The organism is Paraburkholderia steynii (assembly GCF_900100565.1).
Classification (GTDB): Bacteria; Pseudomonadota; Gammaproteobacteria; order Burkholderiales; family Burkholderiaceae; genus Paraburkholderia; species Paraburkholderia terrae.
On record NZ_FNDI01000022.1, the window covers coordinates 57,672 to 115,342 of the forward strand.

Genomic DNA, 57,671 nt, shown 5'->3' on the forward strand with positions numbered 1-57,671 from the left:
AATTTCCGGTGCCCTTCCATACGGTGGGAGTATGCGCGTAAGCTTACAAAGATTCCCTAATGGTGCACGGCCAATCTGGGCGGGCGCGTCATGTCGCCGGGGAGTATTGCGGCTGCATCGCGGTCAATCCCTCGTGCCTTCCGAGGCGAAGAAAAGGAGCAGATTGAAATGTCGAGTCCGGCGGGCAGTGCCACCGACAGGTATTGGAAGCAGCAGTTTGAGTTTCTGCTGGTTGAGCCAGTGGTTTGGGCGCTCGACGCAGATTCGTTAATGCGGTCATTTGACATCATTGCTCAAGTAGCTGAAAGCGATCTGGCTGAAAAAGTTCGTCAAATGACAACGAACGTACAGTCACCCGCTACCTATGTGCCGGAGATCGGGCGTAACGCATTGATGCTTGGCGCGCTTGCAGTCGAGGTCCTGTTAAAAGGCATAGCCCTAACCAATCAGTCAGTCGCGACGTCTGTCAAGGCGAAGGATCGGCAGACTACAAAGCGCCTTCTGAGCCACAATATTCGCGATATTGCGCAGTTGGCGGGTGTGCAGCTAACCGCCCCGGAAGCCGGTCTATGTGAGCGGTTGGAGACGTTTCTCGTTTGGGCGGGGCGGTACTCGATCCCGAAGAGCCATACAGAGATGATGCCGCGCCCATTGGTGATGGGCGGCATCGCCCCGCCGAACATCTATTCAAGCGCTGACTTTCAGGCCGTCCGGAGTCTCACAAGCAGATTGCGTCTGTTGCTGCCGGCCGTTTCTTAGTGGTCGCGCTGCAAGCGTACGAACATCGCAGTATTCACCGATGCCACAGCCTGGCGATGCTCCCATTTGTTGCTTACGTGCGCTGGACGACGAAGTGCGTGTTCAGTTTCGCTGCTGTATCGCCTTTGATAGAAATCGTCGTGTCGGCAAATTTCTGATGAGCTAGCTGGAGCAATCGCGCAAGTACAAGGTTCTGTACAAGTTTCGCTCGCCAGCATCCGATCGCGGCTCGACGTAAAAGGTGAAGATGGCGCTCCTACGGGGGAGACATTATTCTTTTACCAACCCCGCTCGTTTCTCGTCATCGGCTCTCTCGCAGAGTTCCGGGCAGCACATGGGATCAACGAAGAAAAGTATTCGTCATTTGAACTGTTCCGCAGAAGCGTCTCTGCTCCCGAAATCATTACGTTTGACGAACTCTTGGAGCGAGCGAGGTTCATAGTCGAGGCGGGGGAGCAGGAGCGCCAAGACGCCTGACTATCTCGTCCAGAGTATGACTTCGCGTAAGCGCCCTTACCCCGACTATTAGGCGTCGGTGTGATCCGCGCATGCGCGTTTGACAGTCGCGGTACCAACACCGAATTTCTCGGCAGTCTCTCGAATGCTTGCGCCATACTCCGAACGCCACGCCTTAATAGCAGCGTAGTTGTGCGAGCGGGCGCGCCCCTTGTATTTCCCTTCGGTCTTCGCGATCGCTACGCCGCGACGCTGCATTTCGGCCCTATTCAGATAGTCGGCTTGCCCTGCGCGGCCATGAACGCGAGAATTGCGTCGAGGGTCGCTTTCTCGATTGGGTCTTTCGCTTTTCCGTCGAACACCATGCCGTTGAGCGTGCATTCGACACGCACCTCCAGTTCCATCAACCGGCGCATGGTGGCGTGAAGTTCGTCATTGCGGCGGCTGATCCGGTCGAGCCAACGCACAATGAGTGTGCCGCCGTGACGCAGATCGTGTTCGGCTTTGCGCCACTGTTCCCGTGCGTCCGGGGCCACGTGATAGCCGCTAACCCCCTCGTCAATAAAAACGTCCTTGTCCTGAACGCCGTGTTTTCTAGCCTCTTCGTACTGGGTCGCAGCGGACTGCCCGTCCTCCATGTACGGAGAACCCGGCGCATCGCCCGTTACGGTGTACCCAAATGAGCCGCCGAGTCGCGTCGGGACTGGCGTCACGCGTTTGGAAGATACCCGTAGTTTTCTTATTGAGCTCCCCGGTGCCCGTGTTGCTTGGCGCGGATCGCTGGGCGTGCCTGAGAGGGCCTGAGTACCGCTTCGGGTGCGCTCAATGTCATAAGTGAAAAAACGGCGTGGTATGCCCAACAGGCAGATATCAACCGTCGTAACCAAGTTAACTTCAAGAAATTCCTACGCATTAATCAGGTGAAACTGACACGATCCCGCATGATTTGACACTTGTTACTAATTGTTTCTGATAAATTACGCACGCTTTCGAAATTATCAGACAAATAACAATGAACAGGCATCTTTACCGGCTCGTCTTCAGCCGGATCCGGGGAATGCTGGTCGCTGTCGAGGAAACCGCCACGGCGACGGGCAGGAAGAATCAGGGTGAAACCGCAGGTGTCGCGTCGGCCGCGCGACCGTCCACTGTACGCTTTCCATTACGCCACACGGCGTTCGGGGTATGGGTGCTCGCGGGCACCCTGCCGGTGGTCACTTTTGCGCAGGTTGTCGCCGATCCGAATGCCGGCGCGCATCAGCCCACGGTGATCCAGACCGCGAGCGGCATCCAGCAGGTCAACATCACGCGTCCGTCCGGGGCGGGCGTGTCGATCAACGGCTATACACAGTTTGACGTGCCGAAGGCGGGCGTCATCCTGAACAACTCGCCGACCATCGTGCAGACGCAACAGGCGGGGTTCGTCAATGGCAATGCGAACCTGCTGCCGGGCCAGGCCGCGAAGATCATCATTAACCAGGTCAACAGCAATTCGCCATCCCAGCTCAGGGGATATGTCGAAGTGGCCGGGAGTCGTGCCGAGGTCGTAATCGCCAATTCATCGGGACTGGTAGTGGACGGCGCTGGTTTTATCAATACGTCCAGAGCCGTTCTGACCACCGGCACGCCGCTCATCGGCGCGAACGGCAACCTCACGGGCTTCAACGTTACCGGCGGGCAGATCACCGTGCAGGGCGCGGGACTCAATGCAGCCAACGTCGATCAGGTCGATCTGATTGCGCGCGCGGTCGCGGTCAATGCGTCGATCTATGCAAACGGCCTGAATGTCGTAACGGGCGCGAACCAGGTCGATCACGATACGCTCGCGGCGACAGCGATTGCCGGCAGCGGCGCGGCGCCGGGTGTGTCGATCGACGTGAGCCAGCTCGGCGGGATGTACGCGAACCGCATCCGGCTGGTGGGTACCGAGAACGGTGTGGGCGTGTCCCTCAGGGGCGTGACGGCCGCGCAGGCCGGTGACCTGACGCTGACCACGCAGGGCAAGCTTGTGCTCCAGAGCACGGTCAACGCGAGCGGCAACATTTCGCTCGCTGCGCAAGGCGGCATCGATAACAGCGGTACCCTATACGGCCAGCAGGCGGTGTCCGCCAGTACAGCAGGCAACCTCACCAACAGCGGGACGCTGGCTGCACAGCAGGGTCTCACCGTGTCGGCGAGCAACGTGACGTCGACGGGGACGCTGGGGGCCGGGATCAACGCCGATGGTTCGGTTGGTGCTGCTGCCGACATGAGCATCGTCGCGGCCAATACGCTGTCGGCGACGGGGCGGAACACGGCAGCCGGCAACGCGTCACTGCAGGCGGGCAACATCAGCCTGACCGGCAGCCAGACGGGCGCGAACGGCAACGTCACATTGAACGCGCACGCGGGCGATCTCGATCTGACGGGTGCAACGGTGTCGGCTGGCGGTTCGCTTGACGTCACGGCTCAGGGCGCGCTCGCGAATAGTCGCAGCTCGCTGACATCACAGGGCGCGGTCGCGCTTGAATCGGGCGGTGCATTCAATAACGCACAGGGTCTGGTGCAGGCTGGCGGCGCGTTGACGGTCACGGCCGGATCACTCGATAACACCGCCGGACGTGTCGTGTCGCTGAACGCCGACGGACTGACCATTGCGACGACGGATGCACTCACGAACGTTGCCGGCACGACCGCAGGCGGTTCAGTGGGTGGCGTCATCGGCGGTAATGGTGTCGTCCAGCTGAGCGCCGGCACGCTCACGAACCACGGCCAGATCAGCGCGCAGGGCGATGGACGGATTCGTGCGCAGGCGTTCGACAACGGAGCAGGCAGCACTCAGGCAGGCGGTACGCTGGACGTTGCCGCAGCCGGCGCGCTGTCGAATGCGCAAGGCGCGTTCTCGGCGGCGGATACGTTGCTCGCCGCCGGGTCGCTGGACAACGGCGCCGGCAGGATCGAAGGCAATCACGTTGGCATCGCGGCGACCGGTGGTTTGTCGAACCGTGCGGGCACGATCACCCAGTTCGGCACGTCGGATACGGCGATCGTTGCAGGCGGTCTGCTCGACAACACATCGGGTTCAATTACCAGCAATGGCGCCAACCTGAAGTTCGACGCCGGATCGTTGACGAACGACAGCGGTACCATCTCGCATGCAGGCAGCGGCACATTGACCGTTTCAGGCGTGGGTAAAGTCAGCAACGCAAACGGCAGCATGGCCACGAACGGCGCGCTGTCGCTGACGGCCGGGGGTTATGCCGGTCATGGCGGTACAGTGTCTGCACAGGGCGATGCCAACGTCAACGTTCAGGGCGCGCTGGACAACACCAGCGGCACGCTGCACGCAGGCAATGCAATGAGCGTTTCCGCCACCGGCGACATCTCGAACGGTAGTGGCCTCATCGAGTCGGCTGGCACGCACGCAGCGCTGACCGTGAGCGGGGCGAACATCGACAACACCGGCGGCCGTATGGCGAGTGCGGGCGATGGCACCACGAGCGTGTCCGCCCAGACGGCGCTTACAAACGGGGCGCAGGGCTTTATCGGCGGCAACGGCGACGTGGCGCTCTCTGCGGCGACGCTGACCAACGCAGGCAAGGTTTCCGCAAAAGGCAATGCGCAACTCGGCGCGCAACAGATCAGCAACGACGCGGGATCGGTTCTCGCCAACGGCGATGCCAGTTTCACCGCATCCGGCGCGCTCACGAATCGTAGCGGCACGCTAAGCGCGGGCGGTACCACGACGCTCAATGCGGGTTCCGTCGACAACAGCGGTGGCAAGATCGAAAGCACCGCACTCGCGCTCACGTCCGGCGGCGATCTGCTGAACGTCGGCGGCTCGCTTGCACAGTACGGCACGAGCGACCAGCAGATCCAGGTGACGGGCAAGCTGGACAACACCGGCGGCACGATCGCGAGCAATGGTGCCAATCTTGGTGTCAACGCGGGTTCACTCGTGAACGATGCCGGCCAGATCGCGCACGCGGGCAGCGGCACGTTGACAATCGCGAGCCAGGGCGCTGCGAGCAATACGAGCGGCAGCGTGGCGACCAATGGCGCGCTGTCGCTGGCTGCGGCGACGCTTGCGAGTCGCGGCGGGAGGATTTCGGCGCAGGGAGACGCGACGATCGACGTGTCCGGCGCACTGGATAACACCGGAGGAACGTTGCATGCGGGCAATTCGCTGGATGTCGACGCGAGCGGCAACATCGCGAATGCCGGTGGCCGGATCGAAGCGGCGGGCGCGCACGGTGCGCTGACGGTAGCTGGCGCCAATGTCGACAACACCGGCGGCCGTGTGGCCAACGCGGGTGACGGGACAACCCGCGTGACCTCGCTGGCGGGGCTGACGAACGGCAGTCAGGGTTTCATCGGCGGTAATGGTGACGTGTCGCTCGCTGCCGCGAGCCTCACGAACGCAGGAACGGTATCTGCGAAGCGCAACACCGACGTAACCGCGCAGACCGTGAACAGCAGCGGCGGAGCCCTGCTGGCAGGCGGCGACGCAACGGTCACGGCAACGGGTGCGTTCAGCAATCGCAGCGGCACGTTAAGCGCGGGCGGCACAGGTACGGTCAACGCAGGCTCGATCGACAACAGCGCGGGCAGTATCGACGGCACCGCACTCTCGCTGACTTCGGGAGGCGATCTCGTCAACGCGGGTGGCTCGCTGACGCAGTACGGCACGGCTGACCAGCGTATCCAGGTGACGGGCACGCTCGACAATACGGCGGGCACGATCGCAAGCAATGCGCAGAACCTGACGATAACGGATGCGGCACTCGTCAACGATCGCGGCACCGTGCAGCACGCCGGTACCGGAACGTTGGGTATCACGACGACGGGCGCGATGTCCAACGTAAGCGGCAAGGTCGGGACCAACGGGACGCTCGCCGCGACGGTCGACAGCCTGACCAATACCGGCTCGCTGGCCGCGCAACAGACGCTGATGCTCAACGCGGCATCGGGCGCGAACAATCGCGGCGGCGCGCTGTACGGGCAGAGCGCGCTCTCGGTCACCACACACGGGCAGTTCGACAACACCAGCGGTTCGGCGCAGACCGCGGGCGATCTGTCTGTGCAGGCTGACGGAGCGCTCACCAACGCGCAGGGCACGCTATCGGCCAACGGCGCACATGGCACGGTGAACGTGTCGGCGGCAACCGTCGATAACAGCAGCGGTCATCTGACCAACGCCGGCGATGGTGCGACAACCGTCTCGTCGGCGGGCAGTGTGAACAACGCGGGCGGCACGCTCGGCGGTAACGGCGATGTGACCGTCAACGCGAGCGATCTCACGAACACATCAGGCGCGCAACTCGTCTCCGGCGGCGCGCTGAACGCGAACGTCACGCGCAGTCTGAACAACGCGGGTGGCCGCATCTACGGCGGCACGGCGCTGACCCTCAACCAGACGGGCGCCACGCTGAGGAACGATGGCGGCACGCTGCTCGGTGGCCGCAGCATGTCGATGAAGGTCGCGCTGTTCTCGAATCAGGGCGGCGTCGTGCGCGCGAATCAGGACATCGGGGCGAGCGGCGCGATGTCTGGTAACGGCGAGATGACGGCGGGCGGCAACCTGACGCTGAACGTCGCCGGCGACTACACGAACACCGCGGCCAACCGTCTGCATGCAGACGGCGACATGGCGCTGAACGCGAGCGGCACGCTGACCAATACAGGGACGCTCGGCGCGTCAGGCGCGCTGACGGTGAGCGGCGCGAACGTTGTCAACGCAGCAGGCGCCGACATCAATTCGGCGTCGACGACGGTGAATGCGTCCGGTGTACTGAACAACGCAGGGCGTATCGAAGGCGATACGGTGCATACGAACAGCGCGTTGCTGGCCAATACAGGCGCGGTGATCGGCAACGTCGTGCAGGTCAATGCGAACGACGTGCAGAACACCGGGGCAGCGGCCGTCATTGCCGCGGCGCAGGACCTCAAAATCTACGGAGCGAACTCCGTGTCGAATACGGACGGCGCGCTGATCTATAGCGCGGGCAATCTGGAGATCGCGCGAGATGGCACGCGTGACGGCAGCGGGTTCCTGGCCGACCAGACGAACGTGCTGACGAACAGTTCGGCCGACATCGAGGCCGACGGCACGCTCGACATCGCCGCGCATAACGTCAATAACGTTCGCACCACGCTCGTTACACAGGCGGGTACGCCACAGGATGCGGGCACCCAGACGCTGACACTCTGGACGGCGGGTATTCCGATCGGCGAACAGTTGGGTAGCCATCTCAGTGGGACATTCTCGCAATGGGCCTGGTCATCGGATGAAGCGCCGCTGAAAGCCGAGATTGTCGGCAAGCTCGCGACACCCATCAGCGTCACGGTGCCGAAGTCGCAGGTCGCGAACCTGAATACCAGCGCCCAGACGTTCTCCCTGACACAACCGCTCACGGAGAACTATACGGACAATACCGTGATGCAGACAATCTGCAACAGCCACGACTTCTGCAGTCCGCACCCCGCGCCCCAGACGCGCAACATCGCGACGAACCCGACGCAGTGGTACAACAGCATCACCGACAACGGTAGTACCTACACGATCACCTTCTGGCCGGATTTCGACCCGAACAAAAACATCCGTCCCGACCAGGTGAAGACGCGCTTTGACCTGGGTTCCGATTCGCACGACTACAGCGAGACGCAGCGCACGACCACCACGACGACAACGACCGACCAGCTGATCGCCGCGAGCGCGACCGCAAAGATCCAGGCGCAGGGTGCGATCCGCATCAACGCGGACGGTGGCAGCATCAACAACCAGTCGTCGACGATGGCCGCCGGTGGGAATCTCATACGCCGGGCCGCTGGCGGCAGCGTCAATGACACGGGCATCGTTCTGGAGCAGACCGTCACGCAGGACGAGCAGTCGACGTTCTACTGGCACCAGAAAACAGGCGGTAGTAGCGACACGAAGGTCGTCGAAGATGGTGTCACGCAGAGCACAACGACGGTTGCCGCGCTGCCTGCCATCGCGACGTCGAACCAGGGCGTGCAGACGGACGCGCAGACGATCAACGTATCGAGCGTGAACCGCCTGGGCCAGACCGTTACCGGTTCGGGCGTCATGGGTGGTAACGCGAATGGCACGCAGCTTGGCACGGCGCAGGGGGCCGCGGGCCAGGCGGAAACTGTTCAGTCCGGGGCGACGCTTTCCGTGGCGGGTGTACCCGGCCAGGCGGGCGGCGTGCAGCCGGTGCTGGGCGCCGTCCGTACCGCAGTCGCCACGGCGGCTGGCCAGACGGCCCGTCCGCAGACGCTCGGTGCGGCGTCGGGCGGTATCCCCAACCTCACGCTGCCCGGCAACGGACTGTACACGCTGCATCCTGCGCCGGCCCAGCCGTATCTGGTCGCCACCGATCCGCGCTTCACGCAGTACAACAACTTCATTTCGAGCGACTACATGCTGGACGCGCTCGATCTCGATCCGTCGAAGGTCCAGAAGCGGCTGGGCGACGGCGCCTACGAAGAAAAGCTCGTGCGCGATCAGGTGACGCAGCTCACGGGCCGCACCTTCCTCACCGGCTACTCGGACAACATGGACGAGTACAAGTCACTGATGAACGCCGGCGTCGCTTATTCGAAGGCGTTCGGCCTGACACCGGGCATCGGTCTGACCGATGCACAGATGCAGCAGCTCACGACCGACATGGTGTGGCTCGTCTCGCAGGACGTGACGCTGCCCGACGGCACGCACCAGTCGGTGCTCGTGCCGAAGCTGTATCTGGCTGAGGCGAACGCGGTCGATCTGCAGCATACGGGCGCGCTCGTTGCGGGCAACACGGTGAGCCTCCACGCAACGGGCGATGTGAACAACACCGGCCACATCGTCAGTGACGTGGCGACGCAGATACTCGGCAACACCATCGTCAATAGCGGCGTGATCGGCAGCGCGGGAACCACCACGGTCGCTGCCGTGGAGGACGTGCGCAATGTCGGCGGCCGCATTGGCGGTGGCGATGTGGTCGTGCAGGCAGGCCGCGACGTGGTGAACGAGACGCAGACCATCGGCGTGACGCGATCGCTGCGCGACGGCGATCTCACCTCGACGGTGACGGGCACCGGCGTGGGCTCCGTTGCATCGATCAGCGCAACGGGCAGCGTGGCCGTGCTCGCGGGGCGTGACCTGACGATGATGGCTGCGAATGTGCAGGCGGGCACTAATGCATTGATTGGCGCCGGGCGCGACATTAACGTTGGCACGATGGCGTTGAAGGCAACGCAGGACGTCGGTACCGCCGATGGGCTGAACGGCGGTCACGACGTCGTGACGAAGAACGCAGGTAGCACGATCACGGCGGGCGGAAGCCTGACGACGGTGTCGGGCCACGATACGACGATTACCGACGCGACCGTCAAAACCGGTGGAGATGTGTCCATTATCGCTGGCAACAATCTGACCGTGACGGCAGCGAAGGATACGCACACGCACAGCGAACAGTCCCTGGGTGGAAGTCTCTCGCATCACACCAGCTCGTCGTATGACGAAGCGGCCCAGGGCAGCGACATCAATGCTTCAGGGGAAGCAGTGCTCGCAGCCGGGCAGTCGTCTGCGGTCAGCGAAGCGCTTGGCAGGTATGGCATCAGCACGGTAACACCTGCCGGGAGTGCGAACGCCGGAAATCTCTCGGTGCTGGGTTCCAGCGTGACGACGGGTTCGACGGCAGCAGACGGTTCGGTGACGGGCGGAGGGCTGAAGCTCGTCGCAACCGGGGATGTGAACATCGGCGCAGTCACTGAGACACACGATGCGCAGAGCTGGTCTCATACCGATCACTCGGGGTTCATGTCGAGCGACCAGACCACCGACCAGAAGTCTTCGCATCAGGTGAATTCGGTCGGCTCGACCGTGGCGGGCGACACCGTGAGCGCGGTTGCGGGTCACGATCTCGTGATCGCTGGCTCGACGGTCGCGTCGACGAATGACATGGCGCTGTCGGCCGGGCATGATCTGACAGTCACGACGACACAGGACACGAGCCAGAGCAGTCACTTCCACGAGGAACAGAAGTCGGGTCTGGGCGGCACGGGTGGAGCAGGTATCTCGTATGGCAGCAACGATACGAAGGAGACCACGCACGACAGCTCGGTGACGCAGAACAGCAGTCTGGTGGGTAGCACGAACGGCAGCGTCACGATGACGGCGGGCAACAACCTGCATATCACCGGCAGCGATGTGATCGCGGCGCAGGATGTGACGGGCAAGGCGGCCAATGTCGCGATCGATGCGACGACTGGCACGAGTCATCATGACGATACGCAGGAGACGAAGACGAGCGGCTTCACGCTCGGGATGGGCGGCAGTGTCGGCGATGCGATCAACAGTGCGATACAGCAGACCCAGGCGGCGAGCAACAGCCAGGATGGACGAGCGAAGGCCCTGCACGCGATTGCCGCCGTCGGCAACGCCGGCAGCGCAGTTGGGTCGCTTGCCGGCGGCGGCGCCCCGGACGTCAGCGTGCAGTTGAGCTATGGCACAAGCCAGTCAAAAAACACCTTCACAGAAGATCAGACGACGCAGACCGGCTCGACGGTGAAGGCTGGCGGCACGGCGTCGTTCATTGCGACGGGGGGCGGTGACCAGAGCGGCCAGGCTGGAAATGGCAACGTGACGATTGCCGGTTCCGACGTGACTGCGAACAATGTCGTGCTCAACGCCAGGAACCAGGTCAACCTGGTCAATACGACGAATACCGATACGACGCGCAGCACGAACGAGTCGAGTAGTGCGAGCGTGGGCGTTTCATATGGTACCAAGGGCTTTGGCGTGTCGGCGTCGATGAGCAAGGCGCATGGCGATGCGAATTCGGATGTCGTGACGCAGAACAATACGCACGTCACTGCCAGGAACAACCTCTCGATCGTCTCGGGTGGCGACACGAACATCGTCGGCTCGGATGTGAGCGGCAACCACGTGTCGGCCAACGTTGGCGGCAATCTGAACATCGCGAGCGTGCAGGACACCACGGTGAGCAGTGCGCACCAGTCGAGCACGAGCGGCGGATTCAGCATCAGCCAGGGCGGTGGCAGCGCAAGCTTTAGCAGCCAGCACGGCAGCGCGAACGGCAACTATGCGACGGTGACTGAGCAGGCCGGGATTCAGGCGGGTTCCGGCGGTTTCGATATCACCGTGAAGGGCAATACGGACCTGAAGGGCGCGTACATCGCCAGTGATGCCGATCCGTCGAAGAACACACTAACCACGGGCACGCTGACTTATTCGGACATCCAGAATCATTCGGATTACAGCTCGTCGACAAGCGGCTTCAGCGCGGGCACGTCAGGCGTCATGCCGATGATTGGTCAGTCCGAGAGCGGCCATTCGAGCGCCACGACGAAGAGTGGCGTGAGTCAGGGTGCTATCACGATAACCAGCACGGCTGACCAAAAGCAGGAAGTCGCGAGCCTGAACCGCGACACGTCGAACCTGAATGGTACGGTGTCGAAGCTGCCTGACGTGAACACGGTGCTTGGCAATCAGATTGATGTGATGAACGCGGCCACTGCGGCAGGGGAAGCGGTCGCGAAGGACGTCGGTACGTACGCCGACTACAAGCACAATGCCGTGCTTGACGGCGAGAAGGCGGCGAATGCGCTTGGCGACACTGATGCAGCGGCGCAGTACAAGCAAGACGCAGCAGACTGGGCGGAAGGGGGCGCGGATCGAGTTGCCATGCACATCGTAGCGGGCGCCGTGCTTGGTGGACTCGGTGGTGGCAGCTTTGGCAGTGCGCTTGGTGGCGCGGTCGGCGCTGGCGTTTCGGCTGCACTCGCGCCAGCACTGAACGAACTGAGCAGCTCGATTGCAAATGCCGATCTGACTGGCAGCGCTACGGCTGACCGGATGCTCGGGCAGATCGTTTCGAACGCGGTGGCGGGCGCCGCGGGCGCGGCCGTTGGAGGCAACGCGGGCGCTTTTACTGCGTCGAATGCTGACATGTACAACCGGCAGTTACATCCGACGGAGACGCAGAAGCTCAAGCAACTGCAGCAGGGCCAAAGTCCCGATGAGCAATACAGGCTTGCCGCAGCGGAATGCGCGCTGGTTCACTGCGCGGATGGGGTGCCCGCCAGCGACCCGAACAAGGTCATTCTGCAGCAGATGCAGGACGCAGGCCAGAAGCTCACTAATGAGCAGAACCTGCTCAAAAACGCGGGCGCGTTCGATGGTTACGGCAAAGTCGATACGATCGTTGATTGGGCGGACAGGAATCAGGTGTCCAATCGCGCGGTCGGCGCTGTGCAAGGCGTCGGCAGCGCTGTAGCGGCTGCTGGCGCGATCGGTGCAGGGTGCGCAACGGTAGTTGCGTGCAGTCTTGGGGCCACTGTGGCGGTCACGAGTCTGGATTGGTCGAAGGCCGGATTCACGCAGATGGTGACCGGCGACGTCACGCCGACCTACGGACAACAGGCACTTCAAAGCTTGGGCTTGAGTCCGCAAGCGGCTGCGTTGGCATACACAGGGCTAAGCCTCGGAGCAGCGGGTGGTGCTGCACTTGCAAACAATTCTGTTCAAGTAACTTCAAACCCTTCGAGTACTTCGAACGCAGCGCGTGCAAGCAACAATTTCCATCGTGACGACAATCTGACAACTGGGTTGGTGCCAGCCGATGCCGTTAATCAGCAATTCATTGATCAGGGCTATTCGGCGCCATTCACGCGAGGCACAAATGTCAATGTGAGTACGGCAGGTACCGGAGCACCTGCGAACATGGTTGTGACGAATGGGCAAGCCTCCGCTATCGCAGCCGGAAAGCCCGCGGTAGGTGCTTTTTCGACGCCTGATGTGGTACCGAATCAACAGTACGTACGCGATACCTTGGCGGTTACCCCAGCAATGAAGCCCGACGTTTCGATGGTTCAACCAGTACAAACTACGGGTAAGCCGATGGTTACGGTTGAAGGCCAGATTGCTCCTCAGACACCTGCCAATCAGTTTCCTGGCGGGGGTAATCAAACGTTCTATGATTATCCAGCTGGCGGCACGCGAACTGATTACGTGAGACCAGTCGGTCCGGCACAGCCGCTACCAAAATGAACTCGTACCAACAGAACACTATTCGGTGAGAAATGGACATGTTGAACATCGCTGACGATGGTACATCGATTAGTTGGTTCGATGCGGTATCCGGCCGCGGATGGACGGCGCGAACGCCGTCTCTTTCGGAATGGCAGATCCATTTTCATGGAAATCAGACTGAAGAATCGCTCGCGAGAGGACAATTTATGTGGGTAAACGGATTGAGTGACGAAGAAGTGACTGTCGTTTTCTCGCCGTATAGGGGCCTAGATTTCAACCTGATTTATTCCATCCTGTCAGGGAAACTACTGAAAATTGAGGAAGCGCGATGACGCGCGATTTGTCGTTCATCACCTTTGCTTTAGCGACAGGTGGCATCGTCGCCCTCACGGCCGGTTGTACACCCGCGCATTACGTCACAACTGCGGCTCCGGACTACAAGCCGCAAGTTTCGGCTCGTGTGCGTATCCAGTCGGGCAATGATCTGCAAACCGCTTCGTTCAGAGTAGGTGCGTGCTACTCGAATGGTTGGCAGGACGACCCGCAACGGGTCAGCGTTGATGACGGCTTCTGGGCACGCTACAAATACTCGTCACGCAGCGTTGTGATTGGCATGCCACAGAGCCCTCGACGATGGATGCGGATTGAGGGTCTGCGTTTCAAGGACATGATCCGGGAATACGTGGTTCCGGCCGGACAGCCGATGACGTTATCGCTGAGTACAGCCGGGGACGCAGGCAGCAGCAAGTACGGCGGATATTCGTGGTCCTGCAAACCGCACGAGATGTCCTTCACGCCGATCGCCGGGCAGGATTACGACGTGTATCTGGCTCTGCAGGATGAAGGTCGCAAGTCATATGGCTGTTCGATTGAGGTTCGCCATATCGATGCCAGCGGACGGGACGAACCTGTGCAAACGCAATACGCACCTAAATGTCCATCATCCGACGCAGAGACCGCGACAAGACGGGGGCCGTAATAAGCGGCAGGCAGTCAGATCAATAATAACCAGTAGCGAAAAAGACCAATGCAGTACTCACGCGTTGCAATAACACTGTCGGCAGGACTGACGCTGACAGCTTTCGGTGTTTCGGCGCAAACGCCGACGCCAGCCGACATCGCTAACGCGGCCCGCACCGGCGTGCAGCAGGATCAGCGCAACGAACAACAGCGCGAGGCGGACGAGCGCGAGCGCACGGTCAACGCACCGGCAGTGCGCTCGACCGCGCCTGCGGCCGGAGCATACCCAGACCTGCCCACCGAACAGCCATGTTTTCGCGTCAACCGCTTCACACTCGATGTGCCGTCGGTGTTGCCCGAAGCCGTCCGTGCGCAAGGCGCGTCTGCATTACCGCAGGACCGCTTCGCCTTCGCACGTGAATGGCTTTCGCACTACAGCGGCGCGTGTATCGGCAGGCAGGGAGTTGAACTCATCGTCAAGGGCGTGTCGCAACTGATCCTCAGCCGCGGCTACATCACCACACGCGTGCTTGTCCCTGAACAGGACCTGTCAGGTGGCGAACTGAAACTCACCCTTGTGCCCGGCGTGATCCGTCAACTGCGCTTCGCCGACCCCGCCACGTGCGGCACATGGAAATCGGCCTTTCCCACACGCGGCGGCGACCTGCTGAACCTGCGCGATCTTGAACAGGGTCTCGAGCAGATGAAGCGCGTGGCAAGCCAGGACGTCGAAATGCAGATCGAACCCAGCGATGCGCCGGGCGAGAGCGACGTGGTGATCACCGTGAAGCGCACAAAGCCGTGGACCGTTATAGCTTCAATCGACAACTCCGGCACGCGCGCAACAGGCAAGCTGCAAGGCAATCTCTCTGTCGGTTTCGACAATCCGCTGGGACTGAACGACATGCTCAACGTCGGCGCGAGCCAGGACCTCGAGTTGGGCGACAAGCGGCTCGGCTCGCACGGCTGGAACGCGTTCTATTCGATTCCATACGGATACTGGACGGCGACGATTTCCGGCAACACCAGCACGTATTACCAGCAGATCGCGGGCGCCAACCAGACATTCGTGTCGAGCGGCAATTCGCAGAATCTTGATTTCAGGCTCCAGCGTGTGATCCATCGCGGCCAGAACGATGTATCCGGACTGCAGTTCCGGCTCACGAAGCGCTTCGGTGCGAACTTCATCGACGACACGGAGATTCCACAGCAGCGGCGCGACAACACCTTCATCGAAGCCGGGCTGACCAACCGCCATTACTACGGCGCAGCACAGTTCGACGGTAGCCTCGTCTATCGTCAGGGCATCGGCTGGCTGGGCGCGACGCCCGATACCTCGGCGCAGACGGGTGGTCCGACGTACCGCTTTCATATGGCCGTGCTGGACGCCAACCTGTCAGTGCCGTTTGTGATTGCAAAGCAGAACCTGCGCTATGTGACGACGTTGCATGGGCAATTCACGAACGACACGCTGTTCTTTATCGACGACTTGACGATCGGAAGCCGCTATACGGTGCGCGGATTCGATGGCGAGACGCTGCTCGCAGGCGAGCGTGGTTTCTACTGGCGCAACGAACTGCAAATGCCTATTGGACAGACGGGGCAGTCCGTCTACGCAGGGATCGACTATGGCCATGTGTACGGCGCGAGCGCTGCGTTTCTCGCCGGGACGCAACTCGCGGGTGCTGTCGTCGGCTTGCGCGGCAGTGTATCGAGCCGTTTCGGCACGTACTCGTACGATCTCTTCGCCGGGACGCCCATCTATAAGCCAGCTACCTTCGATACGGCACGCGTCACATTCGGATTTCAGATGACTGCACAGTTCTGACGGATTGCCGGCCGCCACTGCAGCATTGGCAAACCAGTTTTCTCTTATCAACTTCAACCAACATCTCATGAAACGTCTACTCTTCGTCAGCCTTTGCCTGTCAGCCACTGCCGCCGTCGCAGCGCCCCCGGTGCTGCTGGAAACCCCCGTTACCTACGCGCCTGACGCCAGCGTGGTCGAGCAGGTCAGAAACGAATGCCATATTGAAGACATGCTCACGCGCCATGTGGGCGATGTGCTTCGTAAGCTCAACAAGGGTGGCGATGGCACCGTTGCATCGCAGGCCGGCTCAAGCGATGCGAGGATCCTCCGGTTGCAGATCACGCACGTAATGGGCGTTGGCGGCGGCGCGTGGAGCGGACCCAAGGCGACCACGGTGTCCGCGGATTTGCTCGAGGGCGAGAAGGTTGTCCGTCACGCCAGGATCAATCGCTGGTCAGTAGGTGGTGTGTGGGGCGGGTTCAAGGGAACCTGTTCAATCCTCGATCGCACGACTGTTTTCATCGCAAAGGATCTCTATCGCTGGGTGCGTGACCCGTCGTACGAGATCCGAGAAGAAGACCCACCGAAGGAGGCTTCCGCGCCGACAGCTCAGACCGAGCCGCAAAAGGTGGAATAGCCGGGCGTCCCGTAACCGAAGGCACCTAGAGATTTCCGACCGACCCGAGCGCGAGGTGTGTTCAATTGCAGCCGTCCAGGAGACTTTTGGGGGACCATAGTGGACCTATCGCAGAGATCGGTAGTGCCCTCAACGTCGGATCGGCAAGGGACCATGCATCGCTTCGCGCCTTGGTCGCGGCGAATCATTACAATGCGGTCCGGACGGGGTTAAGGTGACGGACAATGAAACGAGATCTCATCCCTCGATAAGCCGCCGTCTGTCACACCGGACTGCCCCATATTAGCTCATCACGACCGCTCCGAATGATTGAAAAACTCTCAGACTATCCAGCATTCGAAAAACTTGCAGAGGCACTGTGGCGGCGGGAATCTCGGCAACATGGAGCTGCAATCATGGTTGGCGCGGGGTTCAGTCGTGCCGCGTCGAGGCATGCAGATGGGGTGACGAAGCCGCCGCTGTGGCGAGATTTCGCAAAGTCTCTGGCGGCGCAATTGGATCCGTCTGATTCGGACTTACCTTTCTCGGATCCGTTGCGGCTCGCCGAGCAATATCGGTCTTACTTTGGCGACGCCGCTTTACATGACCTGATTCGAGCACAAATTCATGACGGAGCTCTGCACATCGGTTCGCTTCACGAAGACCTATTGCGCTTGCCGTGGTCCGAAGTATTGACAACGAACTGGGACACGCTGCTTGAGCGAGCGTCGGAATCCCTTCATGAACGGGCATATAGCGTCGTTTCCCGGGAATCCGACCTGGCGCGCATGCGGTCGCCACGGATTGTCAAGCTTCACGGCACCATCGGTGTGACGGATCAGTATATCGTGGCGCAGGAAGACTATCGCAGGTATCCGGAGAAATACGCTGCGTTTGTGAATTTTGCACGGCAGGTGTTTATCGAGAACGAACTTTGCCTTCTTGGATTCTCCGGAGACGATCCAAATTTCATCCAGTGGGCGGGGTGGGTTCGGGATAGACTCGGAAATCTTGCTCGCAGAATATACCTGGTCGGAGCATTCAATCTGCCCGCGTCTGCAAGGAGATTCCTCGAGTCAATCAACGTCGCCGCGATTGACCTCTGGGACGCTGTGGCGGAGATCGACGACCACAACCTCAAACATCAGCGGGCAACCGAGCTTTTCCTGCAAGCGCTGCAGCGACACAAGCCAAAAGAAGAATACGAATGGACACCCACGCGGTTAAAGCGACAGCATGCGGGGAATGACGAGAACGTGCGTATGTACAAGGAGCCGGCGTTTGGCGCCTTGCTTCTCAAAGGCCACCTCGAGACGCTCGCACGAGACAGAGAGACATATCCCGGGTGGCTGACGTGCCCGCCCGATATTCGCTGGCTTTTGAAAAGCCAGATTAGTTCACCGTTTCCAAACGTCGATATCATTGCATCGCTTGATGGGGCTTCTCGCGCGACGTTGCTCTATGAAATTGCATGGAGGCACGACACAGCATGGGAACCGGTGCCTCCGTGGCTGCGTAAAGAATTCAACGCTGTTGCAGACCCCGCGCTTCCGTGTGGAATCTCAAAACGGCAGCAGCTTGAGATGGCGCTGTTTCTGGCGAAGCTGGCGAGACGCGACAATGATTCCGTTGAGTTCGAGAAATGGGCTGCAGTTATCTCAGAGCATGCGATTCATTTTCCGGATTCCCGCGCTGAGATCGCCTATCAGCGAGCGGTGCTGGCACTTGAACGGTTGGACTATGCGTCCGTCCCGTCCCTGGTCGACGCCATACGTGGAGAAGATCCAGTGTGGAAGCTCAAACGCGCGTCAATACTGTGCGAACTCCTCCAATATGAAGAAGGCGACCGGCTGATATCGAACGCCTATAAGCAATTGCTAGAGCAGAGCCGTCAGGCACCCAACTCGGTCCGTGTGCGTTCGCGACTGGCTTGGGCGAGGTGGCTGTTTGTGAATTCCGACCGTTCTAGGCGTGACCAGCGTGTCGACGGCTCGGTTGGCAAAGAGTGGAGATGCGACCCAATCGATCAGTTCGACCACGTCAACGACGAAATCGCAGGGCAACGTGAGCGATTTCTAAAGCGCGCCTATTCGGTCGAACCCCTCTTCCCGACAGGACACTACCAAGACAACGCATCCGACGGTGCCGATGTGGATGCTCCGACGAGCTATGTGCTGACGTGCCTTGCTGATGCGGTTGGTCTTCCGCTTCGCCTGAAAGATGTGGACATTCTCGCGCGCGATGTGCGGGGGATAATCACATCGACGCCGTCTTCGAATTCCATGAGTCGGTTTGTAATGGCGATCAGGTCAGCAGGAAGCGACTCGAACGAGGTCGTCAAGCAAGTCTTTTCACGTATTGCATTGGCTCGGTACGAGAGGGAGACAGTTGAGGATCTTGCGACTCGAATTGAGGCTGCGATAGGGTTCTGGCGGTCCAGGACAATATCTGGCCTTCACGGCTCCCCATCGCAAGCCAGCCGCCTCCTTCGCGTGTTGATGGAGGTGCTGGCGCGGATCACAGTCCGGTTACCGGTCTCGCGAGCTGTGGATACATTCAGGCTCGGGTTGAGTCTCGCGAACGATCCCTCGCTCCGGGACTTTCCCCTGTTTGAAGCGATGGGCCACCTGCTTGAGTATCCACTTAAATGTATTCCTGAAGAGCAACGAGGCGAATTGCTAGTCGACGTGCTTTCGTTCCCGCTTGCGAATGAAATGGGATTTGACGACATTCGTCGCGACTATCGCTGGCCAAACCCTGTGATTGAAGATGTGTTTGCGAGAATTCCAGGTCCGCGTCTGGACGCGCGTATCCAGGAGCTTATTGTCCATGCGAGACAAGGTTCGCCAGCACAGACAGCGACGCTATTGCGCCTGCTCCCGCTGGTCCAGGGCGGCATTCTTACGTCCGCTGAACTGAAGGGCCTCGCGTCTGCAGTTTGGGGAGAAGATTGCGATTACCAAAGCCTGCCAGATACGGGTCTGTTCTTGAACGCATTGCACGTCCTACCTGCCCCTGACAAGGATGCGGCGACCGAGGTACTGGCACGTACATTGTTCGACGTCAACGCCGAACCTTTCCTAACTCGTGCCCATCTGTTGGCAGTCTCGGGTGTAGCAGATAGAAAGGGCAGTCCACTATTGCCGACGCCGGAGCAGGCAATTGCATGTTTTGACCGGATTGTCTCTTGGAGGCCGGTTGTCAGCCATGGTTCAGACGATGCAGAGCGGCGTGAGCAGGATAGCCTGATCGCTGCAATGGGCGAGGTGCTTACTTTTTCGGTTGTCCCGGCTCTATCGAAGGAGAGCCGCAATCACACCAGATACGAGCGGCTGTTGTCATTCCAGCAAGAGCTCTACGTGTCGGAAGCTATGGGTGCGTTTCCGTATTTTTGTCATTTGGGCGACGACGTCATTGAAGAAATCGAAAGCAGAATCGTCAAGGGTCTCCAGGCGCGGGAGTCAAGTGCAGTAGGTTGGGCCGCCCATGCTTTGCATACGTGGCGTGGGCTTGCCGCTTCGGGCTCGGTACCTGCGCCACACGAACGTCTCGTGGCGCGGATGGTCTATCTCATAGAGGCGGGCAAAGAGGTCGGATTACACTCTCTGTTGTGGTACGTCCATGAAATGCTCAACGTGGGAGGGCTTCCAGATAGTCTCATCGAGGTGCTCGGTGAATCCATAGCCCATATTTTTGATGAAGCGGACTATGCCAACGTCGATCCTGCCGGCCAGGAGGCTGTAACCGCGCCCATCGTGCGGTGCAATTGCGCCACCGTCGCTGGCGACCTCATGGCTGTTTCGCCAAGCGACGCGTTATCCCGGTTGATAGATAAAGCGAAGCAAGATCCGCTTCCGGAGGTACGGTTTGCCGTACTGAATCCTTCTCTGGCAGGCAACTGACGATATTGGGGAGGCGGATATGGCCGAAACGGACAATTTTGATGACATCTCGGCCGAGCGGTTTGCCCGGAAAGGTAGCCGTGAAGTTCACGTCTCCGAGTTATTGAAGTTTGAAAGGAGCGAACGGATACCACTGCTTGATCCGATGATTGACACGTTGCCATACGGAGACATGGCATGGTCCGCGTTCGAGAAACTTTGTGCACACCTGCTGAAAGAATCGGAAGACCTGCACATCCTGCAAGCATTTCAGTATGGGGAGCAGGGCGACGAGCAGGATGAGATTGATATCCTGGCAAGGCGGCCGGGTAGCACGAGCTTCGTGATGGCGCAGTGCAAGCGTGTCAAGACAATATCGCCATCGCTTCTTTCCGGTTGGCTTGCGGGCTTTCGGGCGAGTACGTCGGCGAAACGTTGCGAGACTTACCTCTTGTGTGTTGCATCAAGGGTAACGAAGCCAGGTGTTGTTAATCAATGGAATCAATTTGCAGTCGCGCTGGAGCAAGAGGACAAGATTCACGCTGAACTTTGGGATGCGGCCGAACTGGATCAACGACTGCGTGTTTTGCCAGGAGTTGTCAGTCGGTTTTTCGGTGTGGACTATGCACGGCGATTTTGCCAGTTCGAGCTTTCCCAAGATGACTTCCCCGCACAGTTTGCGACCGAGGATGAGTACCTTTTCGATGACCAGCTAACGCTTCAGAACAGAACCGTTCACGCGAGCATTTCGCTGCCCAGCAAACGGTATCCGTACTGCGGTGCCATTCTTTCGTTTGCAAGAAAAGACCTTACTGGCATTTCGTTCTCGGTTACGTGCAAAGAATTTGTTGGGTGGATGCAGTGGAGGAACTGTGCTCCCAACGAAGATGAGCGACCGTACGCGCGACAACCTACAGTTAGCGCGGGCAAGTTTGTACTTGCTGCGGGCGGGGTCCGACTGACGCTCGGGGACGAGGAGATTGAGCATCTCGATTGGATTCTGCGGCGTGCTTGGCCCCGTTTTCTCGAGGCGTCTCAGCAGCTCGACAGAACGTGGCGGTTCTTGCGATTTCCGAGATTCCGCGACACGGAAGTGGGTTTCTCCGTGATGAGGGCAAGCCGGCAGACATGGGCTCATATCCTGGAGTTCGCGCGCGCTTTTGATTTCGCCAACGGGACGACCGACAGGCATGTATTCGACGCGTCCAGCGGGATGCTAAAAGTCTATACCGAACATCCTCGAGGAGATCTGGCCGAAGGATACCATCTGCTGTTAAGAGCGGTTTCCGAACCCGGTGTGACTTTGCCATGGGAGGGCGACGTCATATTGGTATGGGAGCCTCCACATGGTATCGCTCAGTGTTCTGAGCGTGTAGGCCCTGAACATATGTGGGATGCGGAGTTCACGCATGACTGGATTCTTAATGTCATGTCGAAATGGGTGCATGAGTGGCTAGCGAAGCGAACCGTACACAACACCCGACTGCGATCGCTTTTTGTAGAGAAGCAGCAAAACTTCGCGTGTGATCTGACCTCTCTTCCCATACTGTCAAGGAGAAATATCGGCGCGGTCGCGACCGTAGCTGATCTCCGAGACTGGGTCAGGTACTACCAGGCGTATTTCCACTGTTACCGAGGTGCACCGATTCCGCAAAAGACGGTGTGTGATGTCCTACATCTGGTGGCTCGACATTTAAGGCATGCAGATAGCGACGGCTTGAAGTTCATCAGAATGAGGCTGCATCTAGGCGACCGCGACCTCGCGCAGGATATCGAGAGGCTTATAACCTTGTCAGAGGATGCTTTCATAGAACGCCGGTTGAACCTCGATTCAGCGCTTCGATGCCTCCTCATAATCATGGAAAAGGAACCTGATCTTCCGCGCTCGGAACTGGATCACGCATCAGATAGTTTGCGCGCTGTCTCAGGTCGTGTGCGCGAGGACCTTCTGTGTTCGGCATTTTCAATGGCTGGCTTGGCAGGGTAGTAAGCGCTTGTTCATGGATTCGATGACGAATCAAGGGAATGAGAAGTGGTCGGGGGACACAATACCGTATGACGGGGCCGCGGGGATAGCAGGCGCTGCTGCGGGTGCATTTAGGGAATTGACCTGCGTAACGAGCGGCGGAGGGTGGGCGCGCTACACGCTGACCTGCTTAAGCCCCAACCGAGACTGCAGGAGCGCGACCGTGGCGCCTGGCTAGACACCAGACGTTCAGCAGGCGATTTCCTATCAATCAAACGAGAGGGCCTCCAGTTTTGCGTCTTCAGCAATCCACTCTTCGTCCAACTGCTCGTGCTCCGTCTTCGAAATGATGTTGCTGCCGACGGAGTGCGCCAGGGGACTGGTCCGATGTGCGAGCGTCCTCATGACGCAAACGTTTGCACGTCAGGTCATCAAATCAGTCGAAATGACCGCTTAGTTCAATCGATGCTAATGGCATAAAATTGTTATTTAAAATCAATCTATCCGCCTCTTCGTGGCACAAGATGTTGTGTCCGTTCCAAAAATCGTGGAATATCTAGTAAGTTTTTCTGGTATGATTTTGCCAATCGTCCGGTAAAAATTGCTGTGAACCGTGACCCTCGCAAAGCTGTCACTGCGGGCAGGAAGGCATCGACAGAAGGGCGTCACTCGTTGTTCGCAGGAGTGAAGCCCTCGCGAGGCATCAACCAGTCCGGTGATAAATTCAGGATGTTTAATTAGGTGTGCAGAGTGTTTGCCATCATGAGGCGTGACGTTCAAAACCGAGAAGTTGAGAGAGGGCCAGAAAATGATTTCGAGTTTGGAGATTGATTTCCTGCCGGTCGGGGAGGGCGAACACAGCGGCGACGCAATCGCCGTCCGGTGGATTCAAAATGGCGTGGCCAAAGTTCTCGTCTACGATGGGGGCACCAAGGCATCGGGGCGCTTGTTGGTCGATCACGTCCGTTCCCACTATGGCACGACCTATGTTGACTACGTCGTCAACTCTCATCCGGACAACGACCACGCCAGTGGGTTGTCGCTGGTGCTCGAGGAGCTGACTGTCGGTGAGCTTTGGATGCATCAACCTTGGAACTACAGCGCTCAGATTTGCGATTACTTCCACGACGGTCGCATTACCAGTGAAAGTCTCACTAGACGGTTGCAGGAGAAAATGGCCGCCGCGTACGAGTTGGAAAAGCTGGCGGAAAAGAAGGGCATAAAAGTTTACGAGCCCTTCGCGGGTTCGGCGATTGGTATCTTCCGCGTCTTGTCTCCCACCAGTGACCGGTACGTCCATGAACTTGTGCCTGCGTTCGAGAAGTCTCCGGAACTGAAGAAATCGGAAAGTATCTTTGATTCGGCACTGTTCGGCTGGGTGAAGGAGGCCGCCCAGGCTTTCGTCGCAGAACTCTGGACTGGCGAGAGTTTGCCGGAGACTGTTACAACGTCGGCGGAAAACGAAAGCAGCGCGGTCCTCTTTGCAAAAATCGAGAATCACGGGGGGTACCTGCTAACTGGCGACGCCGGCCTAGATACCCTTCGTGCCAGCGCGGACTATGCGCGTTCCATCGGAATCGATCTGCCGAGTCAAGTCACGTTTGTACAGATTCCCCACCACGGTGGCCGTCACAACGTATCTACGGAAACACTTAATCTGCTCGTCGGACCGCCGTCGTCCGGGGAGACGACGAATGCAGCAAAGACTGCCTTTGTGTCGGCGTCTGAAAAGGCACCCACTCATCCGAAGAGAAAGGTTACGAACGCGTTCAAGCGTCGCGGTTTCCAGGTTTTTGCTACTAAAGGCAAGTCAATTCGACACGGCTTTAATCAACCGTACCGTATGAATTGGGGGCCTGCCGTGCAACTGCCCTTCTTCAGTGAGGTTGAGGCGTAGCTTTTCTGTACGAATAGGGAAAGCTCGGCGCCATGTTGCAGCATGGGTTGCCGAGCATCGGCGTTGCTCGTGCGGTTTTTTGTGCTGAAGCCAAGCCATAGCGTCGATGGCATTTTCGAAAAGATAACGTGGGAAATCATGGACGCACTACAGGCAGTGGCACAGGCAGCAACGTCTGGAAAGTCGCTGAAAACTCGAAATATGGTGTGGTTAATAGCCGTAGGAATCGTCGACGTCATCGTGCTGTTGATCATCGCGTTCCATAGACCGATCGATGACTTTACCGCTGACAAATCGATAGCGTTGCGTATAAGTTTGTCTGTCTTCCTGCCAGTTCCGATTCTGTTTCTTTCGTACCTCCTGTCGCACAAGGCCAAGGCTATCCTGGTGTTTTGGCGCGTCAACAATCCGATGCCGGGCTCACGAGCATTCTCGGTTCACGCGCCGAGCGATGTACGGATTGACTTGACAGCGCTAAAGAAAAATGTAGGGGAGTTTCCCGAGAGCGAGCGTGACCAGAACTCGATGTGGTATCGACTGTACAAGCTGGTCGAGAACGACATCACGGTGGTAGAGACTCATCAGAAGTATCTGATGTTTCGAGACATTGCAGCCATGTCGATATTGCTTGTTCCTGTCGCTCCTTCTGTGCTCTTCCTCTTTGGTAATAAGCCCTCAACCGCGGCTTGGTCTGCCGCGGTCTTCGGATTGCAGTATCTGATTACAGCCGTTGCCGCGCGTAATAGTGGCGTTCGCTTCGTACAAAACGTTCTCTGCATACACGCCACGAAGAAGGTGACCGCTTCGAAGCGGCCTTCAGCAAAGCGTCCGAAGGACGATGCCTGACGTCCTGAGGTTTGGGAGGCCGCTATAGGCTGGGTTGTGGTTTTCAGCTATTGCGCGTCGACGACCATGCGTGTCTGTCTGCCGAATCTGAGCCTGACCTTATCGCAGGGCGGAGCGGTTTCTCTCGTGATCACAATAAACAAGGGGAGTGTATGGGCAGCATCATTCTCGGACCAAAGATCCTTCCGGACCATCTTACCGAGCTGGCAGGCGGTAAGGCTGGCCTTGCAATGTCTATCGAGGAGATTTGCGACCATCTTTCGGGAACTAAATACGCAGATATTGTCCTCGCTGCCGAGGTCGATGGAGTGAGGCTGCGGTCCGAAGTGTATGAAGATCTGTTCTATCGCTTCATGTACCGCATCGGCTATATCGAAGACGAGTACCTGGGCCCATCAATTGAGATGGCCCAACAATTTCGGCAGTACAAAGAGGATCCTCAGAAGCTCGACTTCTATATGAGCGTGAGTGCAGTAATGTCGCACCTAATGAGAGAAGGGTATTCTCGTGGTGAGTCGATACCTGCTGATCCTAGGGCGGTCATCACAGCGATTGAGCAGGAGTTTGGCACTCCGGGTGCGAAGTTCGCGCTAGAGACATACGCTATTGTTCAAAAGGGCATAGATTTGGACCCCCATGCGGCGCTATTTCATAAGTGGGACGATGCACTCGAGTTGAAAGGGTTGTTCGATGGAACCAACAAGGATCCAGAGAAGGGACGGTTTATTGATCAGCGATACATTGACTACCTGTCCAACAATACTGATCGACTTGGCGACATGCACTGGCGAAAATTCGAGCAGCTAACTGCAGAGTTCTATGAGCGCGAAGGGTACAAGGTTGACCTAGGTCCGGGCAGTAACGATGATGGTGTGGATGTCCGTATCTGGCATCCCGACGCTGACCCAGCTGAAAGCCCGCTATGCATTGCTCAATGTAAGCGCATTCAGGAAAAAATCGACAAAGTCACCGTCAAGGGACTGCACGCCGATGTTGAGTTTGAGAAGGCGACTTACGGCGTCATCGTCACTACGTCGGAACTGAGTCCAGGAGCGAAGACGACTATTTCGGCGCGTGGCTATGCGATTAATGCCGTCGAGCGAGATGGCGTTAAGAACTGGCTTAAGAAGCTGCGGACACCTGGGACTGGAATCGTCCGTTAGCGAGTAGCCGCATCGTTTCAGATATGCTGCGTCAGCGCGTGCGATCAGGTCCAACGTGTCCGTCTCGCGCGATTCACAGTCTTACCTCAATGCGGTCGTTGACGGTGCGCGCTCACGCCTTTGCGTCGGGGCGATATAGCGCGTTCCTCATTCGGACCACGATCGGGCCGGTTCCAGCCGTTCAGCTAGCATGTTTGCGTGGCCGATCGAGCGGAGATTTCAGCCTCGTTACTGGCTGACGTTTTCATGATGACGCATCGCGCGTTGTCCTTCGCGCAATCGGTATCGGGCTGCATGCTGCGTGCGAGAGTGGAGCTCGTTCAGAACCCATCCTGGCCGATCCCGAGCAATGCCATAGCCATGAGGGCGAAGACGATGATCGTCATCGGTCCCCGCACGACGTCGCACGCACGTTTGATTCGAGAGCAATCTTTGCGGACGGCCGTTCTTTCACTTCGCCAGAGTCGGAAGCAGAAAACCTGGCAGAAAAATGCGCATCGGCGTAGATACGGCTATCAATATGGGCCGGTGCGGACTGGCGGCCCCCGCGCGTCGTTTGAAATCGCCGTTGGGACAGTCGATGTTCCGACACGTTCCCACACTGATACAGTTCGCAATTTTCGAAGCGAGCATCGATGCTATTAAACTTCGGGAGCCGCTGGCATCGTGAACTTCTGAAACTTGGAAAGGGACTAGCGGCCCTTGACGATCACAGTCGGCATCGCGTCCGATTCGTCGCGACGATGGTGCGTAACGGAACTGCGTTAGTACCATCGCGAGCGGCTCGAAAGTGGGTAATGTAGCAAGGCGCTGACGGACTGCGCCCTGCACTTGGCGGCTTCATCAAGCCGGCCGAACAAGAATCGCTTTCCCTCATACCGACGCTGCCCGCGCTCCTTCAAGAGAGTCACGGGCCGATGGGTGAGGGCGAGCATCTCATGTTTGCCAAGACGCGCTCTTGCATTCGTTATCCGAGGGTTTATACTAATACCCGTCTCCTCCATCTCTCCGTGATATGGATTCGGCCCGCTGACTTGCGGGCCTTTTCTTTTTTGCACGCTGATTCCCGTTAAAAAGTTGAAAGATCGGGCGTTGAAAAACAGTCCAATCCACTCCTCAAGTTTTGTCCTGCGGAGCCGTTAGCGCAGACATGTACAAAGAGATCGCTCGACGGATTGCAAGCGCTGCGCACCACGTTGCAGAGGATCTCGTCCGCGCTCACTTTGATTTGCCGGCTCCCGGTCAGGACCAGTTGTACAACCGCATCTACCTTGGCTTGCTCGAAGACTTCATCGGCCATGGAAACCTGGCTCAACTGCGGGCCGCTTTCGCCCGTCCGTAATACCTCTCCAGAAAAGATGAAACGCCTTGCTGGCCTTTCCGTTGTAGCTCTATTGACAGGGTGCACATCAGTCTCTGAAGTGACGCCGGCTGGCGACGGGCACTACACTTTGACAACGCAGGTGCGTGGCGGGATGACCCCGTGGGGTGAGGTGAAAGCATCAAGCTTGAAACGGGCGGACGACTACTGCAGAAAGTGGGGCATGCAGATGCACCAAATCGATATGCAGACGCACGGTGTCCGTGGCTGGACGCCGCAGGAGGCCGAACTGACATTCGCGCGCCTAGGAAGCCCGCAAGTTTGGGTCTGTTTGGCGCTGACGTACCCGGGCGGTGCAAACCCGGCTCATAGAGTTGTTGATTGGGCTGCCCGTATCGCGTTGCGCGGCGCATCCAGGAATATCAATTCTGACAGGCGCTTGCTCGTGAGCTGCAACAGCGCGCTGAGTGTTGGTGATGTCGTCCAACGTGTAAAAGTTTAGAAGAATGGGCGCGGGGAATAATCATGATTTATCAATGCGGTTCGTGCAGTAAAACGTCATTCGAAATCAACTGTCCGTGGTGCGCATCTGCGCCTACACAGGAAGATGGTCAGCGAGCGCCAGTGCAAAGACAGGTACCTCTCGACCCTTCCTTCTATCCCGAATTTCAGTATCAAACCAAAGGCTTTTTTAAGGATTTGCTTGGAAAAAAGAAAGAGCAAGCCCAGCTTAATGACCTGCTTCGCAGTGTTTTGCAAAAATATTCAGAACTCAAAAAACCGTACTTCGCGAATTTCTTTCATACCATGCGGCATGAGGGATCCGGATCAAACGATGCCTCCTCGCCGGGGCCGCGACTGAACGGTTCCTACTCGAATCGGGAATTGTTCCGTGAAGTATTGATCCGCAAAGGTTTCACGGAACTGGAAGAGCTCCCGCATTTGCTCGACAAACTCTTGTTCACGACAGGATTCAACGCTGCTTACTTGGGGTTCTCCAACGAAATTTCTCGGCATGTTGAAGGGTCGCTGCGTGACGTTTTGCGGTCGTGGATTGGAGAGGCAGGCACGAGCTTCCGGGACGACCTTAGTCTGTTTTTCTATTTTTTATGGAACAACGGTATTCGGCACCCAGAGCTGCAGTATGCGGAGCAGGCCGTTTCAACGTACGGAACTCCGCTGTTGCCCTGGGACACCGTTCAAGCCTGGCTGCGGACCTGTGAACAGATTCACTTCGATATTCTTGTTGAGCGTCTTGCAACCAAGCTGGAGCACTTTGACCCGAACCGGTTCGTTACTATGTATCACGTCGATGCGATGAATGGATATGACTTCGAGAAATTTTTGGCAGAGATCTTCCAGACAGCTGGCTACGACGTCGAGGGAACGAAACTAAGTGGTGATCAAGGCGCCGACCTTTTCGTTAGCAGGTTCGGGAAAAAGATCGTCATTCAAGCGAAAAATTACTCTGGAAGCGTTGGCAACGCCGCTGTCCAGGAAGCTATATCTGCCAAGAGCTTCTACGGCTGCGACGAGGCGATGGTCGTAACGAACTCGCATTTCACGCGGTCAGCGATAGAGCTCGCTGGTGCGGCGGCGGTTCGCCTGGTCGGTCGTCGTGACTTGCAGACCTATCTTGATGACTATAACCAACGGATAATCGAACAATTCCGCACACAAGCGGACAATGTCCAAGATACGAACGCCGCTGCTTTTACGGCAGGATGAGTACGCCTGACACCGCGGGGGCGCGAGGAACAACTCTTGGCGCCGGGCGCCACAGTGTTTGAGGCTCAACATCGCACTCATCCAATGTGCCTACGCTTTGCATCTGCCACGGGTCTTCACGCTTGCTCGAGCGCAAGGGATGAACGCGTTTGTAGGGCTCCCTCGGAGACACGCGGTTGGGAAAATCGCCCCTTCTTGGCTAGCGGTGTGCTGGCTGCACGGCCGCTAGTCGGCTGCCAGCAAACGGATCTTGACTCCAACCCACCTTCAGGCCTGCCTCGGTCGTCGCCGCTTCCGCGCGCGCGACGGCAAAGTGCTCCATTGATTGCCCTGCGCTTATGGCCTGCTTGAGCCATTGAGGCATCTCCCCCTCGCCCGACCAGATTTCTCCGGTCGCACTTCGGTATCGGGCAGCCTTCTGTCTAACCTGGTCCTCCGCAAGCGCGGCTGCAAGGTCATCAAGCTCAATGCCGACTTCTGCCATCCTGCGGCGTAGGTAGGCGACCATACTGTCGCGCTTTCTCTCATCCATGAATTTCCCCGTTTTACGATTCGCCCCTGGCGCTTCTGAATCAGCGCAAGCGCCGTGCCTTGAGAATACCACTCCCGTTTCGGTATTGCTGATATGGTCTTTCGCTCTATGGCCTATTCGCACTGTTATGTGGCATAGTGCCGCCATTACTAACGATAGGGGGAAATATAAAAATGGCAACACTTCAGAAGGTTCAGGCACAAATCGCAAAGCTCCAGGCTCAAGCTGAAGCACTGGTTGTAAAGCAGTCGTCCGGCGTAATCGCGAAGATTCGCGACATCATGGACAAGCATGGTTTGACCACGGCTGACATCGAAGCGCACGTCGGCGGTTCCAAAAAACGTGGTCGAAAGCCGGGTGTTAAGGTCGCCGCCAAATCGGCAGCGTCGGCAGCAAAGTACCGTGACCCGAAGACTGGTGCTACCTGGACTGGGCATGGTCGTGCGCCCGCGTGGATCGCCAACGCAAAGGATCGTAGTAAATTTCTGACAGATGGAGCATCGGAAGCCCCGGTGACTGCTGTGAAGGCGGCCACCAAGGCCGGAAACTATGTTCGTGGGCCGCAGGCACCGAAGTATCGCGATCCGGCAACCGGGGCAACGTGGAGCGGGCGTGGTCGGGTTCCCGCATGGCTAGCCGGCGCCAAAGACCGGACGGCATTCCTGATTGCCGGCGCGGAAGAGGACAACGCAGAATCGAAAGCGGCAAAAAAAGCGCCTGCCAAGAAAGCTGCAGCTAAGAAAGTAGGTGCGAAGAAAGCGGCTGTCAAAAAGGGCACGGCCAAGAAGGTAGCTGCGAAGAAGGGCGCCGCGAAGAAGGTCGCGGCGAAAAAGAACACTGCACCGGCCAAGAAGGCACGTGCGAAGAAAATCGCGACAAAGAAAGTGACGGTGAAGAAGGCGGCCGCGAAGAAGTCGGTCGCGACTCCCGAAGCACTGGCGCAAGCGTCCGCGCCGACAAACACTGCCGCGGCTCAATCGACTGCCGCTTGATTGCTCCGGTAATGGCGAGCAGGGTGCCTTCATCCTGCTCGCATCAAGAGAACTGTGCTCGCCTTGAACCGGACACACTTCGGTAGCGGCAGTCGTGGTCTTCGCGCGTCAGGTTGTGATATTTTCCATCCGCTGTGCGAGCACTGACTCGCGGTACCAGCGAGCTACTGCGGTTCCGATTCGCTCGAACGGCTTTCCGGCGCGCGCGTTTTCTATACATCTCAGGACCTCCAGCGCCGCCTCACCGCATCGTTTGCCGTCCATTTGAGCGAACAGCAACTCTGTCATCTGCCCTTTGCGGCGATATTCGGCGCAAATCCAATCCGTTGCTGACGTCCGGTCGTCAGGGCGCGTATGCCTTGGCAGAGAGCCGAGCATTTCCGCGTTAGCTTCGTCGAAAGCGTTGAGTTCCAGCGCCTTTTCCAACTCATGCATCAGGCTCTTGAAACGGCGCGGGGCTTTGCGCCCACTGGGCTTCCAGTCAGGGAACACGCGCGCCACTGCGTCGACGACACACGTCAGACTGAGGTCTCGCCAGAACCGTGGATGCGGTTCGTAGACCGCTTCTACTGCCATTACCAGGTTTCCCACGTTCAACTGCGACTCGTTGAACTGACAGTCCGTCAGGTAGGCAACGAGTGCATCGACTGTCTTCGAATGAACGCCGTCGAGCGTCCTCACATCAATGCTGGTATCCATCATGGAAATCTCCGCCACCCAAGCCTGAATCAGAGTTTGGCAAGCCCAGCGTGCCGTTTCATCACGGCATCGCGGTATGCTTTCGCAACGATGGTCCCCGTGCGCTCGACGACCACGCCTCGCTTTGCCTCCTCCAGACAGTACAGAACGTCGAGCGCCTTCTCGCCGCAGCGATCGCCGTCCGGTCGTGCGAACTCGAGTTCCGCGGTCAGTCCCTTCCGCTCGAGTTCGGCGGAAATCCACGCGAATGCCGCAGAGGACGTCGTGGGGCGTTCTGCGACAGGCAGCGTCGACAACATTTCCGCATTCGCTTCATCGAATGCGTTAATTCGCAGGATCTTTCCCACCTCTTGGAAAAGCCTGTCTGCGCCTCCGTCCATCATCGCGGGCGCCGTTCGCCAGTTAGGCATGTACCGTGACATCGCATCCTGCAACACCGAGGGGCTGAGGTCTCGCCAGAACGTCGGATTAGGTTGATGGGCGTATTCAAGGGCGAGTGCGAGGTGCATCGACGTCAGATGCGATTCGTCGAAGCGGCAATCGGCCATGTAGGAGAGGAGCGCGTCGACCGTATCGGCGTGAACATCGACTGTGGTCGGAAGTTTGATATCTTGCTTGGTCATATGTCGTTACCTTGGTTAAATTTTCAGGCACGCCGAGCAGTGCTCTGACGAATGCCAGGTTGCAAGCTGTGCATCCGGCGATTAACGGTTGCAGATGCCTGGCTGTGGTATAGCCCGATAGGGAGTGGATGCGAGGCGCGAAATGAGCGCTTATTTCCAGCGAGATTTTTGAAGCCGGAAGAACTCGCTATCAGGCAGGGAGATTTCAGTCACGCGCTTGGCGCGCCGTCGTCTGAGCGAACGTGTCCAACGAGGCGCTACCGTTTCTTCCGCTATCCGCTCGAGCGCGGGGCTCAGGGGAGGGGGCAAATTGAGGCGATGGCATCCGCGGCGGTAGAGAAGCGACGTATCGCTGCGAGCTCGTCGCCGTCGTTGTCACCGTTTTCTGGTCGAGCGTATGCGAGAATACGGCGCGCCCAGGACCATCCTGGTGCCTGAGAACGCGCAGCGGAGGAGGGACTTTGACGGCAAAGCATGTGATTCCGGGACTGGTTGTCATGGGGCTCGCGTCGGCCGCGATGGCTGGCGGGCACTATGTAGAAGTGTGGAATCCACCAGAAGCGCGCGGCGCCGTGGTTGCCGAATTTACTTCGAGGCCTGGAGCAGTTACCCGCAATCTGAAAAAGCGGAAGCGCCCCGGCATCAACATCGCTTCTGCTCACAGTCGACACAAAGCTCCCGTGGCGGCGACTCCATCTGAGCAGCGCGCGTCGGCCGCGGCAGCGCCCACCTTTGACGATATCCCCCGGCAGATAACACCCGAAGGCAATGTGTTGCGCGTGAAAACTAACCAGGTTCCTGCAGGGGTCGTACGCTGATGCAGACAGAGCGTTACAAGGGCTTCGACCTTTGGGGACACGCAATTGAGCAGCAGCGTGACTCTTCCGAGAAGGCGTGCTACGGCGCCAGCGGAACGGTAACGCGCGCGGGGAAGTTGGCTGCGGCGTCAGACATGCTCGATGTGGTCGAGACTGACGAAGCAGCGCAACAGCTGGGGCTCGAATGGGCACGTGCGTGGGTCGATAGCCACGGCTGAATTTGTGGCACGCCTGCGACGACGGTTTGACAACTACCGCTTAACTGCTAGCTAGGTGCTCTGCGGAGCCGCCGAGCGGTAGAACACACTACTGCAAAGGGGTGATGGCGCACCACTTCATCTACAGCTTGCGTTCGTTGTAACGCGAACGCCATGATTCCAAGGCTTCGTTGACGGTGTCCATCGATTTGAGCATCTGGAACTCGGGCGAATTGAATAGGCCTTCGAGCGATTTGATGCAGTCATGGATAGCGGGTGTCATCGTGATGCTCTTGTCAAGAAAAGGCGATGCCGGATTTTCGAGACTGGCTCCTGCGGCAGCGAGAACGTGCTGAAGACGCGAATCGTCGGTGACGAGTGCTTCGGGCGCTGGAAACAATCGGAAGAGTTCCACGAGTGGGTCGTATGCCCAGTTCGCCGACGCAACGCTAAACAGGCGGAAACACAGGCAGCGGCATGCCCGGATATCCACCACGAACAGCAGTTGGGCATCTGCAACGCCAACGATTTTACCGGGCCATCTGGTAACGAACCAGGCACGGCTGCGATCATTCAGTGGCATCGAATCCCACGACCGAGGGCGGCGTTCCATGAGGTGCTCCATAGGCTCGAGGCTTGAGCGAACTCGATTCGACGGCAACCCAGCGCTGTTATTGGGCCGCTCTATCGGGAGGCTCCTTCCCGGCGTCGTTCATTTGCTGAGAGATCCTCGCAGAGACCCCTTTTTCTGATGTGTGACCATAGTAAGCCGGGGCAGCTACGTTGGCCATACCGAGGGATACGATCTGTTGCGAGTAGGCCAAATACCCCATTTAGCGCTATACGGATTTTCGGGGACGGCCGTGCGCGCGCCGGTGATGAGAGCCCCTGCTCGCTGAGGAACGTCGTTGCGAGCAACGAGCCAACGGTAGTAGTTACTAGATGAACCCAAAGTTGGGTGGCATAGCTCTGACACGTGCGCCTTCGCTTGCCAGGATGAGGTCGTCGAGGCAATACACGCGCTTGTTCTGCACTAGCTCGGTCACATCGAGAACACATTCGGCGTTGGGGGGAACGACCTCGAGCACAGCAACCGCGAAATTTCCGAACTCCGTGCAGAGGAGGGTAGGCTGCCGGAGGCTCTGCTGTCAGTAGGACTTCGACCATCCTCTGAGAAGCTGAATTCAGATCGTTCAACGCAGATCCCGGTCAACCCGCGCCGGATGAGCTGTTCCAACGCGCCCAGCCAGTCGTCCAAAGGCGCGGAGCTGATGAGCCCAGCGCGCTTCGGTGAACGCTTGGTGTGAGTGAACCCGGCGCCGCCCCGTATAGGCAGCCCGGATGAGCTGAGCGTTATTTCGATTAGCTCAAACGAGCGCGATTCTTCCGTCCTCGTTCGCAAGTATGAGGTCCTCGAAGCAGTACACGCAGTCGTTCTTCACGAGCTCCGTAACGTCTAGGACGCACTCAGCGTTCGCTGGGATGACCTCTAGCATTGCGACGGCAAGGTGTTCGAGCAGGGAACACGGGAAACCCCACAGATCGTGCCTGGGTCTTAGGTCCCAATGGCACGGATGCTGGTCGGTCAGGATGATGTCCGCCAGCGCCTTCGTATCGAAGGCAGGACCTTTTGGCATAGAAGGACTAGTAAATCCCTTTGCGCGTGTTGCTCCACGCTCAACGACTTCCTTCAGAGCCATTAACCAATCGTCGAGAGTTGTTTCTCGAAGTGCGTCTGCTCGTTCTGGAACATGCTTCCGCGCGGCTTTCGCTTCTTCCCCGTAATAGTCCGACGCACTCGCGTAGAACGTGGGTGCCTTGTCCGCGATCATCGCGCGTCTATAGCGCTCAAATTCGCTTCGGAGCGATGTCATATCTTGGCCATACTTCGCTTCGTCGAGGTATGTGATCGAGCTCACAGGGTCGAGGCAGGGGATAAGACTAAGGCGTCGTCGGAGCTCCTCGGCGGTTACGACATACAGGTAGTCCGTTTCCGGCTCGTCCCATTCCGCACGGTTCTCCGGCAGATCGTCGATGAGAACGTTGCGTTCTCCCTTGGTTCGGTGTCGAATCACTCGATCTTTTCGAGTGAAAAGCCAACGGGAATAGCTTTCTTCCTCCCAACAAACAGGATAGCCATCGAACGTGTAGTAGGCGCGAAAAGTCATTTTTCAGGGTTTATATAGGTTAAGGGGACCGGGGGACACGGGGGGGGGCAGAATCTCCGCCGCCGAGTTGACGATCTTTTTGCCTGACGAATTTCAGGTCTGTTGCGTGAAAGGACACGGTCAAATTTCGTACCTTTCATCACCGGCCGTTTCATCGGCGAATCTGAGATCGTCGAAGCAATAGACGAGCACATGGTCGACGAGGCTCGTGACGTCGAGAATGCATTCGGCCGTGTCCGGCACAACTTCGAGCATCGCGACTGCCATGCAGTCCAAGCTGGCGCAGGGAAATGCGTTCTGTAGATGCTCCGTTTCGATAGGGTAGATCGTCGATCTACTGCACGCCAGGGTATCGATCAGAACGTTGACTTCAGCAGGCCGACCCGGCTCATCGACAAGCTCAGGCGGGTCGGGAAAGCGCTCCATGTGATTGGTGATGTTTTCCTTCAAAGCGAACAGCCAATCGTTAAGCGACGCGCGCCTGCACGCGTCAGCGCGCTCGGCGGAGGTGTACCGGCCTGCGTAGCAACGAACGTCGAAGTAGGACTCTGCGCCCTCTGCGTGGATCTTCTGCAGGGTCCTCAGGTAGTCCAGTTCCAACGCCGTGCGGCCATAGCCTGCTTCTGCTAGGCGTTTTCGCATCACGCCAGCGGAAGTGACATACGAGTATTCCCGGCGGTCCGTCGGCCGGATGGCTCGGTCTTCGCGTTTGAATCGCCATCTGCGGTAACCAAGCCGCGTGGTCTTTAGGCCATAGCCGTTAATCGTGATGAATGCGCTGGGCATGCCCATAATAGATTTGCGTCAGATATTTCGGACCGGGATCCGATATTGAGGTTCGATGAAACGGTATAGGTTCGCTCATCCGTTGAATAAACCTTATCATGGGAATTGGGGAAATTGTGAGGTCGCAGGAATTATTTTACGATTTACCGCTGTTGTTATTAAAATCTCTTAATAAATAAGCGCTGTTTTTTGGCATGTATTGTCTTGACGCCCAGGGCTCTTTTCGCGCTGTCTGGGCAGCTCGAAGAATCGCCTGCTACGGCATAGTGGCGGCGGTCGGTCCGACGTCGGGTGGCCTATGGGGGCGGGGCACCGCCATGCCTGGCCCGATGCCCCTCTGAGCTTGCGCCAGCGACATTCCGCCATCCTGGCTAGCGGCTGCAGAAGAGCGCATGTTGGCCCTGCGAACAGTTCAAATTAAAAAATGGGGACGCAACGTTGGCGAGGGGGAATTTTTTTGTGGTTGAAAATCGCTGATAAAAATAAAGCAGATTTTAAAAATTTGAGTTTGAATTGGAAAGATCCTCGTTTTATCGCTTGTCTCGCCCAAAATTCGAATGATATAAATCAGCCCAGACGTCTGCTGGCTGATATTGAAGCATGCGCGGCAACTTCGCTATCGGGCAACGGCGACAAAAATGTATCTTAAGATTTTCGAATAACTAGTTTATTTACAGGGGTGTTTTCATGAGCGGTCCCGTTTATTTTGTTGCGTGCAAGAACATGAAGAAAGTTGATCGGGAGGCCGTCCTGAGCGATCCGAATTTTGACGAGACAGTGCACGTAGTCACGGAGTCGAATCCGGACTGCCCGACCATCACGGAAGGCATGGAAGAGGGCGCCATGTATCGATTCGACGAGTCCAATTGGTACCGCGTTGCTGACAGATGGTGGGCGTACGTGGACTGGGTGGTCAAGCTTATGAAACTGGTCGGCCTTGATAACCCGCCTGAGCAAGACAGCACAGTCGCGTTCCGCGACATCTTCAGGTACGGCCGCAACGATTCCGGAACGTTTGGTCCTGTTGTGTCGAAGAAGCTCGCTGAAGACTTCGCTCTTTGGGACGAGCGCGCGAGGGCTCTTGGTGACGAGGACTTTTACTACTATTACGGAATGATCCGCCACATGTTCGAGATGGCTGCTGAAGGCGGTGCGTGCTGGCTTCAGTCGTGGTGAATTGTCGACGCATACGCGTGGGAGCAAGGTTAGCCGGGCGTTACGAGTCGCGTTCCGGCTATAGGTGCGGGAATGTACATAGACGGGCGTAGGCTTGTTGGGAAATGTGTCGCGAGGAATCCGTCGGCGCGTGGTGTGTCGGGATGTCGAAAAATAAAAAACTGTTTTCCTTTGAGATCTACTTTCGCGTGTATCTAAAAAACTTCCTGTGTAAGCGTGGAGTTTTTTATCGCGTCACCTTCTTCACCTAACGCTATACCTCATGCCCGATTCGACAAATCGAGCGAGAGGTCCGCGTGTCGCACATGCGCCGCAGACGAAATCGAGGAAGCGAGCAGCCAACTGCTGCTTGCAGAGTAGCTGACTATTACTATTCAAAGGTATGTAATGAGCGTTCTGTATTGGGCTGGCCGAGGGCTGACGAAGTTGCGAGGACTGAAGGATGCCGACGACTATCCTGCCGAAAACGTGCTTTTCGTCGCAAGTGGCGACCCGTTGGTTGGGGACCTTTGGGATGACCAGAATTACTATGCCGCGTACCACTGCGCGGAGGTGAGGTATTTCTCCTTTCGTGACTTGTGGACATGCAACAACTGGATTATTGGGCTTGCCTACTTGGTCGGCGCCACCGAGGCGCTTCTCGATGCAGGTGTTGCTGTTCCTTTCCGAGATTTCTTCATCTGGTCGGACGGAGGGTGGGTAGCTGGTCCCGAAACGTCTGCGAGGCTGGCTGCCGAGTTCGCGGAGTGGGACGAGCGTGCGAAGACGGTCGCGTACGAGGACTTCTACGGAATCTATGTCCGCATGCGCGAGATGTTTGAGTGGTGTGCGTTGGATGGAGCGGTGTGCTGTCGCTCCGTAGGCTAGTCGGACACCGGCCCACGAGGATGATGGCCAACTCAAGCGAGCGCATCAAGGGATGCACTCGCTTCCGACTAGCCGACGGTCTTGGTACACACTTTTTTGCGCAAGTACAAACTTTTTTGTGCAGGTACAGGCTTTTTTGTGCAAGTACAGACTTTTTTGCGCGTTTTCACTATCAAGCGATTCGTAATGAAACGCCACAATGCGCCCATCTTCATGATATATTACATATCAACACACAACAGGCGCTGCCGCTCGCATCATCACCAGCGCCTTAACCGCCTACCGGCTCATAGCCGCAACTGGCAGGAATACTCATCCGTGCGCGCCACGCGCTCAATACAGGTTCCACCATGTTCGATCCGTCGCTGCTTGGCCGCCTGTCCTTCATTCCCGCCGACGCGGCCAAAGCACCATTACCGCCGGGCCGCAACCGACTCGGCATCGCCGATGACCGCGACGCCATCCTGTTCGTCCCGTCCGACCTCGACACGCGCGAGCCCATACCGCTATTCGTGATGTTCCATGGCGCAGGCGGCTTTCCAGAGAAGGTTCTCCCCTTCATCGAAGAGCACGCCGAGCGCGACAAGTTTCTCGTCCTCGCGCCGCATTCGACATACGCAACCTGGGACATCGTAATCGGCGGCAGCGGCCCCGACCTTGAGCGGCTCGATCGAGCGCTCGTCGAGGTCACATCCCGCTACCGGATCGACCATAACCGCCTCGCCTTCGCCGGCTTCTCAGACGGCGCAAGCTACGCGCTGTCGATCGGCATCACGAACGGCGATATCGCGAGTCATGTGATTGCGTTCTCTGGCGGCTTCATGTCGGTCTTCACACAGGAAGGCGCTCCCAAGGTTTTCATCGCGCACGGCCTGGCCGACGAGCAACTGCCTATCGAAACCAGCGGCCGAGCGAACGCAGCCAAGCTGAAAGCCGCGGGCTACGACGTGCAATACATCGAATTCAACGGACTGCATGCGATCCAGCCTGCCATCACAAGCATGGCGATCGAGTTCTTTCTCAGCTAGCTGGCGCGCTGCCGTTACCCGCGTCGCCGTGCCACCCTCAGATACGAGTGCGTCTATGGACTTTGAAATACCCGAATCACTGGTGCATCCGCTGCTTGCAATGATCGAATCGGAATCGCCGCTCGCAAGACAGCTCAATCAGCACGGCGCATGTCACGGCAGCATGGTCGTATCGAGCGCACTGTTCGATTCGAGATCGCTGAATACGCTGTATTCGCTGAGCAAGGCGAACAACGAACGCGCGCTAACGTTCCAGATGCTCGCGCTCGACAACATCTACAATGCGCCGCAAGCGCGCATCATCCCGGGCCTCGATCAACTCGTGCCGGGCCTGGTTGCGTACCTGTCGCGCGATGCGATCGACGGCTGGCTCTACAGCCGCGCGAAGGACGGCACGCTGCTGCCTTGGCTCGTGCGCCGCATGCGCGTGGTCGAGCCCGAGCAGGGCATGCCGTACGTCGTCGTCGACATGCTGGCGAATACGATGCAGTCCGCGAACTCCGAGCGTACCGAGCATCACCTGCGGCACGCCGGCATGACGACGTCGCTGGTGATCAACCGGCACGACATCGTCAACCGCACGATTCCCGAACTGCTCGCCGAGTTCGGCTTTTACAAGGAATGCGCCGAATTCAAGCTTGAATACGAACGGCACGCGCAGCGTTTCCTCGAATTCCAGCCGCGTTTCGGCGCACAGTTCGTGGTGTCGAAAGCCGCGTATACGATCGATGCAAAAGCCGGCGCCGAGTTGATCCGCATTCCCGAAGGCGTGAGCGCAAAGTGCGTGAACGACGAGGAGACGCTGGAGCGCCGCTTCCTGATGACAGCCGACGCCGAGTTCTGGCGCGATGCGAACATCGACAGCGGCTTCGACAAGGTGCCTTTGCATTGCTACGTGTGCCTGTTTCACATGGAATGGCACCGCGATATCTGGGTGCATGTCCAGCATATGGCAGCGTATCGCTATCAGCCGGAACTGCGCGACAAGCTGGTCCTGCCGTCCCATCACCGCGATCTGATCGACATTCTGACGTCGAAGACGAATGTGTTCGTGCAGGACTTCGTGCCGGGCAAATCGGGTGGCACGACGATTCTTTGTCAGGGGGCGCCTGGCTTGGGCAAGACTCTGACCGCGGAGGTCTATTCGGAAGTGGTCGGCAAGCCGTTGTATCGCGTGCATTCGGGGCAGCTTGGGACGACTGCGGCGTCGGTGGGCGCGGCGCTGTCGGGCATCCTGCAGCGCGCGACACGCTGGGACGCGATCCTGCTGCTCGATGAAGCCGACGTCTACATTCGCCGCCGCGACAACGACCTCGAACACAATGCGATCGTCGCCGAGTTCCTGCGCACGCTCGAGTATTTCAACGGCTTGCTGTTCATGACGACCAACCGGATCGACGATGTCGACGACGCCATCCTGTCGCGCTGCATCGCGAAGATTCACTACGCGACGCCGCCAAGAGCCGACGCGGTCCGCTTGTGGAAGCTGCTGGCCGCGCAACTGGGCGCAGACCTCGGCGACGAGCTGATCGAAGCGCTCACCAACGCGTGGCCACAATCGAGCGGACGCGACATCAAGGAACTGTTGAAGCTGACCACGCGCTATTGCCGCGCGAAAGAGATCCCGCTATCGGAAGATGCGTTCAGGATCTGCGCGACGTTTCGCGGGCACGCGTAACGGCGCGTGCTCATGACGTCGTGTCCATCGGATCGTCGGGGGTGTTGTTCGCGGCGTTCGTTTGACGGTTTCTGATGAGTTCGTCGAGCATCGGCTTTCCGTCCATGTTCTGGCGATACCACATGTTCATCATCTGTTGGCCGACCATCGGATCGACGCCTTGGGACGACTTGTGCAAAGTCGCTCCGCGCGCGCTTTCCGAATGAACGTTGGTCTTCGGTAGCGCCACGCCGCCTTTTGCCGGCTCGCCGTGTGCGTTGTACGGCGAGTAGGCGCGCGCCGTCGCATCGAGCAGCGAGTCCATGTTCGCGTGCGCGCTTTTCTCGCCGACGCCGTGCATCTCGCGCAACGACGTAAACGCGCTGTGCGCGGCGGAGTCTCTCGGCTTGTTATGGTTGTCCTTGTCGATCTGGAATTTATCGTTGCTGAACTGCAAGGTCGGCACGTCGGTTTCGCGGACGTTGAACGCGCCGCCGACCGCTGTGGCGCCACGGCCGAGCACCTTCGCCTCGTCAGATTGCGTGCGATTGACGGATGAAATCGACGGAGAGTGATCGCCGGCATTCGGCGCGTCGGTTTTCTTGATCAGATCACCTGGCTTTGCTGCGCCAAGCGCGCCGATGGGTGAGGCCGACGGATCGTGCAGCGTGGTCTCGCCGTGTTTTTCAAGCGACTTGCCTTTCCCGCCCGATGCCTTTGCAATGCCACTTCCGGAAATACCGAACCGGGTCGCTTCCGTATGCCAGTCGGCGGGCGCGTCGTTCTTCTTCTGCTTCGCGGACGGCGGCATGCCGGGCAACGGACTGGAGGCACGACGCTTGACGCCTGCCGTCGACGGCGTCGGTTGGCTTGGACCGGCAGTCGGCGTTGTGGCGATGTGGGACGGCGAACCGCCGTTGACTTTGGGCATGATGAAACGACCTCCCGTGACGATCCGGACATTGAGCGTCCGCACAGTCTGGCTCGGAGCGCCGCGTGAAGCCGCAAACACGCGCATGCATGTCGCGCGATGCGAAGCCGCAGAATCAAGGCCGACCCGCGCAATCGCCTCTATCAAAGCTCGCGCACCGCAATCACCCGGTTCTGCGCGACCGCATAGATCGCCGCATCGTCGGCGGACTGGTTGACGACGAAACCGCCCGTGAACGCGCCGAACGCGGGCAGCACGCCGCATCGCGCGGCAAAGCGGAAGCAGGGCACGCGCACGGAATCCGTGCGGCTCGCAATCACATAGACGGGATGCTCGTGGCCCGCGAGCACGTACGCGCCGTCGATCAACTGCGGGTAATGACACAATGCCCACGGCCCATGCCGCCATGGTTCGAGCACCGTCTCGACACCCAGAGACGGTGGCAGCAATCCGGCACTGCGATCGTGATTCCCTTCGACCATCACCATGCGAACCGACGCATGCCGTGCGCGCCATTCACCGAGCGCGTGCATTGTCGCGCTGCCGAGCGATTCGCGCCCATGCAGCAGATCGCCGAGAAACACGATCGACTCGGGCGCGTGCGCAGCGATCAGCGCATCGAGCCGCGCGAGATCGTCCGCCGTCGCGCCGGCCGGCACTGGCACGCCATGCGCGCGAAACACGGCATCCTTGCCGAAATGCGCATCGGCGATAAACAGGCTCTTCAGTTGCGGATCGAAAGCGGCGCGCTGCGCGGACAATTGCAGCGGATAACCACTTACTTCGACCGTCACGGTTTCGAACGTCATCAGCGCGCCGCCTTGTCGAGTTCGGCCAGCATCCGCTCGATACGGTCCGCGAGCTTTTCGGTGCTGACCTTTTCGCGGATACGCCCGACGATCAGCGGAAACGCGAACGGCGTCGGCTTCTTTGGCTGCGTCAGCGCAAGCCTGCTTGCGCGCATTGTTTCGAGCGCGCGCCGGATGCGGTCGAGGTCGAGTTCCTGCAACTTCACTTCGGCGTCAGCCTGCGTCAGCAGCAGATTGTCGTTGTCGTGCTTGCGAAATACCTCGTAAAAGAGGCCGCTCGACGCCTGCAACTGCCGCGCACTTTTCTGCTGTCCCGGATGCGCCTGATAGACGAGACCGGCGACGCGCGCGATTTCGCGGAAGCGGCGCATCGCGAGTTCGGAGGCGTTGAGGCTGTCCATGATGTCGTCGGCAAGGTGCGTGGAAGAAAACAGACCTTCGTCGATCAGCGTCGCCCAGTCGAACGGTTGCGACGACAACAGTTCGAAGCCATAGTCGTTGGCGGAAATCGAGAACGTGCCGGGCCGGTCGCGCGCCGCGCGCCAGCCGAGCAGCGAAGCAAGGCCGATATGCGCGACGCGCCCCGCAAACGGATAGCAGAAGAAGTGATGGCCTTCGCGCGTTCGCAGTATTTCGGCGACCAGCAGTCCCGTTTCCGGCAAGGCCGACCAGTTCGCCTGCAACTCCAGCAACGGCCGGATCGCGATCATCTCCGGCTCGACGTACACGCCGCGCTCGGCTTCGGCGAGCATCGCGAGGGTCGCGTCCGCGAGTTCGGACGAAAGCGGCATCTTGCTGCCCGCCCATTGCGGCATCGCGCCTCGCGATGAAGCCGCGCGTCGCACATAGGCCGTCATGTCGCGCACGCGCACCAGTTCGAGCGCGCGGCCGCCGAACGTGAACACGTCGCCGGGCTTCAGGCGCGAGATGAACGATTCCTCCATCGAGCCGATCCGTCCGCCCGTGAGCCACGCGACGTGTAGCGTCGCGTTGGCGACGATCGTGCCGACGTTGCTGCGGTGGCGGCGGATCAGATCGTCGCGCAGCACGCGATACACGCCGTCATCGTCGCGCACGACGCGGTGAAAGTCCGGATACGCGCGCAGCGACGGTCCGCCGCGCTCGACGAACGCAAGCGCCCAGTCGAATTCCTGTTGAGTCAGCTCGCGATACGCGAACGTCGTGCGAACCTCGTCGAACAGTTCGGGCGCCGTGAAGCCGCCGCCGATCGCGACCGTGACGAGATGCTGCACCAGCACGTCGAACGGCTTGCGCGGCGTCTCGCGGCCTTCGATACGCCGCGCTTCGACGGCACGCCGTGCTGCCGCCGCTTCGACGAGTTCGAGCGCGTGCGTCGGCACGATCGTGATGCGCGACGCGCGGCCCGGCGCATGTCCCGAGCGTCCCGCGCGTTGCATCAGCCGCGCAACGCCTTTCGGCGAGCCGATCTGAAACACGCGCTCGACGGGCAGAAAGTCGACGCCGAGATCGAGACTCGATGTGCAGACGACAGCCTTTAACTTGCCCGTCTTCAGGCCATCCTCGACCCATTCGCGCACTTCCTGTGCAAGCGAGCCGTGATGAAGCGCAATCAGCCCGGCCCAGTCGGGGCGCAAATCAAGCAGCGCCTGATACCAGATTTCAGCCTGCGAGCGCGTATTCGTGAAGACGAGCGACGTACGCGCTTCATCGATGCCCTCGGCGACGGGTCCGACCTGACGCGTGCCGAGATGGCCGCCCCACGGAAAGCGTTCGATCGTCGCGGGAATCAGCGTGTCGATGATGAGCGTCTTCGGCTGCATGCCGCTCACCGACACGCGAGGCGTGCGAACGGGCGCGAGCAGCACGTCGGCTGCGAACGGAAGATTGCCGAGCGTCGCCGACAGTCCCCACACCTGAAGGTCCGACCGCCAGCGCGCCAGATGCGCGATCGCAAGCTGAGTCTGAGTGCCGCGCTTGTTGCCGAGCAGTTCGTGCCATTCATCGACGACAACGAGGCGCACATGCTTCAGTTCTTCGCGGGCGTCGCTGCGCGTGAGCATCAGCGAGAGGCTTTCGGGCGTCGTGACGAGCGCGCTCGGCATGCGCCGGCTTTGGCGCGCGCGCTCCGTCGAACTGGTGTCGCCCGTGCGCAGGCCGATCGTCCACGGCACGCCGAGTTCGCGCGCAGCGCTTTGCAATGCGCGGGCGGTGTCGGCGGCAAGCGCGCGCATCGGCGTAATCCACAACACCGTGAGCGGGTCCGCGAGCACGCGCGGCGCGTGATCGCCGAATGCGGCCATCGCGCCAAACCAGACGGCCCATGTCTTGCCCGCGCCCGTTGTCGCGTGCAGCAATCCACTCGAACCCGCCGCAATCTCGCGCCAGACTTCGCGCTGAAAATCGAATGGCTGCCATTTGTGCGCGTCGAACCACTGCTGGGTGCGGACGTCGAACGGCTCCTTTGCCTTGTCGGGGTCGGGCGCGTAGGCGGCGGGTGTGAATGCGTCCGGCGCGGGCGCGGCGCGCCTGGTCGGAATGCGGCGAGGCCGGGGCGCGCGGCGTCGCGTTGCCAGGCTGGCTGCATCGTCGATGCCGGATGCATCGGCGGGATCGCGATCAGGATCAGAGGCCGCGTCGGCCGCGGACTGCGTGGCGTTGCGCTCGGGATCGATCGGATCGGTCATAGGGTGACATAATTCGCGGACGCCCGATGGCGTCCGTTGCCGGACGGTATGCATCACACAGCATGGCGCGTGCCCGCATTGGCAGCGGTAATGAAGCGCTGCCAGACGATCATGATGTAGCCTTATTTTCCGCGTAAAATGCCACTGCCGCCGCTATGTACCGGCGTAGTGCCCTTACGTCAGCGATGCATGTCGATCTTAATACGCTTTATCTCCTCCTGATCGGGACTCTCCTCGCCAGTGCGTTGATGACGCTCTGGGAGCGACGCGTTCACCCGAAGCGCAGCCGGGAACTGGGAATACTGGCAGCGGGATTCGCCACGCTGGCCATCGGCTGCGCGGCGGCTTCCTGGCGTCGCGAGCTTCCCGGCGCGCTCGGCTCGGCGCTGAGCAATCTCGTCATCGTTAGCGGGTATCTGCTGGTTCTGCATGGCGTGGCCGCGCTGAACGGCCGCAAGCATGTGCACCTTTCGCTCGCCGTGCTCGTGCTGCTTGCGCTTGCGTGGGTCATTGCCGGCACGAAATGGCAGGACGTGATGTGGATGTATCCGAGCGCGATTCCGATCTCGGTCGCCTCCGGCATGACGGCATACGAACTGGCGCGCGGCGACGGCAGGAAGCGCTTGCAAGCGCAACAGATCGCGATGCTGGTGTCGGGCGCGCATGCCGTTCTGTACGCATTCAGGGCGTTGATCCTGCCCTGGCTCGTCGCGAAGTTCGGGTTCGACTTCCTGATGACCGCGAGCAAGATCACGATGTATGAGGGCGTGCTGTATTCGGTCGTTCTCCCCATGACCTTGCTGCGGTTGGTGCGCGACGAATCGCACGGGCAACTGCTGCAGCAATCGCAGACGGATTTTTTGACGGGCCTTGGCAATCGTCGATGGTTCTTCGAGCAGGGCACGCGCATGATCCGTGACGGCGGCGCGACGCGGCCCGTTTCGCTGCTCGCCATCGACCTCGACCACTTCAAGAAGATCAACGATCGCTACGGCCACGAGACGGGTGACCGCGTGCTGACATCGTTCGCCGACATTGCCCGCAGCGTGCTGGGCGCCGACGTGCTACTGGCGCGCATCGGCGGCGAGGAGTTCGCGGCCCTGTTGCCCGGTCACGATTTGTCCCGTGCGAAAGAGGCGGGCGAAGCGCTCGTTGAATCGTTCGGCGAGACCATCACGCTCAATGCCAGCGGCGCGGGCATCCAGGCCACCGTCAGCATCGGCGCGGCGCAAGCCGGCAGCGATGGCGCCACCTTGGGCGATCTGCTCGCCGCCGCCGACCAGGCGTTGTATCGCGCGAAATCGCTTGGCGGCAACCGGCTCGAAGAGGCGCGCGCCGACGCGCGCTCGGCCGCCGCGTAACCTTCACGTATAACGTCGGCTCGCTAAGCCAACGTATGTCGATCAGCGAAGCGGAGATGGCGGCGCGTGGCGACGAATATCGTCAGCGGGTCCGCAACCTCGGCGAAGCGTCGCAAGAGGTTGCGGCGTGACGAAGGCTCGACGGCCTCAGTGTACGAGCCAGAGTGCCGCCGCGTAGATCACGAGCGACACGGCGAACGTGACGGCCGTATAGCCCATCACGCGCTGAATGCGGATGCCGGCAATTGCGACGATCGGCACGGCCCAGAACGGCTGCAGCATGTTCGACACGTTCTCGGCCATCGCCACGCCCATCGCGGTGCGCGGCACCGATGCGTGCAGGCTGATCGCCGCGGGCAGAACAAACGGACCCTGCACGGCCCAGTGGCCGCCCGCGCTCGGCACCAGCAACGTGATGATCAGCGAGCTCAGATAGCTCCAGACAGGCAGCGTGGCGGGCGTGGCAATCGTCACGAAGGCTTTGGCGATCATCGACGCGAGACCCGTGCCCTTCATGATGCCCATGATGCCGCCATAGACAGGGTATTGCAGCAGCATCGAACCCGTCTGCCGCGCGGCGCGCCGGATCGCGTTCGCATACGCGATCGGCGTGCGCTGCAGCGCGAGGCCGATTAGCAGGAAGATCAGGATCGTCGTGTTGATGTCGAGATCGAACTTGTTCTCGCGCCATTCCATCGCGAGGTAGCCGACGCCGAGCACGAGCAGAAGCAGCGTGCCGAGCATCGACTGTTCGAGGCGCGATGCGAAGGTCGCAGTGCCATCGCTGCTGCGCGCGTGCGGGTCGGCGCTGGATGCGTCGTCGCTCGCATCGCCCGCATCACTGAACGCGACTACGTTGTCCGATTTCGGATGCATCTTGATGAAGATTGCCGTCATCACGACAACGACCAGCACCGTCGGGATGAACACGAACGGAGCGAAGATGGTCTCGGCAAGCGGGACGACATGGCCGGTTGCCTTCTCGACGAGATTGAGCGCGTTGCCATGCGAAGCCTGCGACAGTGCGATCGAACTGGACAGCCCGCTATTGCAGATCGACCACGCCGAATAGCTGCCGGCGACGAGCCACGCGAAGTCGACATGAACGCGCCGTGCAATTTCGCGCGACAGCAGCGCGCCGACGATCAGGCCGAGTCCCCAGTTGAGCCACGCGGCGATCGCGACGACAGGGAACACCAGCAGCGCAGCGCGCGCAGGAGTTTGCGCGTGGGCCGCCAGCGCGCGCAAGCCGCGCTGGACGATGGGCGCCTCGGCGATCGCGTAGCCCGTCGCGAGAATCAGGATCATCTGCAGCGCGAAAGCCAGAATGCCGAAGGTGCCCGTGTACCACGAGTCGAGCAGCGTCGGCACGTTGCCTGTCGGCGCGATCAGCAGCGCCAGCACGGCCACGACGAACGTCAGGCAGATGGACAGCACGAACGGGTCAGGCATGACCCGCTCGAAAACATAGACAAGCCCTTCGACGATGCCGCGCGGCGCGGCAGGCTGGAAGGCGGTGGTGGGGGAGGTGTCTCGCTTCATGTTTCTCGCTCGGGGTGGCGTCGGTCCGCCTGTGGGCGGCGCGGACGGCATCGACACGCGGCGTTTGAGTGCATGACGCATGCACCGCTGGAAAGCTTGACGCCACCTGAATGTCAGGTGGCTTTTGGGGCAGGAATTCCGGGTGAAGCTCAGGCCTGGACGCGACCGATGAGTGGCGCGTCCGCGCTTTGCGTGCGAATCGTCTTGTGTCGCTGGAGTTCGCTAATCGAACATGGTTTCGTTAAACGAACGCTTCATTATTCGTCTTATGCGCGTTGGATGTCAAGACAACGCAGCGTTCGTTTAACGTGCGACGCGCCGATTTGACGGCGCGTGCTTTCGTGTAGCTTGCGCGTAAGCCGAGGCGTCAAACGATTGTCAGCCACGGCCCGCGAAAACGTCTCGAATCACGTCACGCGGGAGCCAACGCGCGCTCGACGCGGAACACCGACACCGTGCTCTTCAACGCAACCGTCTGTTCTTCGAGCGCGAGCGCGGCCGCCGAAGCTTGTTCGACGAGCGCGGCATTCTGCTGCGTGACCTGATCCATTTGCGTGATCGCGCGGTTCACCTGCTCGATGCCTTCCGATTGTTCTTCCGATGCCGCCGCGATCTCGCCCATCAGATCGCTGACCCGGTTCACCGAGGTCAGAATGTCGGCCATCACCTGGCTGGCCTTGTCGACCTGTTGCGCACCCGCTTCGACGCGGCCGAGCGAATCGGTGATGCGCTCCTTGATCTCCTTCGCGGCGCTCGCGCTACGCTGCGCGAGCGAGCGCACTTCGCTTGCCACCACCGCGAAGCCGCGGCCTTCGTCGCCGGCGCGGGCGGCTTCCACTGCCGCGTTCAGCGAAAGAATGTTGGTCTGAAACGCGATACCTTCGATCACGTTCGTAATGTCGGCGATCCGGCCCGACAGATCAGACAGCCCTTGCATCGTCGCGACGACTTCCTGCGCGGCGCGGTTGCCTTGCTCGGTGATCATCGCCGTGCTCATCACGAGTTGCGTGGCCTGCTTCGCGTTGTCGGCGTTCTGCCGCACCGTGCTCGTCAACTGTTCCATCGACGACGCCGTTTCCTGCAATGCCGCCGCCTGTTCTTCGGTGCGCTGCGACAGATCGGTGTTGCCGCTTGCCATCTGATGCACGCCTGTCGCGATGGTGTCGGTGCCGCCATACACCGCGTGTACGATCCCGGCGAGACTGCGCTTCATTTCCTTCATCGAGTCGAACAGCTGGCCGATTTCGTTCGTGGATTCATGACGGATCTGCACGGTGAGGTCGCCGCGCGCTACGTGCTGCAGGACGTTCATGGCTTCCTTGAGCGGCAGCACGACGGTGTGCTCAAGCGTGTAGTAAACGAGCAAGATCAACGCGCAAGACAACACGAGCAAGCCGATTGCTACACCCATCAACAGCGATTTGGCGTGTGCCTTCTCATCCTTCAGTTGCGCCGTTTCATCCTCGGCCACTTTGAAGAAGGCATCCGCCGATTTGCCGAATGCCGCGCTCGTCTGCGTCATTGGCCCTTCGTTCGTTGCAGCATACGCGGCGACATCGCCGGAACCGATGGCCGTGAACAGCAGATCGATTGCGTTGGCATGCGCAGTGAACGTGTCGGCGACCCGTTTTGCCGCGTCCTGTTGCGCCGTGGTTTCCTTCGTGATGGTTTCGAACGCAGCGAACGACTTCTTCGCGAGATCGTAATAGGTGCGTGCTGCGGCGACGGCGGCGTCCTTGTCAGCGGGGTTCGTGGACAGCGCGATAAAAGCCCGGCTCAACGCGCTACGTGCCTTCAGGTTGTTGATGTAGACGTCTTTGAGATCAACCGTTTCGGCGTTGAGAGTGCTGATCCGTTCCGACAAACCGTTGTTCTTCGTGAGCGAATAGATCCCGAGCAACGCGGTGACCAGAACCAGCATGCCAAACAGCGAGAGAACCGCGATAAAGCCCGTCCGCACGGGCAGATTCTTCAATTTCATAGTTTTCGTTTTCACAGTGAGCCACGATGTTGTCCCCCCGCAGCCGAGCGCGAGAGCAAAGGCCGCAGGACGTTGCTGCGGCCTTGTTAACGGTCACATGAATGCGAACTTGACGGTTTCGGAGAGCGAAAGGCGCGGTTTGCGAGTGTGCGGACTCTTTTGTGAATCAAATGTGACGAGCGGTATTCACGCTTGCATCGGCACGGCCGATCCGGTTGAGAACGAACTCGCGACGCAACTCGAAGCCCAGCTTTTCATAGAGGCGGATCGCCGTCGTGTTGTGACTGAACACGTGTAGAAAAGGTGTCTCGCCGCGCTGCGCAATCTCTTTGCGCAGGATGTTGATCAGCCGGCCAGCGAGACCCTTGCCGCGCCATTCGTCATCGACGCAGACGGCGCTGATTTCGACATATCCGTCGAGGCACATCCGTTCGCCCGCCATCGCAACCAGCCGCCCCTGATCGCGCACGCCGATGTACCGGCCCATTTCGTGGGTGCGCGTGGCGAACGGGCCCGGTTTGGTTTTTTGCGCGAGGTCGAGCATCTCTTTCGCGTCGACGTTGCCCAGGCGGATCACGTCCAGATCGTCCACGGTTCCTGCTTCGTCGCGCGCAGCAACCATCTGATGCAGCGTGCCGACATGATCGACCTGAAGCGTTTCGATTCCAGCGAGAGGCTCCAGCGACAGCAGCGCAACCTGTTCGTTGGGCTGCAGAAGCCGATGCAGCGCCTCGTATGCAGCGGGCGTGTCCGACGCCAACGCCGCGAACGGTGCCACATCGGGGTGATAGCGGCGCGCGAGCGCATCGCTGAGTCCGAGATGCGCCTGGCGCGTCGTGAGCGCCGTCCAGATCGGGCGGTCGAGGTTGGCTGTTGTCGAACGATGCGCCGTGCTGCTCATGTTTGCTCCAACTGCGAAATTTGATCGGAGGATGTCGTCCGAGTGCGGACCGGACCAATGTAATCAGAAAGTCGCCTCTGAGCCATTGCCGTAAATGACATTTTTGGCGTCATTTGCGCCAGGCGGGCCTCACGCGCCAGGCCGCGACCCGATCAGCAGAATATCCACCAGCCTGCGCGCGCTTTGTTGCCAGTCCGGCGCCGACGCGACGTTCGACACCCCGACGAGCGCGCGAAACAGGTCGAGCGGATCGAGATCGGCGCGAATATCGCCGCTTTCGATTGCGCGCGTGACGAGCGAATGAATCGCGTCCACGATCTGCGCGCCCGACGATTCGAACACTTTCGACGGACCGCCCACCAGCGAATTCAGCGCGGGCGCGATGATCTTCTTCGTCGCGATGTAGTCGACGAACAGCAGCATCCACGCTTTCAGCGCGTCGATGGGCGGCATCGTCTCGCTCAGCCTGCGCTCTTCTTTCGCGAGCTTTTCGACTTCGGCGCGGTAGACGCTCTCCAGCAGCGCGTCGCGGGTAGGAAAGTGCCGGTACAGCGTGCCAGGCCCGACGCCCGCCTGACGGGCGAGGTCTTCGAGACTGATATCGGCGCCTTCGCGCGTGAACGCCTTCTTAGCCTCTTCGAGAATGCGCTCGCGATTACGCAGCGCATCGGCGCGCGGCTTCCGTTCCTTTGGCGTCGAGTGATTCATTTAACCCTTTGTCGTACCTTTTAGTGCTTGCAAACGGAGACTGTCTCCGCTTATCCTGTAAAAACGGAGAGGGACTCCGTTTTATCCCTCATGACGCGAAACGTCAACCTTACTGCTAACAGAGAGGCGGAAATGGCTGAAAAATTGGGTGCGACATCGACGACAGACGACGTGCTTGCGGGCATCGATCTACGCGGCAAGCGGATTCTCGTCACGGGCGTGTCTGCCGGACTCGGCGTGGAGACGGCGCGTTCGCTGGCTGCGCGTGGCGCGAGCGTTATTGGCGCTGCGCGCGACCTCGACAAGGCGGCGCGCGCCATCGCCGCAGCGCGCCGCGACGCGGCCGCGGGTGAGGGCAGCATCGATCTGGTCTCGCTCGATCTCGCGAGTCTCGAGAGCGTGCGCGCATGCGCCGACAAACTGCTGAACGAAGGCAAGCCGTTCGACGTGATCATCGCGAATGCGGGCGTGATGGCGACCCCCTTCGGCAAAACAGCGGATGGATTCGAAACGCAGTTCGGCACGAACCATATCGGGCACTTCGTGCTCGTGAATCGCCTCGCTCCGCTTTTGCGATCGGGGGCGCGCGTGGTCATGCTGGCATCGTCGGGGCACCGTTTCGCAAACGTCGATCTCGACGATCCGAACTTCGAACGCACGCCCTACGATCCCTTCGTTGCCTACGGACGCGCGAAGACGGCGAACATCCTGTTCGCGGTCGAATTCGATCGGCGGCATCAGGCACGCGGCGTGCGCGCGGCAGCGGTCCATCCCGGCGGCATTCAGACGGAACTCGCCCGTCATATGGATGAAGGGCAAATGGCCGGGCTGCTGGAAACAATCAACAGTCAGCTTGCGTCGGAAGGAAAGGCGCCGTTCCAGTTCAAGAGCGTTCCGCAGGGCGCCGCGACTTCGGTGTGGGCGGCAGTGGTTGCCTCGCCGGATGAGGTCGGCGGTCGATACTGCGAGAACTGCCACGTGAGCGAAGTCGTTGCCGACGACGTCGTCATTACACCCGTCAGCGAAGGCGTACGCCAATACGCGCTCGACCTTGCGAATGCCGAGGCGCTTTGGCGCAAGACGGAAGAAATGATCGGCGAATCGTTCTGACGCTTTAGCGCTCTGGCCACTGCACGAACTGCGCCGCAACGCAGTTCGCTTGCAGATACGACCAGTTCGGACAGTTGACCGGCTACCGCTCTTCGCTCGCCATCGACATCGACACGCCGGCCCTTGCAGCCGGCATGTCGCATTTGGGCGTCAACCGGTAGCCGCGTCCCGGTATGTTCTGAATCAGGCGCCGGTCTTCGCCCAATGCCTTGCGCAAAGCGCAAACGTGAACGCGTATGTTCGATTCCTCGACGACGGTGTCGGGCCACACCTTACGAAGAATATCTTCGAGTGACACGACCTGGCCGTGCGCTGCCATCAGCACGGTAAGAATATCGAATGCGCGGCTGCCCAACGGGATGGCTGTCCCACGTACCTGGATTTCCCGGGTCGACAGATTGACGTCGATGCTACTGGCCTTCATGTTCGTAACTCACGAGTAGACAACTGCTTCTCGAATGATCCGCATCTGCTCTGAAAGCGCGAGGGTCGCAAAGGCGAACGGTCTGTCGGCGGGACGGATGCGGCACCTGGAATGATGAAACCGCAAGTGGTCCAGCGAGTCGATAGCACATACGTATCGACACCTATACTTTGGTATTAGCGCACGGCCCTTCGTTTGTCGGCGCTACCGGCAAGGGCTATATTGCACTTGCCACTTTACGTGGATCGCCCCGTTCAATCGGCAGCTACATCATTCTTTCATCATGCGAGTGCGACAATGAAGATCCTGATGGTGTTGACGTCCCATGATCAACTCGGTAACACCGGGAAAAAGACAGGTTTCTGGTTAGAGGAATTCGCGGCTCCGTATTTCACGTTTCTCGATGCTGGCGTGACGATAACCGTCAGCTCACCTAAGGGTGGGCAGCCGCCACTCGATCCGAAGAGCGACACGCCAGAAGGTAAAACAGAGCTGACGGAGCGCTTCAAGAGCGATCCCGCCGCGCAAAAGGTGCTCGCCAACACGGTGAAACTCAGCACGGTCAAAGCGGACGACTACGACGCGGTGTTCTATCCGGGCGGGCACGGCCCGATGTGGGATCTGGCGGAAGACCCGCTATCCGTTGCGTTGATCGAGAACTTCTACAACGCCGGCAAGCCCGTCGCGCTCGTGTGTCATGCGCCCGGCGTGCTACGGCATGTGAAGGTGAATGGCGAGCCGCTCGTCAAGGGCAAGCGCGTGACCGGGTTCACGAATTCGGAAGAAGAAGCCGTGCAACTCACGAAGGTCGTGCCGTTTCTCGTCGAAGACGAACTGAAGCGGCTGGGCGGACTGTTCGAGAAGGTCGACGACTGGCAGAGTTTTTCGATTGTCGACGGCCGCCTCGTCACGGGACAGAATCCTGCTTCCTCCACGGCCGGTGCGCGCGATCTGCTCAAAGTGCTCGATCAGCTTCATTCGAAATAACGAGCGTTGCGCCCTTGAACCTGGCTGCCCCGAAAGAGGGCCGCTTCAGCCTGAAGGATGGAGAGTGATATGGCCAACGCCAGTTCGCATCAGCAGTTTCGGATTGAACGTCGCAGCCAGGCTTATTGGCGCGTCATCATCGACAACCCGCCTTTCAATATCTTCGGACCGGACTCGATGCCGCAGTTGAATGCCGTCGTGACGGCGCTCGAAACCGATCCCGAAGTCAAGGTGGTGGTGTTCGACAGCGCGGTGCCGGATTTCTTCCTCACGCATTACGACTTCGTTCCCCCGTTGCAGGAGACCACGAGCATGCCGCCGGGGCCGACAGGCATGCCGCCGTTGCCGGACATGCTCTCGCGGCTGGGACGGGCGCCCGTCGTATCGATCGCGTCGATCAGAGGCCGCGCGACGGGCGTCGGCAGCGAACTGGCGCTGGCCAGCGACATGCGCTTTGCAAGCCGCGAAAAAGCGCTGCTTTCGCAGTGGGAAGTCGGCGCCGCGCTGGTGCCGGGCGGCGGCCCGATGAATCGCCTGTCGCGTCTGATCGGGCGCGGGCGCGCGCTGGAAGTGCTGTTGAGCGGCAGCGATATCGACGGCGAACTGGCGGAGCGCTATGGCTATGTCAACCGCGCATTCGCTGACAGCGAACTCGACGCATTCGTGGACGGGCTCGCATCGAGAATCGCGTCGTTCGATAGAGAGGCGCTCGTCGCGATCAAGCGTCAGGTGAATGCCGTGACCTTGCCGTCCGACAAGGACGTCGCGCCCGAATGGGACGCTTTCATCGCGTCGGTTGGCCGTCCGCAGGCGCAGGAACGGATCGCGCAGCTGATGCAGCTCGGGCTGCAGAAGAACCACGATGTGGAAGCGCGGCTAGGCTATTACACGGGCACGCTGGGGCGCTAACCCCGCAAGACAACGCGTTTCTCCGATGACGGTTGCGCGCGCCCGTTGTGGCCGCAACCGTCGTTTCCAGCAACGCGGCCCTTCGGGGCGCGATCGCATTCTTGCATGTTAGGCTATTCCCGATTCGTTACGTGAAGCGAAACCGGGGCTTCGTCATGGACTTCACTGGGTTTCAGCTGGAGCTGCTCCACGACGACGGCGATCTATCGTTGTGTCGCGCCTTGCGGCCCGACACCCCTGTCTCGCTGCTCGCGCTGATCGCGACGCGCCCGGCGTCGCAAAGTGTCACGCGCCTCGAACACGAATACGAGCTGGCCTCGCTGCTCGATACGCGTTGGGCCGCGCAGCCGATCGCGCTCGACCTCGGCAGAGTGCCGCCGATGCTGCTTCTCGACGACGACGGCGGCGACCCGCTGGTGCGCCTGCTCGGCCAGACGCTCGATCTCACGCGATGCCTGCGCATCGCCGCCAATCTCGCCCATGCGATCGGCCAGATGCATGGGCGCGGCCTCATTCACAAGGATATCAAGCCTGCCAACGTGCTCGTCGACGGCGACGACAGTGTTCGGCTCACCGGCTTCGGCATCGCGTCGCAACTGCTGCTTGAGCATCAGCCGCCGGCGTCGCCTGAAATCATCGCCGGCACGTTTGCCTACATGGCGCCGGAGCAGACGGGCCGCATGAACCGCTCGATCGACGCACGCAGCGACCTGTACTCGCTCGGCGTTACGCTCTACGAGATGCTCACGGGCGCGCTGCCTTTCGCGGCTGCCGATGCGATGGAGTGGATTCATTGCCATATCGCACGCAGGCCTGTGCCGCCGGAAGAGCGCGTGAGCGACCTTCCGGCGCCTGTTGCGCAGATCGTGCTCAAGCTGCTCGCGAAGACGGCGGAAAACCGCTATCAGACGGCGGCGGGCGTCGAGGCGGATCTTCGTGCGTGCCTTGCCGCTTGCGAAACGAACGAGGAGATTGCGCCATTCGCGCTCGGCACGCGCGACGCGTCCGACCGGCTGCTGATCCCCGAAAAGCTGTATGGGCGCGAGGCGCAGATCGACGAGATCGTGGCGGCGTTCAGCGGGGTCGTCGCGGGTGGCCCGAGCGGGCTGGTGCTGATCTCCGGCTATTCCGGCATCGGCAAGTCGTCGGTCGTCAACGAGTTGCACAAGGTGCTGGTGCCGCCGCGCGGCCTGTTCGCATCCGGCAAGTTCGATCAGTACAAGCGGGATATTCCGTATGTGCCGCTCGCCCAGGCCTTCCAGTCGCTGGTGCGCGATCTGCTGAGCAAGAGCGATGCGGAGATCGAACCGTGGCGGCGCGCGCTGCTGGATGCGCTCGCGCCGAATGGCCAGGTGATCGTCAATCTGATCCCGGAGCTTGCGCTCATCATCGGCGAGCAGCCGCCCGTTCCGGCGCTGCCGCCGCAAGAGACGCAGAACCGCTTTCAGATCGTGTTTCGCCGCTTTCTCGGTGTGTTCGCGCGGCACGAGCATCCGCTCGCGCTCTTTATCGACGATCTGCAATGGCTCGATACCGCGACCCTCGATCTGCTCGAACATCTCGTCACGCACCCCGATGTGAAGCACGTGTTGCTGGTCGGCGCCTATCGCGACAACGAAGTCGACGACGCGCATCCCCTCGCGCGCACGCTTGGTGCGATCGCTCGCGCTTGCGGCAACGTGCATCGGATCGAGCTTGCGCCGCTCGCGCCCGACAGCGTAGTGCAACTCGTCGCCGATGCGTTGCACTGCCCGGCCGCGACGGCGGCCCCGCTCGCGCAACTGGTGTACGAAAAGACGGGCGGCAATCCGTTCTTCGCGATTCAGTTCCTGACCACGCTCGCCGACGAATCGCTACTTGCCTTCGACCGCGACGCTTCGCGATGGAGCTGGGACTTGCCGCGTATCCGCGCGAAGGGCTTCACCGAGAACGTCGCGGACCTGATGGCGGCAAAGCTGACGCGTCTGCCCGATGCGACACGCGAAGCATTGGGGCAGCTTGCGAGCCTCGGCAACGTCGCTGACTTCGCGACGCTGACGCTCGTGCATGGCGAACCGGAGGCGTCGATACACGCCAAGCTGTGGCTGGCCGTGCGAGCGGGCCTCATCTTTCGTCTTGACGGGGCTTACGCGTTCGCGCACGACCGCGTGCAGGAAGCGGCCTACGCGCTCATTCCGATAGAGAAGCGCGTGGCGACGCATGTGCGGATCGGCCGGGCGCTCGCGTCGCGGACGGCGCCCGAAGCGCTCGAAGAATCGATCTTCGATATCGTCAATCAACTCAATCGCGGCGCCGCGTTGATCGAGACGGACGAAGAACGCGAGCGTACCGTCGCGCTGAACCTGATGGCGGGCAGGCGTGCAATGCGATCGACGGC

Annotated in this window: 42 protein-coding genes and 1 pseudogene (1 of these 43 only partly in view); 27 read left to right on the forward strand and 16 right to left on the reverse strand. The window is 59.8% G+C overall.

Translation table 11 applies throughout. The features are described from left to right. Positions 1 to 168 precede the first annotated feature (168 nt). Complete coding sequence (locus BLT65_RS31790) at positions 169 to 759, forward strand: hypothetical protein (protein WP_091785468.1); 591 nt, start codon at positions 169 to 171, stop codon at positions 757 to 759. A gap of 150 nt (positions 760 to 909) precedes the next feature. Beyond that, entirely contained in the window at positions 910 to 1,236 is a 327-nt protein-coding gene (locus tag BLT65_RS31795; RefSeq protein WP_279634501.1) for a Shedu anti-phage system protein SduA domain-containing protein, read from the forward strand. Positions 1,237 to 1,284: 48 nt separating this feature from the next. On the opposite strand, the pseudogene BLT65_RS31800 reads toward BLT65_RS31795, so the two are convergent. After that, a pseudogene (locus BLT65_RS31800) lies at positions 1,285 to 1,853 on the reverse strand (recombinase family protein). A gap of 374 nt (positions 1,854 to 2,227) precedes the next feature. Between BLT65_RS31800 and BLT65_RS31805 the strand changes: the two are divergent. The 10 genes from BLT65_RS31805 (at position 2,228) to BLT65_RS31850 (ending at position 26,373) form a co-directional block, all read left to right on the forward strand. After that, a complete protein-coding gene (locus tag BLT65_RS31805; RefSeq protein WP_091785471.1) occupies positions 2,228 to 13,252 on the forward strand; it encodes a two-partner secretion domain-containing protein in 11,025 nt (3,674 codons plus the stop codon). A 38-nt stretch (positions 13,253 to 13,290) separates the two neighbouring features. After that, positions 13,291 to 13,566, forward strand: a complete 276-nt coding sequence (locus BLT65_RS31810; protein ID WP_143036605.1) for a hypothetical protein — start codon at positions 13,291 to 13,293, stop codon at positions 13,564 to 13,566. After that, the gene (locus BLT65_RS31815) at positions 13,563 to 14,213 is read left to right on the forward strand and encodes a hypothetical protein (RefSeq protein ID WP_091785478.1); all 651 of its coding nucleotides are present in this window, start codon (positions 13,563 to 13,565) and stop codon (positions 14,211 to 14,213) included. The genes BLT65_RS31810 and BLT65_RS31815 overlap by 4 nt, the downstream gene beginning before the upstream one ends. A gap of 48 nt (positions 14,214 to 14,261) precedes the next feature. Beyond that, positions 14,262 to 16,022: a ShlB/FhaC/HecB family hemolysin secretion/activation protein gene (locus BLT65_RS31820; RefSeq protein WP_091785481.1), complete on the forward strand. Its 1,761-nt coding sequence runs from the start codon at positions 14,262 to 14,264 to the stop codon at positions 16,020 to 16,022. 67 nt (positions 16,023 to 16,089) lie between these two features. Then, positions 16,090 to 16,641: a hypothetical protein gene (locus tag BLT65_RS31825; RefSeq protein WP_091785708.1), complete on the forward strand. Its 552-nt coding sequence runs from the start codon at positions 16,090 to 16,092 to the stop codon at positions 16,639 to 16,641. A 305-nt stretch (positions 16,642 to 16,946) separates the two neighbouring features. After that, positions 16,947 to 20,522, forward strand: a complete 3,576-nt coding sequence (locus BLT65_RS31830; protein WP_091785484.1) for an SIR2 family NAD-dependent protein deacylase — start codon at positions 16,947 to 16,949, stop codon at positions 20,520 to 20,522. 19 nt (positions 20,523 to 20,541) lie between these two features. Then, positions 20,542 to 22,488 carry a hypothetical protein gene (locus tag BLT65_RS31835; protein ID WP_091785487.1) on the forward strand — a complete coding sequence of 649 codons (1,947 nt, stop codon included), beginning with the start codon at positions 20,542 to 20,544 and terminating at the stop codon, positions 22,486 to 22,488. A gap of 748 nt (positions 22,489 to 23,236) precedes the next feature. After that, positions 23,237 to 24,364, forward strand: coding sequence for a ComEC/Rec2 family competence protein (locus BLT65_RS31840; protein ID WP_208545833.1), 1,128 nt, complete (start codon positions 23,237 to 23,239; stop codon positions 24,362 to 24,364). 138 nt (positions 24,365 to 24,502) lie between these two features. Beyond that, the gene (locus BLT65_RS31845) at positions 24,503 to 25,210 is read left to right on the forward strand and encodes a hypothetical protein (RefSeq protein ID WP_091785714.1); all 708 of its coding nucleotides are present in this window, start codon (positions 24,503 to 24,505) and stop codon (positions 25,208 to 25,210) included. 152 nt (positions 25,211 to 25,362) lie between these two features. Further along, positions 25,363 to 26,373, forward strand: a complete 1,011-nt coding sequence (locus tag BLT65_RS31850) for a restriction endonuclease (protein WP_091785490.1) — start codon at positions 25,363 to 25,365, stop codon at positions 26,371 to 26,373. Positions 26,374 to 27,442: 1,069 nt separating this feature from the next. Here BLT65_RS31850 and BLT65_RS47370 read toward each other — a convergent pair. Next, on the reverse strand, positions 27,443 to 27,673 hold the full coding sequence (locus BLT65_RS47370) for a hypothetical protein (RefSeq protein ID WP_167306589.1): 231 nt from the start codon (positions 27,671 to 27,673) through the stop codon (positions 27,443 to 27,445). On the opposite strand from BLT65_RS47370, the gene BLT65_RS47665 reads away from it, so the two are divergent. After that, positions 27,672 to 28,196, forward strand: coding sequence for a hypothetical protein (locus BLT65_RS47665; RefSeq protein WP_208545834.1), 525 nt, complete (start codon positions 27,672 to 27,674; stop codon positions 28,194 to 28,196). The genes BLT65_RS47370 and BLT65_RS47665 overlap by 2 nt on opposite strands. Before the next feature lie 23 nt (positions 28,197 to 28,219). Beyond that, on the forward strand, positions 28,220 to 29,422 hold the full coding sequence (locus BLT65_RS31865) for a restriction endonuclease (RefSeq protein WP_091785496.1): 1,203 nt from the start codon (positions 28,220 to 28,222) through the stop codon (positions 29,420 to 29,422). Between the two features lie 199 nt (positions 29,423 to 29,621). On the opposite strand, the gene BLT65_RS31870 is transcribed toward BLT65_RS31865, so the two are convergent. Continuing rightward, positions 29,622 to 29,954, reverse strand: a complete 333-nt coding sequence (locus BLT65_RS31870) for an H-NS histone family protein (protein ID WP_091785499.1) — start codon at positions 29,952 to 29,954, stop codon at positions 29,622 to 29,624. 173 nt (positions 29,955 to 30,127) lie between these two features. Between BLT65_RS31870 and BLT65_RS31875 the strand changes: the two genes are divergently transcribed. Next, on the forward strand, positions 30,128 to 30,946 hold the full coding sequence (locus BLT65_RS31875) for an H-NS family nucleoid-associated regulatory protein (protein WP_091785502.1): 819 nt from the start codon (positions 30,128 to 30,130) through the stop codon (positions 30,944 to 30,946). A 108-nt stretch (positions 30,947 to 31,054) separates the two neighbouring features. On the opposite strand, the gene BLT65_RS31880 is transcribed toward BLT65_RS31875, so the two are convergent. Together BLT65_RS31880 and BLT65_RS47670 are read right to left on the reverse strand one after the other, a co-directional pair. Next, the gene (locus BLT65_RS31880) at positions 31,055 to 31,648 is read right to left on the reverse strand and encodes a hypothetical protein (protein ID WP_091785505.1); all 594 of its coding nucleotides are present in this window, start codon (positions 31,646 to 31,648) and stop codon (positions 31,055 to 31,057) included. Positions 31,649 to 31,674: 26 nt separating this feature from the next. Next, positions 31,675 to 32,268 (reverse strand): hypothetical protein, encoded by a 594-nt coding sequence (locus BLT65_RS47670; protein WP_091785507.1) that lies wholly within the window; start codon positions 32,266 to 32,268, stop codon positions 31,675 to 31,677. A gap of 461 nt (positions 32,269 to 32,729) precedes the next feature. Between BLT65_RS47670 and BLT65_RS31890 the strand changes: the two genes are divergently transcribed. Continuing rightward, positions 32,730 to 33,086 carry a hypothetical protein gene (locus BLT65_RS31890; protein ID WP_244186790.1) on the forward strand — a complete coding sequence of 119 codons (357 nt, stop codon included), beginning with the start codon at positions 32,730 to 32,732 and terminating at the stop codon, positions 33,084 to 33,086. Further along, positions 33,086 to 33,304, forward strand: a complete 219-nt coding sequence (locus tag BLT65_RS31895; RefSeq protein WP_091785513.1) for a hypothetical protein — start codon at positions 33,086 to 33,088, stop codon at positions 33,302 to 33,304. The genes BLT65_RS31890 and BLT65_RS31895 overlap by 1 nt, the downstream gene beginning before the upstream one ends. A gap of 121 nt (positions 33,305 to 33,425) precedes the next feature. Here BLT65_RS31895 and BLT65_RS31900 read toward each other — a convergent pair whose 3' ends face one another. The 3 genes from BLT65_RS31900 to BLT65_RS31910 all read right to left on the reverse strand — a co-directional run bounded on the left by BLT65_RS31900 (position 33,426) and on the right by BLT65_RS31910 (position 36,243). After that, positions 33,426 to 33,896: a hypothetical protein gene (locus BLT65_RS31900; protein ID WP_167306590.1), complete on the reverse strand. Its 471-nt coding sequence runs from the start codon at positions 33,894 to 33,896 to the stop codon at positions 33,426 to 33,428. A gap of 754 nt (positions 33,897 to 34,650) precedes the next feature. Then, on the reverse strand, positions 34,651 to 35,451 hold the full coding sequence (locus BLT65_RS31905; protein ID WP_091785516.1) for a HEPN/Toprim-associated domain-containing protein: 801 nt from the start codon (positions 35,449 to 35,451) through the stop codon (positions 34,651 to 34,653). A gap of 120 nt (positions 35,452 to 35,571) precedes the next feature. Then, positions 35,572 to 36,243 (reverse strand): HEPN/Toprim-associated domain-containing protein, encoded by a 672-nt coding sequence (locus BLT65_RS31910; RefSeq protein ID WP_091785520.1) that lies wholly within the window; start codon positions 36,241 to 36,243, stop codon positions 35,572 to 35,574. 457 nt (positions 36,244 to 36,700) lie between these two features. Here BLT65_RS31910 and BLT65_RS46710 point away from each other — a divergent pair, with 457 nt between their 5' ends. The 5 genes from BLT65_RS46710 (at position 36,701) to BLT65_RS31930 (ending at position 40,986) form a co-directional block, all read left to right on the forward strand. After that, a complete protein-coding gene (locus BLT65_RS46710; RefSeq protein WP_143036606.1) occupies positions 36,701 to 36,886 on the forward strand; it encodes a hypothetical protein in 186 nt (61 codons plus the stop codon). A 38-nt stretch (positions 36,887 to 36,924) separates the two neighbouring features. Next, the gene (locus tag BLT65_RS31915) at positions 36,925 to 37,413 is read left to right on the forward strand and encodes a hypothetical protein (protein WP_091785523.1); all 489 of its coding nucleotides are present in this window, start codon (positions 36,925 to 36,927) and stop codon (positions 37,411 to 37,413) included. Positions 37,414 to 37,800: 387 nt separating this feature from the next. Then, positions 37,801 to 38,280 carry a hypothetical protein gene (locus BLT65_RS31920; protein WP_091785526.1) on the forward strand — a complete coding sequence of 160 codons (480 nt, stop codon included), beginning with the start codon at positions 37,801 to 37,803 and terminating at the stop codon, positions 38,278 to 38,280. 350 nt (positions 38,281 to 38,630) lie between these two features. Then, positions 38,631 to 39,308, forward strand: coding sequence for an alpha/beta hydrolase (locus tag BLT65_RS31925; protein ID WP_091785529.1), 678 nt, complete (start codon positions 38,631 to 38,633; stop codon positions 39,306 to 39,308). Between the two features lie 55 nt (positions 39,309 to 39,363). Continuing rightward, positions 39,364 to 40,986, forward strand: a complete 1,623-nt coding sequence (locus tag BLT65_RS31930) for an AAA family ATPase (protein WP_091785532.1) — start codon at positions 39,364 to 39,366, stop codon at positions 40,984 to 40,986. A gap of 10 nt (positions 40,987 to 40,996) precedes the next feature. Here the strand turns inward: BLT65_RS31930 and BLT65_RS31935 are convergent, their stop codons facing one another. The 3 genes from BLT65_RS31935 to BLT65_RS31945 all read right to left on the reverse strand — a co-directional run bounded on the left by BLT65_RS31935 (position 40,997) and on the right by BLT65_RS31945 (position 45,371). Next, positions 40,997 to 41,896: a hypothetical protein gene (locus BLT65_RS31935; protein ID WP_091785717.1), complete on the reverse strand. Its 900-nt coding sequence runs from the start codon at positions 41,894 to 41,896 to the stop codon at positions 40,997 to 40,999. Positions 41,897 to 42,039: 143 nt separating this feature from the next. Beyond that, positions 42,040 to 42,705, reverse strand: a complete 666-nt coding sequence (gene pdeM, locus BLT65_RS31940; protein ID WP_091785535.1) for a ligase-associated DNA damage response endonuclease PdeM — start codon at positions 42,703 to 42,705, stop codon at positions 42,040 to 42,042. Next, a complete protein-coding gene (locus tag BLT65_RS31945; RefSeq protein ID WP_208545835.1) occupies positions 42,705 to 45,371 on the reverse strand; it encodes a ligase-associated DNA damage response DEXH box helicase in 2,667 nt (888 codons plus the stop codon). The genes pdeM and BLT65_RS31945 overlap by 1 nt, the downstream gene beginning before the upstream one ends. A 185-nt stretch (positions 45,372 to 45,556) precedes the next feature. On the opposite strand from BLT65_RS31945, the gene BLT65_RS31950 reads away from it, so the two are divergent. Continuing rightward, a complete protein-coding gene (locus tag BLT65_RS31950; RefSeq protein ID WP_091785538.1) occupies positions 45,557 to 46,732 on the forward strand; it encodes a GGDEF domain-containing protein in 1,176 nt (391 codons plus the stop codon). 147 nt (positions 46,733 to 46,879) lie between these two features. On the opposite strand, the gene BLT65_RS31960 is transcribed toward BLT65_RS31950, so the two are convergent. The 4 genes from BLT65_RS31960 to BLT65_RS31975 form a co-directional block, all read right to left on the reverse strand. Then, a complete protein-coding gene (locus BLT65_RS31960; RefSeq protein WP_091785541.1) occupies positions 46,880 to 48,274 on the reverse strand; it encodes a TIGR00366 family protein in 1,395 nt (464 codons plus the stop codon). A gap of 412 nt (positions 48,275 to 48,686) precedes the next feature. Then, a complete protein-coding gene (locus tag BLT65_RS31965) occupies positions 48,687 to 50,255 on the reverse strand; it encodes a methyl-accepting chemotaxis protein (protein ID WP_091785544.1) in 1,569 nt (522 codons plus the stop codon). 166 nt (positions 50,256 to 50,421) lie between these two features. Continuing rightward, the gene (locus BLT65_RS31970) at positions 50,422 to 51,156 is read right to left on the reverse strand and encodes a GNAT family N-acetyltransferase (RefSeq protein ID WP_091785547.1); all 735 of its coding nucleotides are present in this window, start codon (positions 51,154 to 51,156) and stop codon (positions 50,422 to 50,424) included. 129 nt (positions 51,157 to 51,285) lie between these two features. Further along, complete coding sequence (locus tag BLT65_RS31975; RefSeq protein ID WP_007584544.1) at positions 51,286 to 51,864, reverse strand: TetR/AcrR family transcriptional regulator; 579 nt, start codon at positions 51,862 to 51,864, stop codon at positions 51,286 to 51,288. Positions 51,865 to 51,996: 132 nt separating this feature from the next. Here BLT65_RS31975 and BLT65_RS31980 point away from each other — a divergent pair, with 132 nt between their 5' ends. Continuing rightward, positions 51,997 to 52,974 (forward strand): SDR family NAD(P)-dependent oxidoreductase, encoded by a 978-nt coding sequence (locus tag BLT65_RS31980; RefSeq protein WP_091785551.1) that lies wholly within the window; start codon positions 51,997 to 51,999, stop codon positions 52,972 to 52,974. Between the two features lie 82 nt (positions 52,975 to 53,056). On the opposite strand, the gene BLT65_RS31985 is transcribed toward BLT65_RS31980, so the two are convergent. Further along, positions 53,057 to 53,398, reverse strand: coding sequence for a winged helix-turn-helix domain-containing protein (locus BLT65_RS31985; protein WP_091785554.1), 342 nt, complete (start codon positions 53,396 to 53,398; stop codon positions 53,057 to 53,059). 297 nt (positions 53,399 to 53,695) lie between these two features. Here BLT65_RS31985 and BLT65_RS31990 point away from each other — a divergent pair, with 297 nt between their 5' ends. From BLT65_RS31990 to BLT65_RS32000, 3 genes are all read left to right on the forward strand, one after another. Then, positions 53,696 to 54,385 carry a type 1 glutamine amidotransferase domain-containing protein gene (locus BLT65_RS31990; protein ID WP_091785557.1) on the forward strand — a complete coding sequence of 230 codons (690 nt, stop codon included), beginning with the start codon at positions 53,696 to 53,698 and terminating at the stop codon, positions 54,383 to 54,385. Between the two features lie 69 nt (positions 54,386 to 54,454). Continuing rightward, positions 54,455 to 55,294, forward strand: a complete 840-nt coding sequence (locus BLT65_RS31995; protein WP_091785559.1) for an enoyl-CoA hydratase/isomerase family protein — start codon at positions 54,455 to 54,457, stop codon at positions 55,292 to 55,294. Between the two features lie 155 nt (positions 55,295 to 55,449). Next, positions 55,450 to 57,671 carry the 5' end (the start) of an ATP-binding sensor histidine kinase gene (locus tag BLT65_RS32000; RefSeq protein WP_091785561.1) on the forward strand. It continues 3,733 nt past the right edge of the window, so only the first 2,222 of its 5,955 coding nucleotides appear in the window; its start codon is at positions 55,450 to 55,452; the stop codon falls past the right edge of the window.

What these genes read in the sequence shown, in the direction of transcription:
- BLT65_RS31790 (WP_091785468.1), top strand. Translation starts at nt 169, where the DNA reads ATGTCGAGTCCGGCGGGCAGTGCCACCGACAGGTATTGGAAGCAGCAG.
- BLT65_RS31805 (WP_091785471.1), top strand. Translation starts at nt 2,228, where the DNA reads ATGAACAGGCATCTTTACCGGCTCGTCTTCAGCCGGATCCGGGGAATG.
- BLT65_RS31810 (WP_143036605.1), top strand. Translation starts at nt 13,291, where the DNA reads ATGTTGAACATCGCTGACGATGGTACATCGATTAGTTGGTTCGATGCG.
- BLT65_RS31815 (WP_091785478.1), top strand. Translation starts at nt 13,563, where the DNA reads ATGACGCGCGATTTGTCGTTCATCACCTTTGCTTTAGCGACAGGTGGC.
- BLT65_RS31820 (WP_091785481.1), top strand. Translation starts at nt 14,262, where the DNA reads ATGCAGTACTCACGCGTTGCAATAACACTGTCGGCAGGACTGACGCTG.
- BLT65_RS31825 (WP_091785708.1), top strand. Translation starts at nt 16,090, where the DNA reads ATGAAACGTCTACTCTTCGTCAGCCTTTGCCTGTCAGCCACTGCCGCC.
- BLT65_RS31830 (WP_091785484.1), top strand. Translation starts at nt 16,947, where the DNA reads ATGATTGAAAAACTCTCAGACTATCCAGCATTCGAAAAACTTGCAGAG.
- BLT65_RS31835 (WP_091785487.1), top strand. Translation starts at nt 20,542, where the DNA reads ATGGCCGAAACGGACAATTTTGATGACATCTCGGCCGAGCGGTTTGCC.
- BLT65_RS31845 (WP_091785714.1), top strand. Translation starts at nt 24,503, where the DNA reads ATGGACGCACTACAGGCAGTGGCACAGGCAGCAACGTCTGGAAAGTCG.
- BLT65_RS31850 (WP_091785490.1), top strand. Translation starts at nt 25,363, where the DNA reads ATGGGCAGCATCATTCTCGGACCAAAGATCCTTCCGGACCATCTTACC.
- BLT65_RS47665 (WP_208545834.1), top strand. Translation starts at nt 27,672, where the DNA reads ATGGAAACCTGGCTCAACTGCGGGCCGCTTTCGCCCGTCCGTAATACC.
- BLT65_RS47370 (WP_167306589.1), bottom strand. Translation starts at nt 27,673, where the DNA reads ATGGCCGATGAAGTCTTCGAGCAAGCCAAGGTAGATGCGGTTGTACAA.
- BLT65_RS31865 (WP_091785496.1), top strand. Translation starts at nt 28,220, where the DNA reads ATGATTTATCAATGCGGTTCGTGCAGTAAAACGTCATTCGAAATCAAC.
- BLT65_RS31870 (WP_091785499.1), bottom strand. Translation starts at nt 29,954, where the DNA reads ATGGATGAGAGAAAGCGCGACAGTATGGTCGCCTACCTACGCCGCAGG.
- BLT65_RS31875 (WP_091785502.1), top strand. Translation starts at nt 30,128, where the DNA reads ATGGCAACACTTCAGAAGGTTCAGGCACAAATCGCAAAGCTCCAGGCT.
- BLT65_RS31880 (WP_091785505.1), bottom strand. Translation starts at nt 31,648, where the DNA reads ATGATGGATACCAGCATTGATGTGAGGACGCTCGACGGCGTTCATTCG.
- BLT65_RS47670 (WP_091785507.1), bottom strand. Translation starts at nt 32,268, where the DNA reads ATGACCAAGCAAGATATCAAACTTCCGACCACAGTCGATGTTCACGCC.
- BLT65_RS31895 (WP_091785513.1), top strand. Translation starts at nt 33,086, where the DNA reads ATGCAGACAGAGCGTTACAAGGGCTTCGACCTTTGGGGACACGCAATT.
- BLT65_RS31900 (WP_167306590.1), bottom strand. Translation starts at nt 33,896, where the DNA reads ATGGAACGCCGCCCTCGGTCGTGGGATTCGATGCCACTGAATGATCGC.
- BLT65_RS31905 (WP_091785516.1), bottom strand. Translation starts at nt 35,451, where the DNA reads ATGACTTTTCGCGCCTACTACACGTTCGATGGCTATCCTGTTTGTTGG.
- BLT65_RS31910 (WP_091785520.1), bottom strand. Translation starts at nt 36,243, where the DNA reads ATGGGCATGCCCAGCGCATTCATCACGATTAACGGCTATGGCCTAAAG.
- BLT65_RS31915 (WP_091785523.1), top strand. Translation starts at nt 36,925, where the DNA reads ATGAGCGGTCCCGTTTATTTTGTTGCGTGCAAGAACATGAAGAAAGTT.
- BLT65_RS31920 (WP_091785526.1), top strand. Translation starts at nt 37,801, where the DNA reads ATGAGCGTTCTGTATTGGGCTGGCCGAGGGCTGACGAAGTTGCGAGGA.
- BLT65_RS31925 (WP_091785529.1), top strand. Translation starts at nt 38,631, where the DNA reads ATGTTCGATCCGTCGCTGCTTGGCCGCCTGTCCTTCATTCCCGCCGAC.
- BLT65_RS31930 (WP_091785532.1), top strand. Translation starts at nt 39,364, where the DNA reads ATGGACTTTGAAATACCCGAATCACTGGTGCATCCGCTGCTTGCAATG.
- BLT65_RS31935 (WP_091785717.1), bottom strand. Translation starts at nt 41,896, where the DNA reads ATGCCCAAAGTCAACGGCGGTTCGCCGTCCCACATCGCCACAACGCCG.
- pdeM (WP_091785535.1), bottom strand. Translation starts at nt 42,705, where the DNA reads ATGACGTTCGAAACCGTGACGGTCGAAGTAAGTGGTTATCCGCTGCAA.
- BLT65_RS31945 (WP_208545835.1), bottom strand. Translation starts at nt 45,371, where the DNA reads ATGACCGATCCGATCGATCCCGAGCGCAACGCCACGCAGTCCGCGGCC.
- BLT65_RS31950 (WP_091785538.1), top strand. Translation starts at nt 45,557, where the DNA reads ATGCATGTCGATCTTAATACGCTTTATCTCCTCCTGATCGGGACTCTC.
- BLT65_RS31960 (WP_091785541.1), bottom strand. Translation starts at nt 48,274, where the DNA reads ATGAAGCGAGACACCTCCCCCACCACCGCCTTCCAGCCTGCCGCGCCG.
- BLT65_RS31965 (WP_091785544.1), bottom strand. Translation starts at nt 50,255, where the DNA reads ATGAAATTGAAGAATCTGCCCGTGCGGACGGGCTTTATCGCGGTTCTC.
- BLT65_RS31970 (WP_091785547.1), bottom strand. Translation starts at nt 51,156, where the DNA reads ATGAGCAGCACGGCGCATCGTTCGACAACAGCCAACCTCGACCGCCCG.
- BLT65_RS31975 (WP_007584544.1), bottom strand. Translation starts at nt 51,864, where the DNA reads ATGAATCACTCGACGCCAAAGGAACGGAAGCCGCGCGCCGATGCGCTG.
- BLT65_RS31980 (WP_091785551.1), top strand. Translation starts at nt 51,997, where the DNA reads ATGGCTGAAAAATTGGGTGCGACATCGACGACAGACGACGTGCTTGCG.
- BLT65_RS31985 (WP_091785554.1), bottom strand. Translation starts at nt 53,398, where the DNA reads ATGAAGGCCAGTAGCATCGACGTCAATCTGTCGACCCGGGAAATCCAG.
- BLT65_RS31990 (WP_091785557.1), top strand. Translation starts at nt 53,696, where the DNA reads ATGAAGATCCTGATGGTGTTGACGTCCCATGATCAACTCGGTAACACC.
- BLT65_RS31995 (WP_091785559.1), top strand. Translation starts at nt 54,455, where the DNA reads ATGGCCAACGCCAGTTCGCATCAGCAGTTTCGGATTGAACGTCGCAGC.